The 57671-nt window shown below is 35.1% G+C and carries 56 protein-coding genes (2 of these 56 only partly in view); 29 read left to right on the forward strand and 27 right to left on the reverse strand.

Annotation, left to right across the window (positions count from 1 at the left end; translation table 11 throughout):
- The 3 genes from ACJJVT_RS17475 to ACJJVT_RS17485 all read right to left on the reverse strand — a co-directional run.
- Positions 1–983, reverse strand: partial view of a hypothetical protein gene (locus ACJJVT_RS17475; RefSeq protein WP_405400415.1) — the 5' portion only. The gene continues 679 nt to the left of window position 1, outside the view; only the first 983 of its 1662 coding nucleotides appear in the window; it begins with the start codon at positions 981–983; the stop codon falls past the left edge of the window.
- Between the two features lie 5 nt (positions 984–988).
- Positions 989–1855 carry a DUF58 domain-containing protein gene (locus ACJJVT_RS17480; RefSeq protein ID WP_324024942.1) on the reverse strand — a complete coding sequence of 289 codons (867 nt, stop codon included), beginning with the start codon at positions 1853–1855 and terminating at the stop codon, positions 989–991.
- An 86-nt stretch (positions 1856–1941) separates the two neighbouring features.
- Complete coding sequence (locus ACJJVT_RS17485) at positions 1942–2943, reverse strand: MoxR family ATPase (protein WP_303598798.1); 1002 nt, start codon at positions 2941–2943, stop codon at positions 1942–1944.
- Positions 2944–3114: 171 nt separating this feature from the next.
- Between ACJJVT_RS17485 and ACJJVT_RS17490 the strand changes: the two genes are divergently transcribed.
- The 3 genes from ACJJVT_RS17490 to ACJJVT_RS17500 are packed head-to-tail and all read left to right on the forward strand — an operon-like array spanning position 3115 to position 5938.
- The gene (locus tag ACJJVT_RS17490) at positions 3115–3978 is read left to right on the forward strand and encodes an aldo/keto reductase family oxidoreductase (RefSeq protein ID WP_405400416.1); all 864 of its coding nucleotides are present in this window, start codon (positions 3115–3117) and stop codon (positions 3976–3978) included.
- A 12-nt stretch (positions 3979–3990) separates the two neighbouring features.
- Positions 3991–4743 (forward strand): SDR family NAD(P)-dependent oxidoreductase, encoded by a 753-nt coding sequence (locus ACJJVT_RS17495; protein WP_405400418.1) that lies wholly within the window; start codon positions 3991–3993, stop codon positions 4741–4743.
- A gap of 58 nt (positions 4744–4801) precedes the next feature.
- Positions 4802–5938, forward strand: coding sequence for an ATP-binding protein (locus ACJJVT_RS17500; RefSeq protein ID WP_405400419.1), 1137 nt, complete (start codon positions 4802–4804; stop codon positions 5936–5938).
- Here the strand turns inward: ACJJVT_RS17500 and ACJJVT_RS17505 are convergent.
- Both ACJJVT_RS17505 and ACJJVT_RS17510 read right to left on the reverse strand, forming a co-directional pair.
- Positions 5925–7865 carry an amylosucrase gene (locus ACJJVT_RS17505; protein ID WP_405400421.1) on the reverse strand — a complete coding sequence of 647 codons (1941 nt, stop codon included), beginning with the start codon at positions 7863–7865 and terminating at the stop codon, positions 5925–5927. The two genes, ACJJVT_RS17500 and ACJJVT_RS17505, sit on opposite strands and share 14 nt — an antisense overlap.
- A 1-nt stretch (position 7866) precedes the next feature.
- Positions 7867–8811, reverse strand: a complete 945-nt coding sequence (locus ACJJVT_RS17510) for a carbohydrate kinase (protein WP_405400423.1) — start codon at positions 8809–8811, stop codon at positions 7867–7869.
- 185 nt (positions 8812–8996) lie between these two features.
- Here ACJJVT_RS17510 and ACJJVT_RS17515 point away from each other — a divergent pair, with 185 nt between their 5' ends.
- The 4 genes from ACJJVT_RS17515 to ACJJVT_RS17530 all read left to right on the forward strand — a co-directional run bounded on the left by ACJJVT_RS17515 (position 8997) and on the right by ACJJVT_RS17530 (position 13049).
- The gene (locus ACJJVT_RS17515; protein ID WP_396632980.1) at positions 8997–10133 is read left to right on the forward strand and encodes an SPFH domain-containing protein; all 1137 of its coding nucleotides are present in this window, start codon (positions 8997–8999) and stop codon (positions 10131–10133) included.
- 39 nt (positions 10134–10172) lie between these two features.
- Positions 10173–11255 (forward strand): DNA helicase PriA, encoded by a 1083-nt coding sequence (locus tag ACJJVT_RS17520; protein WP_405400425.1) that lies wholly within the window; start codon positions 10173–10175, stop codon positions 11253–11255.
- Complete coding sequence (locus tag ACJJVT_RS17525; RefSeq protein ID WP_405400426.1) at positions 11252–11986, forward strand: metallophosphoesterase family protein; 735 nt, start codon at positions 11252–11254, stop codon at positions 11984–11986. Before ACJJVT_RS17520 ends, ACJJVT_RS17525 begins: the two co-directional genes overlap by 4 nt.
- A 64-nt stretch (positions 11987–12050) precedes the next feature.
- Entirely contained in the window at positions 12051–13049 is a 999-nt protein-coding gene (locus ACJJVT_RS17530) for an acyl-ACP desaturase (protein ID WP_299321340.1), read from the forward strand.
- A 54-nt stretch (positions 13050–13103) separates the two neighbouring features.
- Here ACJJVT_RS17530 and ACJJVT_RS17535 read toward each other — a convergent pair whose 3' ends face one another.
- The 8 genes from ACJJVT_RS17535 to ACJJVT_RS17570 all read right to left on the reverse strand — a co-directional run bounded on the left by ACJJVT_RS17535 (position 13104) and on the right by ACJJVT_RS17570 (position 19903).
- Positions 13104–13757, reverse strand: coding sequence for a hypothetical protein (locus ACJJVT_RS17535; RefSeq protein WP_405400427.1), 654 nt, complete (start codon positions 13755–13757; stop codon positions 13104–13106).
- Positions 13758–13789: 32 nt separating this feature from the next.
- The gene (locus ACJJVT_RS17540) at positions 13790–14698 is read right to left on the reverse strand and encodes an OmpA family protein (RefSeq protein ID WP_405400428.1); all 909 of its coding nucleotides are present in this window, start codon (positions 14696–14698) and stop codon (positions 13790–13792) included.
- Between the two features lie 579 nt (positions 14699–15277).
- The gene (locus tag ACJJVT_RS17545) at positions 15278–16831 is read right to left on the reverse strand and encodes an aldehyde dehydrogenase family protein (RefSeq protein ID WP_405400430.1); all 1554 of its coding nucleotides are present in this window, start codon (positions 16829–16831) and stop codon (positions 15278–15280) included.
- Between the two features lie 80 nt (positions 16832–16911).
- A complete protein-coding gene (locus tag ACJJVT_RS17550) occupies positions 16912–17283 on the reverse strand; it encodes a DUF1304 domain-containing protein (protein WP_405400432.1) in 372 nt (123 codons plus the stop codon).
- A complete protein-coding gene (locus ACJJVT_RS17555; protein WP_405400433.1) occupies positions 17280–17822 on the reverse strand; it encodes a 3-hydroxyanthranilate 3,4-dioxygenase in 543 nt (180 codons plus the stop codon). The genes ACJJVT_RS17550 and ACJJVT_RS17555 overlap by 4 nt, the downstream gene beginning before the upstream one ends.
- Before the next feature lie 113 nt (positions 17823–17935).
- Positions 17936–18442, reverse strand: a complete 507-nt coding sequence (locus tag ACJJVT_RS17560; RefSeq protein WP_405400434.1) for a CAP domain-containing protein — start codon at positions 18440–18442, stop codon at positions 17936–17938.
- 268 nt (positions 18443–18710) lie between these two features.
- On the reverse strand, positions 18711–19190 hold the full coding sequence (locus ACJJVT_RS17565) for a CAP domain-containing protein (RefSeq protein ID WP_405400435.1): 480 nt from the start codon (positions 19188–19190) through the stop codon (positions 18711–18713).
- A 188-nt stretch (positions 19191–19378) separates the two neighbouring features.
- Positions 19379–19903, reverse strand: a complete 525-nt coding sequence (locus ACJJVT_RS17570; protein WP_324024960.1) for a CvpA family protein — start codon at positions 19901–19903, stop codon at positions 19379–19381.
- An 82-nt stretch (positions 19904–19985) separates the two neighbouring features.
- Here ACJJVT_RS17570 and ACJJVT_RS17575 point away from each other — a divergent pair, with 82 nt between their 5' ends.
- The 4 genes from ACJJVT_RS17575 (at position 19986) to ACJJVT_RS17590 (ending at position 24030) form a co-directional block, all read left to right on the forward strand.
- Complete coding sequence (locus tag ACJJVT_RS17575) at positions 19986–20342, forward strand: hypothetical protein (RefSeq protein ID WP_405400437.1); 357 nt, start codon at positions 19986–19988, stop codon at positions 20340–20342.
- A 3-nt stretch (positions 20343–20345) separates the two neighbouring features.
- The gene (locus tag ACJJVT_RS17580) at positions 20346–20654 is read left to right on the forward strand and encodes an antibiotic biosynthesis monooxygenase family protein (protein ID WP_405400439.1); all 309 of its coding nucleotides are present in this window, start codon (positions 20346–20348) and stop codon (positions 20652–20654) included.
- Positions 20655–20732: 78 nt separating this feature from the next.
- Positions 20733–22223 (forward strand): glycerol kinase GlpK, encoded by a 1491-nt coding sequence (gene glpK, locus ACJJVT_RS17585; protein ID WP_405400442.1) that lies wholly within the window; start codon positions 20733–20735, stop codon positions 22221–22223.
- Positions 22224–22362: 139 nt separating this feature from the next.
- Positions 22363–24030 (forward strand): glycerol-3-phosphate dehydrogenase/oxidase, encoded by a 1668-nt coding sequence (locus ACJJVT_RS17590; RefSeq protein ID WP_405400443.1) that lies wholly within the window; start codon positions 22363–22365, stop codon positions 24028–24030.
- Here the strand turns inward: ACJJVT_RS17590 and ACJJVT_RS17595 are convergent.
- Positions 24027–25028: an NAD(P)H-dependent glycerol-3-phosphate dehydrogenase gene (locus ACJJVT_RS17595; RefSeq protein WP_405400444.1), complete on the reverse strand. Its 1002-nt coding sequence runs from the start codon at positions 25026–25028 to the stop codon at positions 24027–24029. The genes ACJJVT_RS17590 and ACJJVT_RS17595 overlap by 4 nt on opposite strands.
- A 110-nt stretch (positions 25029–25138) precedes the next feature.
- Between ACJJVT_RS17595 and ACJJVT_RS17600 the strand changes: the two genes are divergently transcribed.
- Complete coding sequence (locus ACJJVT_RS17600; protein WP_405400446.1) at positions 25139–26053, forward strand: nicotinic acid mononucleotide adenyltransferase; 915 nt, start codon at positions 25139–25141, stop codon at positions 26051–26053.
- 53 nt (positions 26054–26106) lie between these two features.
- On the opposite strand, the gene ACJJVT_RS17605 is transcribed toward ACJJVT_RS17600, so the two are convergent.
- Together ACJJVT_RS17605 and ACJJVT_RS17610 are read right to left on the reverse strand one after the other, a co-directional pair.
- On the reverse strand, positions 26107–26634 hold the full coding sequence (locus tag ACJJVT_RS17605; protein ID WP_405400447.1) for a DUF421 domain-containing protein: 528 nt from the start codon (positions 26632–26634) through the stop codon (positions 26107–26109).
- 124 nt (positions 26635–26758) lie between these two features.
- Positions 26759–27607, reverse strand: coding sequence for a helix-turn-helix domain-containing protein (locus ACJJVT_RS17610; RefSeq protein WP_405400450.1), 849 nt, complete (start codon positions 27605–27607; stop codon positions 26759–26761).
- A gap of 146 nt (positions 27608–27753) precedes the next feature.
- Between ACJJVT_RS17610 and ACJJVT_RS17615 the strand changes: the two genes are divergently transcribed.
- Both ACJJVT_RS17615 and ACJJVT_RS17620 read left to right on the forward strand, forming a co-directional pair.
- Positions 27754–28728 (forward strand): phytanoyl-CoA dioxygenase family protein, encoded by a 975-nt coding sequence (locus ACJJVT_RS17615; protein WP_405400451.1) that lies wholly within the window; start codon positions 27754–27756, stop codon positions 28726–28728.
- 82 nt (positions 28729–28810) lie between these two features.
- Positions 28811–30442, forward strand: a complete 1632-nt coding sequence (locus ACJJVT_RS17620) for a SulP family inorganic anion transporter (RefSeq protein ID WP_405400452.1) — start codon at positions 28811–28813, stop codon at positions 30440–30442.
- An 18-nt stretch (positions 30443–30460) separates the two neighbouring features.
- Here ACJJVT_RS17620 and ACJJVT_RS17625 read toward each other — a convergent pair whose 3' ends face one another.
- Entirely contained in the window at positions 30461–30739 is a 279-nt protein-coding gene (locus ACJJVT_RS17625; protein ID WP_405400453.1) for a hypothetical protein, read from the reverse strand.
- Positions 30740–30963: 224 nt separating this feature from the next.
- Here ACJJVT_RS17625 and ACJJVT_RS17630 point away from each other — a divergent pair, with 224 nt between their 5' ends.
- On the forward strand, positions 30964–32004 hold the full coding sequence (locus ACJJVT_RS17630; protein WP_405400454.1) for a lactonase family protein: 1041 nt from the start codon (positions 30964–30966) through the stop codon (positions 32002–32004).
- Here ACJJVT_RS17630 and trxA read toward each other — a convergent pair.
- The 5 genes from trxA to ACJJVT_RS17655 form a co-directional block, all read right to left on the reverse strand.
- Positions 32001–32297: a thioredoxin gene (trxA, locus tag ACJJVT_RS17635; protein ID WP_276493382.1), complete on the reverse strand. Its 297-nt coding sequence runs from the start codon at positions 32295–32297 to the stop codon at positions 32001–32003. The genes ACJJVT_RS17630 and trxA overlap by 4 nt on opposite strands.
- A 45-nt stretch (positions 32298–32342) precedes the next feature.
- Entirely contained in the window at positions 32343–33032 is a 690-nt protein-coding gene (locus tag ACJJVT_RS17640; protein ID WP_405400455.1) for a DsbA family protein, read from the reverse strand.
- Positions 33033–33170: 138 nt separating this feature from the next.
- A complete protein-coding gene (locus tag ACJJVT_RS17645) occupies positions 33171–33650 on the reverse strand; it encodes a c-type cytochrome (protein ID WP_405400457.1) in 480 nt (159 codons plus the stop codon).
- A gap of 157 nt (positions 33651–33807) precedes the next feature.
- Entirely contained in the window at positions 33808–34770 is a 963-nt protein-coding gene (locus tag ACJJVT_RS17650; RefSeq protein WP_405400458.1) for a YheT family hydrolase, read from the reverse strand.
- A gap of 24 nt (positions 34771–34794) precedes the next feature.
- The gene (locus ACJJVT_RS17655) at positions 34795–35769 is read right to left on the reverse strand and encodes an NAD(P)H-dependent flavin oxidoreductase (protein ID WP_405400460.1); all 975 of its coding nucleotides are present in this window, start codon (positions 35767–35769) and stop codon (positions 34795–34797) included.
- A gap of 122 nt (positions 35770–35891) precedes the next feature.
- On the opposite strand from ACJJVT_RS17655, the gene ACJJVT_RS17660 reads away from it, so the two are divergent.
- Together ACJJVT_RS17660 and ACJJVT_RS17665 are read left to right on the forward strand one after the other, a co-directional pair.
- Positions 35892–36365, forward strand: coding sequence for an acyl-CoA thioesterase (locus ACJJVT_RS17660; RefSeq protein ID WP_405400461.1), 474 nt, complete (start codon positions 35892–35894; stop codon positions 36363–36365).
- A gap of 106 nt (positions 36366–36471) precedes the next feature.
- Positions 36472–37089, forward strand: coding sequence for a GntR family transcriptional regulator (locus ACJJVT_RS17665; protein WP_405400462.1), 618 nt, complete (start codon positions 36472–36474; stop codon positions 37087–37089).
- Here the strand turns inward: ACJJVT_RS17665 and ACJJVT_RS17670 are convergent.
- A complete protein-coding gene (locus tag ACJJVT_RS17670; protein WP_405400463.1) occupies positions 37086–37988 on the reverse strand; it encodes a DMT family transporter in 903 nt (300 codons plus the stop codon). The two genes, ACJJVT_RS17665 and ACJJVT_RS17670, sit on opposite strands and share 4 nt — an antisense overlap.
- Positions 37985–38338 (reverse strand): arsenate reductase family protein, encoded by a 354-nt coding sequence (locus ACJJVT_RS17675; protein WP_405400465.1) that lies wholly within the window; start codon positions 38336–38338, stop codon positions 37985–37987. Before ACJJVT_RS17675 ends, ACJJVT_RS17670 begins: the two co-directional genes overlap by 4 nt.
- A 134-nt stretch (positions 38339–38472) precedes the next feature.
- Here ACJJVT_RS17675 and ACJJVT_RS17680 point away from each other — a divergent pair, with 134 nt between their 5' ends.
- The gene (locus ACJJVT_RS17680) at positions 38473–38934 is read left to right on the forward strand and encodes a DinB family protein (RefSeq protein ID WP_405400467.1); all 462 of its coding nucleotides are present in this window, start codon (positions 38473–38475) and stop codon (positions 38932–38934) included.
- Here the strand turns inward: ACJJVT_RS17680 and ACJJVT_RS17685 are convergent.
- Positions 38931–39674, reverse strand: coding sequence for a DUF3298 and DUF4163 domain-containing protein (locus ACJJVT_RS17685; RefSeq protein WP_405400468.1), 744 nt, complete (start codon positions 39672–39674; stop codon positions 38931–38933). The genes ACJJVT_RS17680 and ACJJVT_RS17685 overlap by 4 nt on opposite strands.
- Before the next feature lie 84 nt (positions 39675–39758).
- Between ACJJVT_RS17685 and ACJJVT_RS17690 the strand changes: the two genes are divergently transcribed.
- The 4 genes from ACJJVT_RS17690 (at position 39759) to ACJJVT_RS17705 (ending at position 45670) form a co-directional block, all read left to right on the forward strand.
- The gene (locus ACJJVT_RS17690; RefSeq protein ID WP_405400469.1) at positions 39759–40913 is read left to right on the forward strand and encodes a cystathionine gamma-synthase; all 1155 of its coding nucleotides are present in this window, start codon (positions 39759–39761) and stop codon (positions 40911–40913) included.
- Between the two features lie 160 nt (positions 40914–41073).
- Entirely contained in the window at positions 41074–42417 is a 1344-nt protein-coding gene (gene gdhA / locus ACJJVT_RS17695) for an NADP-specific glutamate dehydrogenase (protein ID WP_405400470.1), read from the forward strand.
- 120 nt (positions 42418–42537) lie between these two features.
- A complete protein-coding gene (gene recO, locus ACJJVT_RS17700; protein ID WP_299321438.1) occupies positions 42538–43266 on the forward strand; it encodes a DNA repair protein RecO in 729 nt (242 codons plus the stop codon).
- Positions 43259–45670, forward strand: coding sequence for a TonB-dependent receptor plug domain-containing protein (locus tag ACJJVT_RS17705; RefSeq protein WP_405400471.1), 2412 nt, complete (start codon positions 43259–43261; stop codon positions 45668–45670). Before recO ends, ACJJVT_RS17705 begins: the two co-directional genes overlap by 8 nt.
- A gap of 57 nt (positions 45671–45727) precedes the next feature.
- On the opposite strand, the gene ACJJVT_RS17710 is transcribed toward ACJJVT_RS17705, so the two are convergent.
- Entirely contained in the window at positions 45728–46177 is a 450-nt protein-coding gene (locus tag ACJJVT_RS17710) for a hypothetical protein (protein WP_405400473.1), read from the reverse strand.
- A 187-nt stretch (positions 46178–46364) separates the two neighbouring features.
- On the opposite strand from ACJJVT_RS17710, the gene ileS reads away from it, so the two are divergent.
- From ileS to ACJJVT_RS17730, 4 genes are read left to right on the forward strand one after another with little or no spacing between them, the layout of a single operon-like run.
- Positions 46365–49763 (forward strand): isoleucine--tRNA ligase, encoded by a 3399-nt coding sequence (ileS, locus tag ACJJVT_RS17715; RefSeq protein WP_405400475.1) that lies wholly within the window; start codon positions 46365–46367, stop codon positions 49761–49763.
- Positions 49764–49766: 3 nt separating this feature from the next.
- On the forward strand, positions 49767–50150 hold the full coding sequence (locus ACJJVT_RS17720) for a TraR/DksA family transcriptional regulator (protein WP_405400476.1): 384 nt from the start codon (positions 49767–49769) through the stop codon (positions 50148–50150).
- A gap of 39 nt (positions 50151–50189) precedes the next feature.
- A complete protein-coding gene (locus tag ACJJVT_RS17725; RefSeq protein WP_405400478.1) occupies positions 50190–50810 on the forward strand; it encodes a hypothetical protein in 621 nt (206 codons plus the stop codon).
- Between the two features lie 33 nt (positions 50811–50843).
- Complete coding sequence (locus ACJJVT_RS17730) at positions 50844–51497, forward strand: lipoprotein signal peptidase (protein WP_405400480.1); 654 nt, start codon at positions 50844–50846, stop codon at positions 51495–51497.
- On the opposite strand, the gene ACJJVT_RS17735 is transcribed toward ACJJVT_RS17730, so the two are convergent.
- A complete protein-coding gene (locus ACJJVT_RS17735; protein WP_405400482.1) occupies positions 51494–52063 on the reverse strand; it encodes a 5-formyltetrahydrofolate cyclo-ligase in 570 nt (189 codons plus the stop codon). The genes ACJJVT_RS17730 and ACJJVT_RS17735 overlap by 4 nt on opposite strands.
- Before the next feature lie 489 nt (positions 52064–52552).
- Between ACJJVT_RS17735 and uvrC the strand changes: the two genes are divergently transcribed.
- The 3 genes from uvrC to ACJJVT_RS17750 form a co-directional block, all read left to right on the forward strand.
- The gene (gene uvrC / locus ACJJVT_RS17740) at positions 52553–54346 is read left to right on the forward strand and encodes an excinuclease ABC subunit UvrC (protein ID WP_405400484.1); all 1794 of its coding nucleotides are present in this window, start codon (positions 52553–52555) and stop codon (positions 54344–54346) included.
- On the forward strand, positions 54324–56615 hold the full coding sequence (locus ACJJVT_RS17745; RefSeq protein ID WP_405400485.1) for a patatin-like phospholipase family protein: 2292 nt from the start codon (positions 54324–54326) through the stop codon (positions 56613–56615). Before uvrC ends, ACJJVT_RS17745 begins: the two co-directional genes overlap by 23 nt.
- 357 nt (positions 56616–56972) lie before the next feature.
- A protein-coding gene (locus ACJJVT_RS17750) for a DUF3108 domain-containing protein (RefSeq protein WP_405400486.1) crosses the window boundary here: on the forward strand, positions 56973–57671 show its 5' portion. It continues 81 nt past the right edge of the window; the window shows 699 of its 780 coding nt (coding positions 1–699); it begins with the start codon at positions 56973–56975; its stop codon lies off the right edge, out of view.

The following is a 57671-nucleotide window of genomic DNA, read 5'->3' on the forward strand; positions in this document are numbered from 1 at the left end:
TCTAGCAACTCTTCTTCCGTTGGTTCTGGTAAAGCTTCGTGTGTTTTTTCTACAATCTGCTCAACTAGCTTTCTATCTTGTTCTGCAACCGATGTTGAAGGTTTGTTCTTGGCGAATTTCACTAAATCTGCCGTTTGTAATATCTGTGAAAATTGTTTGATGGTGTCATCATCTAACTGCAATTCTCCGGCATCTTTTAGAAGTTCTAATTTTTCAATTAGTTGTCCTGTTGTACTTTCCATGGCAGTTACATGGGCGTCTTCCTCTAAGTAAGAACGTACAATGGTGGTCAATTCAGAATAATACTCTTTGTACTCGTCTTGAATTAGATATTTAGAATTTTCTAAACGTTTAAGTTCTAATAAGGCTCTGTCATACGGTGGTAAAAGAGCTACTTTTTCTTCTTCGGTAAGTGGTTTTTTACGAAATACGAACCAATATAAGAGTCCACCAAAAATCAATAAAACCAGTAAACCTATGAGTAAGTATTTCCAAAAAGCTAGGTTGCTTTTTTCGACATTGATAAGTGGTTTAATGTCGTACATTTTCTGATTTAAGGTATCTACTGGTATGGTAGCTACATTGATCAGTGTAGAATCGGTCATATAGCCGGTTCCATTAATATCTATACGTTGCGATGGTAATTTGTACGCACCAGAATCGAATTGTGTAAGGGCGTATATTTTTTGAAGTGTAAGTCTGTCTTTTTCCCTTGTGGTATCTGTAGCGAATGCCTCTACGGTTTCTAATGGAGAAAATGTTTGTCCCTCCGGGAAAATAACAAAATCAGTAGAATCTATATCGACCGTAACCGTCCATTGAACCTGTTCGCCAATTTTAATAAAAGTGGTATCGACCTTTGTCGTAATATTTGGTCGTTCTTGAGCAGATAGTTCAACGAAGAACAGCAGAAATACCAATAAAGGTGAAATTCGTTTTATGAACGAAACACCGCTTTCAATTGTTCTATTAGTAGTCATCATTCGTATCAACCTCTTCGTTTAAAATAGCCCAATAATTTTTTCACATAACTCTCATCGACCCTGCAATCTAAAACTCCGCAACCAGCTTTGGTAAACGATTCTTTAAAATAAGCAACACGTTCTCTGTTATATGTAGCATAAGCGTTACGTACTTTTTTAGATTTGGTATTCACCAATTGTAGTTTACCGGTTTCGGCATCTTCAATTTGAACCATACCTATATTCGGGATGGTTTCTTCACGTTCATCGTAAATGCGAATACCTGTTACGTCGTGCTTGTTACCTGTAATCTTTAACGTCTTTTCATATCCTTCATCAATAAAATCAGAAAGAACAAAAACGATAGCTTTCTTTTTCATGATGCTGCTCAAGAATTTTAATGCCTGTGCAATATCTGTTTTGTTGCTTTTAGGCTTAAATTCTATCAACTCTCTAATAATGCGTAAAACGTGTGTTTTTCCTTTTTTAGGCGGAATAAAAAGTTCTATTTGATCAGAGAACAAGATGACACCGACCTTATCATTATTTTGTAGCGCACTAAAAGCTAACGTTGCAGATATTTCGGTAACGATTTCATTTTTAAATTGATTGGTAGTACCGAATAATTCAGATCCGCTAATATCTACCATCAACATCATGGTCAATTCTCTCTCCTCTTCAAAAACCTTTATGTAAGGTTCGTTATATCGGGCGGTAACGTTCCAATCAATATTTCTTACATCATCACCAAATTGATACTGTCGTACTTCACTAAAAGTCATACCACGACCTTTAAAGGTAGAGTGGTATTCCCCACCAAACATATGGTCAGAAAGACGTCTCGTCTTTATTTCAATTTTCCGTACTTTTTTGAGTAGCTCTTTGGTATCCATTTTTTTAGTAAACAGTTTACAGTCTCCGTTAGCAGTGTGTCATATTCGGTATCAAATAATTGTATTTACCGAATATCACAAGCAGATCAAGGTACTTCTATCTCGTTTACAATCTTGTTGATGATATCAACAGAGGTAATGTTTTCAGCTTCTGCCTCGTAAGTGATTCCTATTCTATGTCTTAAAACATCATGTACAATAGCTCGTACATCTTCAGGAACAACATAACCTCTTCTTTTAATGAAAGCATAACATTTAGCAGCGGTACCTAAGTTGATACTTCCCCTTGGTGATGCACCAAAACTGATTAAAGGTTTTAAGCTTTCTAAATTATATTTTTCAGGATATCTAGTAGCGAAAACAATATCAAGAATGTATTTCTCAATCTTTTCGTCCATATATACTTCACGTACTGCTTTCTGTGCACTAAGTATTTGTTCTATGGATACAACAGCGTTTACGGTCTCATAATTACCCAATAAATTCTGACGCATGATTAACTGCTCTTCATTAATTTTCGGATAATCAATAACGGTTTTCAACATAAAACGGTCAATTTGCGCTTCAGGTAACGGGTACGTACCTTCTTGCTCAACTGGGTTTTGGGTTGCCATTACTAAGAAAGGTTTATCAAGAATAAAAGTTTCGTCACCAATGGTCACTTGCTTCTCTTGCATAGCTTCCAATAAAGCAGATTGAACTTTAGCAGGTGCACGGTTAATCTCATCTGCAAGAACGAAATTTGCGAAAATCGGACCTTTCTTAATAGAAAAGTCGTTTAATTTCATATTGTAGATCATTGTACCAACAACATCTGCAGGCAGCAAATCTGGTGTAAACTGTATTCTACTAAAACTACCTTTAACAGCTTTTGAAAGTGTGTTGATCGCCAAGGTTTTTGCTAAACCGGGTACCCCTTCCAACAAAATATGACCTTGTCCTAAAAGTCCGATTAATAATCGCTCGACCATATATTTCTGGCCTACGATTACCTTATTCATTTCAAGCATCAGTAAATCGATAAAAGCGCTTTCTTTTGCTATTTTCTCATTAACAGCACTAATGTCAATTGAAGTATTTTCTTCCATTTAAAACTATATATTATTGATTGTTAAGGCTTCTAATTTTAACAGTTATGCAAATTGAAAATTTATTCACTCAGTCGCTGTTAATGATAGGTTAAAAAAATGGAAAACCCCATATTTTTATGAAGGTTTTAAGGGATTTCTTTTTAATTTCATTAATCAAATAACAATACATTGAAATATTCTAGAATAATTGCGGGTACAATGACTTGGGGTAAATGGGGTAAACAGCATTCTACCACCGAGATGATTTCACTAATGAATCATTGTTTAGAAAATAACATTACCACTTTTGATCATGCCGATATTTATGGTGATTATTCCAATGAAGAAGATTTCGGTAAAGCATATAAAAAAAGTGCCATCAAGAGAGAAGACATTCAATTGATCAGCAAATGTGGTATTCAATTCGATGTAAAGGAAAGAACCAATAGGATTAAGCACTACGATTATGATAAAGACTATGTTATATCATCGGTAGAGCGGTCTTTGAAAATGCTACAGACAGATCATTTAGATATGCTGTTATTGCATAGACCTAGTCCATTAATGAACCCTTCAGAGATTGCAGAAGCCATAGATAAATTAAAGAATGATGGAAAGATCAGGCAATTCGGAGTGTCGAATTTTACGCCGTCTCAAATTCAACTTATAGAAAAGGAAATTCAAGTTGAGGCGAATCAAGTAGAGTTTTCATTGTCATCTAACACAGTAATGAACGATGGTACTTTAGACGATTGTATCATTTTTGACCGATTAGCAATGAGCTGGAGTCCGCTTGGCAATTATTTTAGAGAAGAGTCAAAGGCAAATGCAAGAATTAAAAAAGTATTGGTTGATTTAAGTAAAAAATATGATGCAACAGAAGATCAACTTTTATTGGCTTGGATCTTAAAACACCCTTCTAATATTAACCCTGTGGTAGGCACGGCGACACCAAGGCGATTAAAAATGGCAATGGATGCGGTATCAATTGATATGGATGTTCAAGATTGGTTTATCTTGCTAGAAGCTAACGAAGGACATGAAGTTGCATAATCAAAAAATATAATGACGAAAACAGCATTTATTACAGGAGCTACCAGTGGTATAGGAAAATCAACAGCGATTCTTTTTGCCCTTAACGGAATTAATTTGGTGTTATGCGGTCGACGTCAAGATCGGCTAGATGCCCTTAAAGAAGAATTGGGTAAAGAAGTTCAGGTACACACTTTAAATTTTGATATCCGTAATAAAGCATCTGTTCAAGAAGCAGTTGATTCGCTACCAAAAGAATTTTCTCAAATAGATATTTTGATTAATAATGCAGGTAACGCCCATGGTATGGATACCATTCAAGATGGTAATGTAGATGATTGGGATGCTATGTTAGATATTAATGTGAAGGGACTTCTATATGTTTCAAAAGCGATAATCCCCCAAATGGTAGCTCGAAAATCTGGTCATATTATCAATATTGGTTCTACAGCAGGTAAAGAAGTATACCCAAAAGGTAATGTGTATTGCGCAAGCAAGCATGCTGTAGATGCTATAAACCAAGGAATGCGAATAGATCTAAACGGTACAGGTGTTCGTGTTGGCGCGGTAAACCCAGGGTTGGTAGAAACCGAGTTTAGTAATGTTCGTTTTAAGGGCGATGAAGATAGAGCTGAGAATGTATATAAAGGATTTCAACCTTTAAAACCGGAAGATATCGCAGATATCATTCATTTCGTAATTACTAGACCGTATCATGTAAATATTGCCGATTTAATAGTAATGCCAACAGCACAAGCTTCTTCAACAATTGTAGATAAAAATTGATGCTATGAAAAGATTTTAGAATAAGATCTTTAAGGCCAAAAGCCAAAAATTATAACTTATGATTAATAAACGCCTTTTGGTAAAAAACTTACTCGCTCATAACGACGAGAATAGTTTTTACGATAAAAAGCGATTTATTTCAATAGGAGAAAAAGAAGGTAAGGGTAAGTTTTTAAAACATGTTTGTGCATTGGCAAATAGCAATCCGGCAAATAATTCTTTTATAGTTGTTGGGGTTGAAGATGAGGATAATAAAATAGTAGGGGTAGATTTTTTTGATGACAGTAAGATTCAAAATTTGGTCAATGCCTATTTAGATAATCCCCCGTTGATATCTTACGAGAATATTCCATTTCCGCATTTGCCAGAAGGTAAAGTGGTGGGCTTGGTGACTATAAAATCTATTGGTGAAATTTGTTCACTCAGAAAAAACATCTGGAAATATTATGGAGGTTCTGTATTTTTTAGAGAGGGTAGTATAAGTCTACCAAAAGTTTTTGATATTGAATTAAAAGATAGCAACTCAGAAGCTGTCGCAACAATTGAGCAACATGCGAAAAACAATATAGAGCTTACTTTAGATGGTGTTATAGATTTTTTAAATCATCGACATAAAGATCTCGAAAGTGATTACAAGGTTTTTAAAGAACAATTTGTGGTGTGTTGGGCAGGCAATAAAAAAGTAGTCAATGGAGAAACATATTTCTATAGGGTCGACATTGAATTAATAAACGAGCAGGTAAAATTATTCTACTCTAATTTAGATGAGGTTACCATTACGTATAACAATGATTCATTTACTACCATTGAGTATGTACAGCTTGGGTTAGCAGCTAAGCAAAAGTATTACCCTTTAGAAAAGGTGGTCATAAATTTCAGTGAAAACGGCACCTATCAAATTACGAGCGATTTACTTTTTGATCCCCCAATACATGATAATGAGGAACTAGAAAGAATTTATAAGAGTAATAATGCTTTGGTGGCAAAGGCAAAAAAGAATACCGAATTGAGTATTGCCGAAGTGAAGCAATTGAAATATTTAGCAGATTCTTACTTGATATGTTTTCTTAACGGATTCGAAGAAGCTAAAGAGCGAATGGAAAAAGCGAGGCAAGTTTTAAAGCCCAAATATCCTGGAATAAATGCTTCACTCAAAGAAGCGCTTCGTGTAATTAGAAAAGTTAAATATTCTTAATCCAAAGTTGCTGGTAAGGTTTTAGTGGTAACTCGTTATGAATAAGTTCAAAAGTCTTGTCTGTAAGTAGATCAATAGAATTTTTACCCGTATGAATTCCGATCGAAAGTAACCAAGCTACATTTAAGGTTTCGGTAATTTCATTAAAGTTCGATAGTACCCAAACGCTATTACCTTCATGAGACCGCTCATAAACGAATACATGTTCGTTAGGGCAGCTGTGAATTTTTAAATCGTTAGCATCTGCAAATACGGTATGTTCTTTACGTAAACGAATCATGTTTTTTAATCCGTTGAAAATGATAGTTGCAGGACTATCTTTTTCTGTTTTCAATTTAGCAACAACCTCCCAATTTTGCATAGGTCTATTTACCCATCTATTGTCATTTACATGGTCTTCATTTTGCTCGTATGAATAGTCGTTTAATGTACCAATTTCATCACCGGCATAAATCATAGGTATACCGCCAAAGGTCAAAATAATACCATGCATCATTAAGATTTTAGAGATAGCATAGTCGATAATATTTTTGTTGTTCTGCGCTAAGGCAGTTTCTAGACCTAGTAATGATGCGGCGCTTCCGGTAATTCTACCATCACCATTTTTAGGGTTGTACATGAACATTAGCCCTTTTGCTGGTGACCATTCTAATTTACCACAGTAATAATTTAATATAAACTGTTTATGAGCCGTTGGGTCAAAGCCCATGGCGCGAACAAAATCATCGTCATAACCAAGTCCGATATCATCGTGGCATCGAATGTAATTGATCCAAGTAGCGTCATTGGGTTTATTCGGAATTTCGGTAACACTCTTGACCATTAAATTGGCTTTTTTAGTGGCAATCGAATTCCATAATAAAGCCATTAAAGAGGCATTATATGCCACTTCGCACTCGTTACCTTCAGTAGTGTCTTCGCCAAAATATTTTATAATATTTCTAGGAGCCACAATAGCTTCTGCCAACAGAATAACACCTGGTGCAATTACCTGTAGGCACATTCTAAATAGTGAAATTAAAGTATGTGCTTCTGGTAAGTTTTGTGATGATGTCCCTAATTTTTTCCAGAGAAAAGCAAGCGCATCAAAACGGATAACATCTACCCCCAAATTGGCAAGAGACATTAGGTTGCCAAGCATTTCTATAAATACCTCCGGATTCCTATAATTTAAATCCCATTGATAATTATTAAAACAGGTCATAACCCATTTTTCCATTTCTGGATTGTAGGTAAAATTGCCCGGTGCCGATTGTGGAAATATTTCAGGTAAGGACTTTTCAAACTCGTCAGGGATATGGCGGTCAGAATAAGTGTAATAGTAATTTTGATAGTGTTGGTTACCCACTTTGGCTTTATTTGCCCATACAAACTCATCTGAGGTATGGTTGACAACAAAATCAAGCATTAAAAACATATTATTGTCACGTGCCTTTTTGCTGAAAGCTAAAAAGTCTTTTTTTGTACCGTATTTAGGGTCAATTTCATGGTAGCTGTTCACTGCATAACCACCATCATTTTCGCCAGCAGGTCTTGTGGTTATAGGCATTAAGTGAAGAAAATTAATACCTAAATCTTCAAAGTAAGGAATCTTTTCTTCGAGTCCGTTAATGTCATTGTTGAACCGGTCAACATACAATTGCATACCAACCATTTGCTCGCTTTGGTACCAATTTCCAGAATTTAAACGTGCAATATCTTGTTTTTGTAGTTCTGTAGGTCGGTCTTTAAAAAGCGTTTCTAATTTATCTAAAAGGGTGTAGAAAAATGCTTTATGCTCTTTCTCTTTATATAATGAAAAAAACTGCGTCTTAATAAGGGAAAGATTAGTAGCTAATCTTTGTTCATATAAAGACGTTAAGGGTATTCCACCTTTTTTCTTTTGACTTTTTAAGGCCAACAACCGGTGTAATTCAGCTTGGTTCATTTTAAGAGTCTAATTGTTGTAATGTAGGTAGCGATTGTATAGCTCCAAAATTTTCCGTCGTAATGGCCCCGGCTTTATTTGCTCTTGAAACCATGTTAGAAAGTAAATATTCGTTTAACAAAACATCTTCTATTTTAGAGTGTTCCGTAAGTTGTTGTAAAAGGCAACCAATAAAAGCATCGCCGGCACCGGTAGTGTCTTTTGGTGTTACTTTTATGCTTGGTATGGTTTTATAGAAATCTTTTGTACTAAGTAAAGTTCCTTCGCTACCTAAGGTTACAACTATTACTTGGGTGCCCATTTCATGAAAAAACTGGCAAGCATCTTCAAGCTTGTCTTTTCCTGAAAGTAGTTGTGCTTCCTCTAGGCTAAATTTACATAAATGGGATTTCTCTATAAAAGCATGGCACTTACGTATAAAAACATCCTCTTTGTTTTTCCAAAGATCTACTCTGTAGTTAGGGTCAAAACTAATGAACGCATTTTTGGTTAGTCCGTCAAATAGATATCTGTTATAGGTCTCTTCAAGAGCACCGCCCAAAAGAGCGGTAGCTGCGCCAAAGTGAATAATATTATTTTCAAAATTAGATTTTAAGGAAGAGTCGTAAGTAAGCTCTTTGTCTGCACCACGGCTAAAAACGAAATCGCGTTCACCATCGGTATCAATTGAAACAAAGGCTAAAGTGGTAAACGTATCGCATCTTTGGGCAAAGGAAATATCAACTTTTTCATCTTCAAGAATACGTAGTAAAAAAGTACCAAATGGGTCATCGCCAACAGCACCAATAAAAAAGCTATCGCCGCCAAGCTTGCTAATTGCACAGGCTACATTGGCTGGTGCACCACCTGCTTTTTTAGAAAATTCTTTTGCTTTCGATAAATCTTTGCCTTGGTTTTCGGCAACAAAATCAATGAGTAATTCTCCAATACAGAATACCTTTTTCATACGTTTAAAAAGAAAATTAGGAAGTCTAAGTTAATTAGAAATAACACCTATTTCCTAAAAATTATGAAGTAAATATTAAATTACGGTGGTTTACAGATTATTTTATGAATTTAATTCCTTTCGTATTTTGGGTCTGTTGCTGAATTGCATATATTGAATTACACATTTTAAAACACATACTGACCATGAGCATATTTGATGAAATTAAGAAAAAACTGAGCCACGAGTTTATTGATATTGTAGAATGGCTAGATAATACTGATGACACTATAGTTTATCGTTTTGAACGTTACCAAAATGAAATTAAGAACAATGCACAATTAATCGTCAGGGAAGGGCAGACCGCAGTTTTTATTAACGAAGGTCAATTGGCAGATGTTTTTAAACCGGGCACATATACTTTAAATACGCAGAACCTACCTATTTTAACGACTTTAAAAGGTTGGAAGTATGGATTTGATAGTCCGTTCAAAGCTGAGGTGTATTTTGTAAATACGCGTTTGTTTACAGATGAAAAATGGGGTACTAAAAATCCGTTCATGTTAAGTGATGATAGATTTGGTTTGGTAGAAATACGTGCTTTTGGTACCTATAGTTTTAGAGTTAATGATCCAGGAAAGTTTGTTGTAGATGTAGTGGGTACCGATGGTAATTTTACAAGCTATGAGGTAAATGAACATTTAAAAAGTTTAATAGTAACCCGTTTTACAGATACGGTAGGTGAAGCTAATTTACCAATTGAGTTGTATGCGGCGAACACAAGCGAACTATCTGAAACTTGCCAAGAAGTAATGCAGCCAGAATTTAATAGGGTAGGTATAGAGCTAGAGAAATTCTACATCGAAAATGTATCGATGCCTGAAGAACTTAAAAAGGAAATATTTGAATACAGCCGATTGGATAAATTGGACATGGGCAAGTTGGCGCAGTTCAAAGCGGCCAAGGCAATGGAGTTAGCGGCCAAAAATGAAGGCGGAACAGCTGGTGCCGGTATGGGCATGGGTATGGGTTTTGTATTGGCTCAACAAATGGGAGGCTTAATGGGGCAACCTGCAGCGCAACCACTAGGTGGGCAAACAGCACAACAGCCACAAGCTCCGCCACCAATGCCGGCACAAGTAACCTATTTCTATGCGGTAAGCGGTCAGCAATTAGGTCCTGTTGGTTTTGATAAGCTCAAAGAATTATTTGCAAGTAGAACAATTAATAGAGATTCGTTGATCTGGAAACAAGGTATGCCCAATTGGACTGCATTAAAAGAGGTAGAGGAATTAAAATCTTTCTTGGGTGGTAATACACCGCCACCATTACCAACAGCATAATTTTAAGCAATACCTTTTTTAAGATAAGGAATACTTTCTATGGATGATATTCAACAATCGGAATATAAAAAAGCATGTGCCAATTGTGGTGCCGAGTTAAAGTTTAAGCCAGGCTCGCATCAATTGACGTGTGAGTACTGTGGGTATGAAGAATTTATTGAGGCATCTAAAACTAGTTTTGAAGAATTAGAGCTGGAACACTACTTAAAAATCGTAGGGGAAAATGCCTATACCGAAACTATAGAGCTGTTGCATTGTAAAAATTGCGGTGCCAACCAGCATGTAGAAGAAAACTATAAATCGCTCAACTGTGTGTATTGTAGTGAACCTTTAATACGTGAAGATGTTGAGAAAGAAGGTTGGATATTACCTGGCGCTCTAGTTCCATTTCAATTAGATGCCAATAAAGCACAGGCAATATTTAAAGCTTGGGTAGATAAAATTTGGTTTGCACCGGATAATCTTAAAAAAGCAGCGCTTGATCCAGAAGGGTTACATGGATTATATGTTCCGTATTGGACGTTTGATGCCAATCTCTTTGCATCATACCAAGGGCAACGAGGAGATTATTATTACGAAACACAGACTTATAATAGTAATAAGGCAAGAAGAACAAGACGTGTTAGAAAAACCAAGTGGACGTATGCATCCGGCAGAGTAGATGGTTTTGTAGATGATATTTTAATAAGCGCATCAGAAAAGAAACGAAAAGAGATTCCGGCGAAAGTCGCCTTTTGGAATTTGAAAGATTTAGTGGCTTTTAATTCAAAATATCTATCTGGTTTTGTTACGGAAAAATATACGGTTTCATTAAAAGAAGGGCATCACAAATCGTTTCAAGAAGCCAAGAATATTGCTTATAATTGGATCAGGCGTGATATTGGTGGTGATACCCAAAGGGTAGCAAACGCCGATATAAAACTTTCAGATGAAAAGTTTAAACATATCTTACTTCCCATTTATCTAAGTTCATATAGATATGATGGTAAAGAGTTTAATTTTTATATAAATGGGCAAACAGGGGTGCTAAGTGGAAATAGACCATATTCATTTTGGAAAATTTTCTTTTTAGTGATTTTTATCCTTGTCATAATAGCCATAATTGCGATTTTTGCTAAATGAGTACAAAAAGAACACTGGTTGTAGGTGACATTCATTCAGGATTACAAGCTTTAAAGCAAGTACTTGAAAAAGCAGCTATAACTGAAGATGATACTATAATTTTCTTAGGAGATTATATTGACGGATGGAGCGAGGCTGTTGAAACCATAAACTATCTTTTAGAATTAAAAGAAACCTATAATTGTATATACCTACGTGGTAATCATGATGAGCTTTGTTATGATTGGCTAACCGGTAAGGCTGACAACCCAACATGGTTTTTACATGGTGGTGAAGCAACATCAATTTCGTACGGTAAAGCTTCTGAAGAAACGAAAGATAGGCACATCAAGTTTTATGAAAGCTTAGAGAACTATTATCTAGATTCAGAAAACAGATTGTTTTTACATGCGGGTTTTACGAACCTAAAAGGTATAGAGCATGAATATTTTAAAAAAACGTTCTATTGGGATCGCACCCTTTGGGAATTGGCTCTTTCTTTAAATACAGATTTAGATAAAGATCATATTCATTATCCGAAGCGATTAAAAAACTATGCTGAAATTTATATAGGGCATACACCCGTTACTCGTATTGGTAAAACTACGCCACAGAAAGCAGCTAATGTTTGGAATATTGATACAGGTGCAGCCTTTAAAGGACCATTAACTGTATTTAATGTAGATACAAAAGAATATTGGCAAAGTGATCCTGTGTACACCTTTTATCCCAATGAAACGGGCAGAAACTAAGAAAACCGTTAACTTTACTAAAAAATAGATTGTTTTATTAACGATCTTTGAAAAAAAATATACTATGTCTACTAAAAATATAAGATTAGAAGTGATGCAGGCTTTAGAGCCTAAGGTAGAAAGTTTCATGGATTCTTTCCTTATAAAACCAGAGGATATATGGCAGCCGACTGATTTTTTACCAGATTCTCAAAAAGATACATTCTTGCAAGAGGTAAAAGAAATTCGTGAAGAGTCTAAAGATTTAGGATATGATTTTTGGGTAACCATGGTAGCAGATACCATTACCGAAGAGGCATTGCCAACTTATGAATCGTGGTTAATGGATGTTGTTGGTGTTGATCAGCACGGTGACCATAAAACGAACGGTTGGGCAAAATGGGTTCGCGCTTGGACGGCTGAAGAAAATAGACATGGCGATGTGTTGAATAAATATCTTTATTTATCTGGAAGGGTAAATATGAAAGAAATCGAAATCACTACCCAACATTTAATTTCAGATGGTTTTGATATCGGTACAGATCGTGATCCATATAAAAACTTTGTATATACTTCTTTTCAAGAATTAGCTACCAACATTTCGCATAAGCGAGTTGGGCAAATGGCGAAGAAAAAAGGAAATGCCTTATTAGGTAAAATGTGTACTATTATTGCTGGTGATGAAATGAGACACCATTTAGCATATAGAGAATTTGTTAAGACTATTATGGGCGAAGACCCATCGGGTATGATGATTGCCTTTGCAGATATGATGAAGAAGAAAATTGTAATGCCAGCACACTTTTTACGTGAGTCTGGTGGAACAATTGGTTCGGCATTTGAGAATTTCTCTAACTGTGCGCAACGCTTAGGTGTGTATACTGCACAAGATTATGTAGACATTCTAAGTAAGCTTAATGCGTATTGGGAACTAGAAACTGTTCGTTCTTTGAATGAGGAAGCTGAAAAGGCACGTGACTATTTAATTAAGTTACCTTCAAGGTTAGAAAGAATTGCAGAGCGTATGAAATTTCCACAAGATCAATATCACTTTAAGTGGGTCGAAGCGAACGGAGCATTATAAAATAAAAAATCCCGATCATAACTGATCGGGATTTTTTTTGCTTTGAACGGTAGATTATAGTTTACCGTGTTTGTGTTCATCTTGCCACTTTACAAGTTCTGCCCACTTACCTTCGTAACACATTTTAGCTTGTAACGGCCAAGAAGCTGGATCGTGAATCTTATATCTTGTTCCACCAGTATCCAATATTTTTTGACATGCTTCTAAACTAGCCTCAGAAAGTTCTTTCCAAGTTTTAATGCCATGGTCTTTAAACATTCCTTCAATTTTTGGACCAATACCTTCAACAAGTTTTAAGTCATCTTGCTTTATGGTTTTTCCAAAAGCAGCTTTTGCAGCAGAGCCATCAAAAGCTAAAGCGCTACTTGTAGCGGCACCGGCAGCAAAAGAGGCAGCAGATGCACCTAAATTAGTGCTTGGTGCTTTAGGGGCAACCGGAGCAGGCGTTACTACTTTGCTTGCAGCAATTACTCTTTGGTTACACGCATCTAAATCAGCTTTTAATTTGCTGTTACTTGCTTTTAGATTGTTTAAATCTGATAATTCGCCTTTAAGCTTTGTATTACTAGCGGTAAGACTATTGATTTCAGCAGAGTTGTCAATTACCTTGGCAGAGCGGCTACCTAGTAGATAACCTAAAATACCGCAGATAAGACCTACTAATATTGGAATTATCCAGCACCAAATGTTCATATTTTCAAAATTCATGATTTTACTTATTTATAGGATTAGTGTATGTTTTATTTTAATGTAATAACTGTTCGTCTATTTTTTACTCTGCCTTCTTCAGTGGCATTAGTAGCAATTGGTTGCGTTTGTCCTTTAGACGTAGCAATTATTTTATCTGCAGCTATTCCGTTTTGCATTAAGTAATTTTTTGCGAATTCTGCTCTGTCTTGACCTAGTCTCATATTTGTACTTGCTTGCCCAGTGGCATCTGTATGACCAACAACGCTTGCGGTAGCATCAGAAACTTTATCTAAGTATCTAGAAATATCGGCAACTTTTTGTCGTTGCGCGGCATCTAAGTGAATTGATGCTTCTGCAGTATTGAAATAAAGAATTAGCGGATCAGCATTTATTTTTTCATATAAAGCCTTTAAGTCATCATCTGCGGTAGCAGATTTTTCTTCAAGACCAAATGAAGCAGCTCCCCAATAGGTGCCATCCTTAGGGATCATTTCATCCATAAGTTTACCTTGGGTATTAATTTGAGCAGTAGAAAATCCTTTAGAAGCTAAATCATTTTTAATTGAGTTTGCTCTTGCAAGTCCTAAATTTGGGAACGCAGTATTGTTCTCTTCTTCGCTTGTGTAATATCCTGTTACGTTTATAACATTACTTCCATTGGACTCTAAATGGCTTTGTAGACCAGAAACTCCTTGGGTCAATTCAGCACTTAAAGGCATTAAAATGTCGTGAGACGAAATGTTAAAGTTATAATTGTCATTGGTGTTGTAGGCAAATCCGTTTCCATCAATTGCGAAGGGATACGATGTTGCCGAGGGCTCTTTTACGATTACCTTTTCTGCAGCGGGCTCCGTTGTTGTAACTGCTGCACCGCATTCGCTGCAACAAGTTATAAAGAAGTAAGTACCGACTACAATGGTAATCAACATCAATAATAAATACTTGATTGTTCTTGTCATTGTACGTAATGTTTAGTGTTTAGCGCACAATTTATTAAAAAAATCTTAAAAATGTTAAAAGATTCGCACCTAATTACCTTACAATCAACATAATCTTAATATTAGATATGTTAAAATACATACCAACTACACAATAAACGGGTGAATCGATAAAAAAACTGTATGGTGCAACAACTATTATGTGCATTTTTACGTAAGTATTGAAACGGTATATATCTCCCCACAAAGTTTGGGCATTGCATATATAATTTCAAGTTTTGAGTTAGTTGGTTAAAAAATCCTGTCCTCTTGTAGTCGATAGGATTTTTTTATGTCTAAAATTGATGGTATTAATAACCCAACTATACAATATTTGTGTAAAGCTGTACAGAATTAGTTGAAACGAGTAAAACAATTTACTAGTTTAATACAGAGGTATTTACACTATAAAATGAAGAAAAAAATAAAAGGTATTATAAATTTCCTTTGCATGTTTATTGTTCTAGGGTTGCAAACTTTGCTTCATGGTAGTTGGTCAAATGAACCAACCAATTGAAAAGCAGCCTAGTTATTAAACATACAAAGGAATTTATGTTTTGGTTATAGATCAAACTTTATGCCCTGTGCTAACGGAAGCTCAGTAGTATAATTAATAGTATTGGTTTGTCTTCTCATGTACACTTTCCAAGCATCAGAACCACTTTCGCGACCACCGCCAGTTTCTTTTTCGCCACCAAAAGCACCACCAATTTCAGCACCAGAAGTACCGATGTTTACATTAGCAATACCACAATCACTACCCCAAGCTGAAAGAAAACGTTCAGCCTCACGAAGATTGTTTGTCATAATAGCAGATGAGAGTCCCTGTACCACACCATTTTGAATAGCAATGGCATTTTCAACATCACCGGAATATTTTAATAAGTAAAGAACAGGTGCAAATGTTTCATGTTGAACAATTTCGAAATCGTTTTTAGCCTCTGCGATTGCAGGCTTAACGTAGCAACCACTTTCGTAACCTTCACCTTCTAACACGCCTCCTTCAACAATTAGTTTACCACCTTCTTTAACCACTTTTTCAAGAGCCATTTTATATTGGGCAACCGCATCAGTATCAATTAATGGACCTACGTGATTATTTTCATCTAAAGGGTTACCAATTCTTAATTGTTGATATGCAGCTACAACAGCTTCTTTTACTTTATCATACATAGATTCGTGTATGATCAATCTTCTAGTAGAAGTACAACGTTGACCGGCAGTACCAACAGCACCGAATACGGCACCGATTACCGTCATTTTTAAGTCAGCATCTGGTGTCACTATAATCGCATTGTTACCACCAAGTTCAAGTAAAGATTTACCAAGTCTGGCAGCAACCGCTTGAGCAACTATTTTTCCCATTCTAATAGATCCCGTAGCAGATACTAACGGTACTCTATTATCTTGTGTCATTAATTCGCCAATCTTATAATCGCCGTTAATTAAACAAGAAATACCTTCAGGTAGGTTGTTCGCTTTTAATACTGCAGCAGCTATATTTTGACAAGCTATACCACATAGCGGAGTTTTTTCTGATGGTTTCCAAACACAAACATCACCACAGATCCAGGCAAGAGCCGTATTCCAAGCCCAAACGGCTACAGGAAAGTTAAAGGCAGATATGATACCGACCACACCTAATGAATGATATTGCTCGTACATTCTATGCCCAGGTCTTTCTGAGTGCATAGTTAAACCGTGTAATTGACGAGAAAGACCAACTGCGAAATCGCAGATATCTATCATTTCTTGTACCTCGCCTAAACCTTCTTGGTAGCTTTTTCCCATTTCATAAGAAACAAGTTTACCCAACGGTTCTTTAAGCTCTCTTAATTTGTCGCCGAATTGTCTAACGATTTCACCACGTAGCGGTGCAGGTTTTGTTCTCCACTCTTTAAAAGTTGTCGTAGCAGTAGACATTACTTTTTCGTAATCTGCTTTTGTCGTTGTTTTGACTTTTGCAATTAATGAACCATCTACTGGTGAGTAAGATGAAATAATATCGCCTGATGAAAAATTGTTAGATCCAGTTGAAGTACCCTCGTTAACATCTTTAATTCCTAATGCTTTTAGAGCATCGTTTATTCCGAAGTCTGCTGCTATTTTTGACATTTTATAACTTTTTGCGTGATTAATGTTAGATATATTACAAAAATACAAAGAATTTTATCCAATAAGACATCTAATTTATACTAAGAAAATTTAACGATACACCAAAAGATAATACCCAGTAAAGCTGGTATACTTTGAACAATAAATATTCTTTTACTTACTGATAGGGCACCATAAATACCGGCAATAGCTACGCAGCCTAAAAAGAAGAGGGCGACGTTTGCCGACCATACAGTATCATCTATAAAAAACGACCAGAGTAAGCCTGCTGCCAAAAAGCCATTATATAGACCTTGGTTTGCCGCCATAGATTTGGTGGGTTCAAATAAATCTTTAGGAAAGTTTTTAAATACTTTTCTTCCTGCCGTTGTCCAGGCAAACATTTCGAACCAAAGAATGTATATATGAATGACTGCTACCAATGCGGTAATAATTTTTGCTACTATAATCATGATTCTTTAGCTATAAAACGTTCATCAACCGGCATTACAGTTCCGCAATTATCACAAGTTCTTAATTCTTTTGAGCTATAAAAATGCTTAAAGTGAGATAAGAAATCTTTTTCTATATCATGCAGGGTGAAATAGGCTTCATATAACTTGTAATTACAATTATCGCAGAACCATAAGAGACCATCGTCCACATTCATATGGTCACGTTTACGTTCTATAACCAGGCCAATAGATCCTTCTTTACGAACTGGGGAGTGTGGTACTTTAGCAGGGTGCAAATACATATCTCCAGGCCCCAATTGCATGGTGCGTTTTTTACCATCTTCTTGAATATGAACTTCTATATGACCTTCAAGCTGATAAAACAACTCTTCGGTTTCGTTGTAGTGGTAGTCTTTTCTGGCATTTGGTCCGGCAACGATCATAACGATGTAATCGCCTGCATCTTTGTATAAATTTTTATTTCCAACAGGTGGCTTTAGAGAAGCTCTGTTTTCTTCTATCCATTTGTTAAGATTAAATGGTGCTTGTATACTCATTTCTGTGATTTTTAGTGAAAGTTAAAGAAACGATCATTTCTCACCTAAAAGGTAAGCATAAAAAAAGCCTTTGGGTTACAAAGGCTTTTATAAAATATAAGTTATCTCTTTAGTTACTTCACAAATATTTGAGTATAATAATAATCTCCATTACTGCTTTGAATAATGCTAATTGCCGAGTAATTGTATTCGCCTTCTATATTTTTTTTATGCCCTGGGTTTTTCAACCAGGCAGCAAAAGCATCTTCTATAGTTTCATAGTTACGGGCCACATTTTCAGAAACAAAATCAGCATCTAATCGTTCAGAAATATATTCTGCTCGTTTACTAAAATTATCGTGACTTGTACTTTTTTTTGAAATCATATAATTGGTATGAAGGCTCGCATAGTAATAGGTAGCGTTTTCAAATTCCAATTCATTTAAACCTAAATCTGTTCTATAGTTATTTATTAGTTCAAAAAGTTCAGCTTCAATTGTGGTGTGGTTCTCAGATGAGGCTAAGGTGTATTTTGATAGTGTATATTCAGAATTCTCTTCGTAATCTGTAGAATTTTGGGTTTTGGAGCAAGAGGATAAAAGGACTAAAATTAAAGCGGAAAAGATGAAGGTGGATTTCATATGGGGAAACTATTTTTTTAGTGAGTGCCAAAAATAGTCTCGTTGATGACCGCTAGAAGTAAAACATCTATAGAGGGGATAAAATATTCGTTAAGTGACGAATAATTAACATATTAAGTATCATAACGAAAAAGCGCAATAAATTTCATCGTGATAAAGTGCTCTTTATATGATTTTTCTCACTTTATCTAACAAGGTAATATGGCAAACGGATAGTTGCTAAGCTAAACTAGAGAGCTTTTTCTTTTACCTTATAATATGTTATTGCTTATTGCTTATAAAAAAGTTGGGTAAAGTAATAGTTGCCTAAGTCATCTTTCTTTACACTTATACCTGTATGTGTAAAATCGCCTTCCATCGTTTTTTTATGGCTGCTGCTAATGTACCAACCTTCAAAAGCCTCTAAAGCAGTTTGGTAGTCTTTGGCAACATTTTCTGCAACCATTTCAACGCTTATTTCAGAATCGATATTAGATGCTCTCGAGCTAAAATTATCGTGGCTAATGCTACCTTTAGATATCATGTAGTCGGTATGAAGGTTAGCATATTTATATGCAACATCACTAAAAGCTAATGTATTGGTTTTTAGACTTAACCTGTGCGCATTAACAATATCTAGTAGGTCCTGCTCTATAGTTAAAACATTTTCAGCTTCAAGTACCGGCGTATCATCTATAGAGTCGCTAGTGCAAGAACCAAGAAAAAGTAATAAAAAGACAGGGACCGCGTAAAGCAATCTCATTTTCATATAAGTGTCTTTAAATTGTGTAGCCTTTCGGCGTAGCGCAGTAGGTAATAAAGTTAAGAGTGTTCTAAGCTCTCGTAATCGATTTGGGTTATCGATGTAGTAATATTATTGAAAAATTAAACGCAGGGCAGTAACAAAAATGCATATTCGATAAAGTGTATAAAAAGATAGATTAGCGGACCAACTGATTATATAATAATAGGTTCATCAGAAGACTCTTTTTGAAGCGCTTCATTTTGTAAGACCGTATCAAAAATTAATGCTCCGATATCTTTAATAGGTTGATAAAGAATTGATTCTTGCTTAGTCTCCTCATCTAGTAAATTAAATGTGCTGTCCATTCTATCAAAAAATATAAAAGCAGCACCAAGCAAAATAGCAACTTTTAAAGCACCGAAAATTCCCCCAGCAATTTTGTTTAATGCACCTAGCATTGCGAAGTTGGCAACTTTAGTCAGTAGTTTTCCGATTAAATTTACAATGATGATGATAAGTATCAATGTAATTATAAAGGCAATGATACTCATGTTGCGTTCATCCCAGTTTAAATGCTCAGATAAATAGTTGCCCGTTATGTATGAAAAATGGATTGCTCCGAAAATACCTGCGACAAGTGCGACAATAGATGCTATTTCCATGAATAGTCCGTTTTTATATCCCTTCCATAGACCCCATATTAAGGGTAATCCAAGTAAAATATCTAAAAGTCCCATTCGTAAAGTGTTTTAACAAATATAGAACTTTGATTTGTACCTTTGCAAGGTCTATATCATAGATGAGGCTGAAGGAAATTATATGGCTAGGGATACACAATTAAAAGAACGATGGGATTATTTGGTAGAAAAGCTTTCTGGAAAGTTTTCTGACGGTGATCCATTAGAGTTAGATGCTATTATTTATTTGGTAGGAGTTCAAGAATTAGGACAGTACCACAGAAAATATAAGAAAGACGATAAGTTGGATTTAATGCATATTGCTATCTGTCGTCTATTAGAACCTTACGGATTTTATGAGTTTAGTTTTTTCGATGAAGACGGTTGGCCGCATTATAATGTAATAGAAGAATTACCTTCTTTGAAAGCCGGAGAGCAAACGGTGCTTATGAAAGAAGCAATAGTTAGCTATTTTGTAGAAAAAGAGTTTATTCAATAAACTATGAAAGAGCCTTACTACGCTGTTATTTTTACTTCTACTAGAACAGCAGGCGATAATGGTTATGGCGAAATGGCAGATTTCATGGAGCAGTTGGCAAAAAAACAATCTGGCTATATTGGTATTGAAAGTGCCAAACAGGAAATAGGAATTACTGTAAGTTACTGGGAGAGCCTAAATGCAATTCATAATTGGAAACAGCAGGCAGACCATTTGCTAGCTCAAAAAAAAGGTATAGCAGATTGGTATGATTCTTATACGGTTCGCATTTGTTTAGTAGAACGAGAATATAGTTTTAACCGAAGCACATAATTCTTTACATCGCTTCGAAATTCGCTGCTTTGCATTAATTTTTATTTCCGCTATATTTAGAGAAATAACTTAAAGCACATGTCAAGGCAATTTATAATATCATTAGATCAGGGTACAACGAGCTCTAGGGCTTTATTAGTAGACCATGATGGTACCATTCAAGGAATGGTTCAAAAAGAATTCAAACAGATTTTTCCTAAATCAGGTTGGGTAGAACATGACCCTAAAGAAATTTTATCCTCACAGATGGCTGTTTTGAAAGAGCTTCTTGAAAAGGAAAAAGTAAAACCAAATGAGATAGTTGGGATAGGAATCACTAACCAACGGGAAACAACGGTAGTTTGGGATAAAAATACGGGAGAGCCTGTTTATAATGCCATTGTGTGGCAAGACAAACGTACGGCAGATATTTGTGAGCATTTGAAAAAAATCGGACTCACAGAGCATGTAAAGACAACTACAGGCTTGGTCATTGATTCTTATTTTTCGGGTACTAAAGTAAAGTGGATTCTCGATAATGTTGAAGGGGCAAAGAAGAAAGCTCAGGCAGGCGATTTATTGATGGGTACCATCGATACTTGGTTGGTTTGGAACATGACAAAAGACCATAACCACGTAACTGATTATACCAATGCTTCACGAACCATGATTTATGATATCGTAAATCTAAAATGGGACGATAAAATGTTGAAGGCATTAGATATACCTAAAACCATGCTGCCAGAAGTAAAACCATCTGCAGCGAATTTTGGAGATTATGAAATTGACGGAGTAAAAATTCCAATTGCAGGTATTGCGGGTGATCAACAAGCGGCATTATTTGGGCAAGCTTGTTTTAAGAAAGGATCTGCAAAAAACACCTACGGTACTGGTTGCTTTATGTTGATGAATACTGGTGAGAAACCACAATTTTCTAAAAACGGACTATTAACCACTATAGCTTACGGTATAGATGGTAAAGTTAATTATGCCTTAGAAGGTAGTATTTTTATTGCTGGTGCGGCAATACAGTGGTTGCGAGATGGTTTAGAACTTATTAAAGATGCTAAAGAAACAGAAGACTTGGCAAATTCAATAGAAGGTGAGAATCCTGTTTATGTAGTGCCGGCTTTTGCAGGTCTAGGTGCACCGTATTGGGATATGTATGCAAGAGGAGCCGTTTTCGGTTTAACTAGAGATACAGGCAAAGCCCATTTGGCAAAGGCAACATTAGAAGCACTGGCATATCAGACCAAAGATATTTTAAAGGCTATGGAAGATGATTCTGGTATTCAGCTAAAGAATTTACGGGTTGATGGTGGTGCGTGTGCAAACAATCATTTAATGCAATTTCAAGCAGATATTTTAGATTCTGAAGTACACCGACCAGAAATTATAGAATCTACTGCTATGGGTGCTGCTTTCTTAGCAGGTATTCAAGTAGGTTTTTGGCAGCAATCTGATATTGATCAAAGCCGACCAATAGACCGAATTTTTAAACCAACTTTTGACCGCGTAAAAAGAAAACGTCTGTACAAAAAATGGCAAAAAGCAGTTGAAAGATCTAAAGGTTGGGAAGAAGAGAAATAGCCTAGTAATCAATTTTACAATTTATTAATTTTATAGAGCATAGAATAGCATATAACTAACTATATCTTTGTTTACGGATGTTAGGTTTTACTTAAGTTACGACCAAGATATCCGCTTAAAAATTAAAATACATCTACTGATGAAAAATATAAAATTTACCAATTTAGAACGCCAAAAAACGATAGATAGCTTAGAATCTGAAGATTTTGATTTAGTGGTAATCGGTGGCGGAATTACCGGTGGTGGTATCGCATTAGATGCTGCATCACGTGGGTTAAAAGTAGCCTTGTTAGAAAAAGGAGATTTTGCTTCTGGTACGAGTAGTAAATCTACCAAATTGATACATGGCGGACTCCGATATTTAAAGCAATTCGATTTTTGGTTGGTGAAAGAAGTAGGGTCCGAGCGTGCAATTGTACATAAATTGGCTCCGCATTTAGTATTGCCAGAAAAGATGTTATTACCGTTAATAGAAAATGGATCTTACGGTAAATGGCTAGCATCTATTGGGCTTAAAGTATATGATATTCTAGCTCAGGTTACAGGAGATGATAAGCGAAAAATGCTAGAAAAAAAGGAAGCCTTGAAATTGGAGCCTTTATTGCCGAAAAAGATTTTGAACGGTGCCGGTTATTATGCTGAATATAGAACAGATGATGCCCGTTTAACCATTGAAAATATAAAAAGTAGTCTTTTATTTGGTGCACAGGCATTGAATTATGCTAAGGTAAATGAGTTTGTTTACTACGACGAGAAAATTGCAGGTGTTAAGGCGATAGATACGGTTACAGGAAAAGAATTCACAATCAAATCTAAATATGTAATTAGCGCCGCTGGTCCGTGGGTAGATGAATTGCGAAGCCTGAACAATTCTAAAAAAGGAAAGCAACTTCATTTAACAAAAGGGGTGCATTTAGTTTTTCCGTATGAAAAGCTGCCAGTGAAACAATCGTGTTATTTTGATATACCCGATGGCAGAATGATGTTTGCTATACCGAGAGGTAAAATAACCTATGTAGGTACAACAGATACCAACTTTAATGATAATAAAGACAATGTAAGAACAGATCTTGCAGATGCCATTTATTTGATTTCTGCGGTGAATAATATGTTTCCTGATATAAATCTAGAGTTAGAAGATATTGTTTCTTCATGGGCAGGTTTAAGACCGTTAATACATGAAGAAGGTAAGTCTGCCTCAGAATTATCAAGAAAAGATGAGATTTTTGTGTCAGATACCGGCTTAATAAGTATTGCAGGTGGTAAGCTAACAGGTTACCGTAAAATGGCAGAAAGAGTAGTGGATCGTATCGCCAAGAAAATGGAGGAGGAATATGATACCGAACTTAAAGAATGTTATACAGAGAAAATATTTCTGTGCGGTAATGTAGATTTCAAGAAGTTTAAACATGTAAAAAAATATATTGATGAGGTATATGACCAAATCAAAGAAGAAGGTTTTACAAAACACGATGCTTGGTTTTTAGTAACTAACTATGGTAAACAGACAGAGACTATTCTTGAAAATTATAAAGGTATTGTAGAAGGTGATAAATACGTACGTTTAGCTAAAGCAGAATTGGCATTCGGTATCGATTATGAAATGGTGCAAACCCCTATGGATTTCTTCATTCGAAGAACTGGTAGGTTATATTTCGATATAGAAAGTATTAGAACCTTAATGGAGCCGCTAATGACGGAGTTTCAAAGTAAGTTTAAGGTGGATGATGCTAAAATTGAAGAATGGAGAACAACCTTGAACGCAGAATTAAAAGAGCACTCAGATTTTTCATTAGAGAGACGTTAATCTAACTGATCAGTCAAATCAAGAAACACCTTTTTAGGATTTTTAATCTCATAGAGAACTTTATAAACAGCGTCAATAATTGGAGTTTTGACCTTTTTTGTAAAGTTCTCTTTGATGTTATAAGCACTTTTGGCAGCATAATATCCTTCGGCAATCATGCTCATTTCCATTTGTGCACTTTTAACGGTGTATCCTTTTCCAATCATATTACCAAACATTCTATTACGACTAAATACAGAGTATCCAGTAACCAATAAATCACCCAAATAAGCAGACTTGTTAATGTTACGGTCTATTTTGTGAATACGCTTGGTATAACGCTTCATCTCACGAATGGCATTACTCATTAATACACTCTGAAAATTATCACCATAACCCAATCCGTGGGCAATACCTGCGGCTATCGCATATATATTTTTTAGCATAGCGGCATATTCAGTGCCAATAATATCTTTACTTATGCTAGTTTTAATGTAATTACTAGATAGGTTGTTAGCTATCAATTCTGCCTTTTCAGTATCTGCGCAGGCAATAGTTAAATATGAAAGGCGCTCCATCGCTACTTCTTCCGCATGGCAAGGTCCCGTAATAACACCAATATTTTCAAAAGGTATTTCATACGTATTATGAAAATGCTCGCCAACTATCAATCCTGATTCTGGTACAATACCTTTTATGGCTGAAAAAATAATTTTATCCTTCAACGAAACCGTTAGTTTTTCCAACTCTCCCACTAAAAAAGCAGAAGGAATCGCAAAAATTAAAACATCGGCATAATTAACAGCCTCGTTAATGTCATTGGTCAAGAATAATTGCTCAGGTTTAAACTCTACCGAAGTAAGGTAATTTGGGTTATGCTTTTGAGTTTTAATATGCTCAATAGCATCGGTATTACGCATATACCAACCAATTTCTTCTTGGTTATTGGTCAACATTTTAACAATAGCCGTAGCCCAACTTCCACCACCTAAAACCGCAAATTTCGCATCATTGTTCATAGGGCAAATTTACCAATAATTTATATGCTCATAATATGATTAGTATCAGTCTTGTGTAAATTTTGGCATAAAGATTGTTTTATAGTCAACAACCTATTAAATGAAATCATATGAAAACTATAAAACTACTTACAGGGTATTTCCTTTTAGCCACATTGATGGTTTCTTGTTATACAGAAGTAATTATTGAAGATGATTTTATAGAAGAGTCCGCTTTCAATACCGATCAAGTTTTACAAAGCTATGATTTATGGTATGTAGATGTTAATGCGACCCGTGGTAATGGTGAAGTGCCTTTTTTACAAAGAGCGTTTACGGTGTCTTTTGATCGCGGAGTATTATACGCAAATAATAACATCGTTGGTATCGGTAAAACCGGTGGTGGCTATGGTATTGATGTAGGTACTTATGGTACGCTTAGAGGTACAGTAGATATTGCTCACGATATCGACGGATCTTGGTTTTTAGAAGTTTTTGCAGTAAACAATAATACAATAGAGTTGTATGATGCAAATTCAGATACCTCGTATTATTTGAAAGGATATCAGATTAATAATTTTGATTACGACACAGTATTTTATGACAACATCAATTATTTCATACAAGAATATGATGCTTGGGAGAAAATCTATACCAGTGAAGCCGGAGCGTTGAATGACTTTGATAATGAGAATTACGTACAGTTTTTACCAAGATATTTTAGGTCTTCTTTAAATGCGCCTAACTCTAGTATTTCAAATTTACGATGGGATTTTGAAGGTGATTACCAGGTGTATGATGTACAAGGTGATAATTCGTTAAAAACACTGACGTTAGACTATGACTTTATGGGCGATGATTACTTTGAGTTATATGTAATTAATGATAGTACTATAGAATTATACCACCCAGATAGCGGTACAACATATGAATTTAGAGGCAGAGGATACCAAGAGTATTTGAAGTCTAGTAAAGGTACAGAAAGTAAGAAAAGAGTTAAATCTTCTAACCCTACTATGAAAGTAGAGCGAAAGAAGGCAAAATAGTTTTTAAGTTGATTGTCTCAAGAATGCCTTATTCGATAAGATTAGGGCATTTTTTATGCTTCAGATTTTACGTCTTCCATAATAACAGCATCAATCTCAATTTGCTTATTTGTATGAAGAACCGATATATCGCCTGTAGTTTCAAAAATGACAGCTTTCACTTGCGACAGTTGTAAAACATTTGCTTCACGAAGTTTTCCCATTAAATCTGCCTGACTTACCAATGCTTTGTTTAAGTTCTCTTTCAAGATTATACCGTTTTTCATTAGAAGAATAGGCGTATTGGTTATTATTTTTTGTGCGGCATCAGATGATGATAACAATTTGGCGAATAAAGCTTGTAGACCAGCAAGTAATGCTATAGAAACCATTGCGGGCATTAAACTTGATTCAGGTGTGTTTACGGCATCGGCTAGAATAGAACCCATAGCAATGGTAACTGCAAAATCAAAACTTGTCATTTTAGCGAATGTTCTTTTGCCTGTTACACGTGTAATGAACATCATGTATAAATAGATAAAAACCGCAGCTACACATATTTGCAAAACGGTTTTTAGTGAAAGCGGGTCAAAAATTTCCATAGTTAAGTTTTAGAAGTTATACCTGGTCCTTTTGAAGGGTGAATTCAGGTTAAAAATATACTCCTCTAAAAATAACAGTATCTCGTTTTAAATGTTTCCTCTATTACTTAGAGTTCTAGTTCATTTAATCACGCTGCAATCTCTTTTTAAATGCTGATGGATTTTCTCCCGTAACTTTCTTAAAGGTCCTGTTGAAGTAAGAGAGGCTTTCAAATCCGCATTCAAAACATGTTTCGCTTACATTCTTGCCAGTAAGCAATAAACGTTTAGATTGACTAATGCGATATTGATTTAAAAACTCTATAAAAGTACTACCCGTAGCTTTTTTAAAATAGCGACAAAAAGCAGGCTTGGTTAAATTACAGAATTTAGCGACCTCATCAACCGATATTTTACCTTGGTAGCGTTCATCGATCAAGGCATAAATATCACGAATTCTACTTTGCTCCTTTTTACTGTATTTATTCTTATAAGGTTTCTTGTGTAGCAATTCAAACTCATTACTTTGAGATAGCCTTTTAAGAATATTCATGATTGTCATAAAATATTCAAAAGGTTTTAGGGTGTGAAGTTCCTTTAACAATTCACCTACCACTTTTTTAGTTTCCCCGTGAAAAGCGATTCCGTATCTCGATAGATCCAATAATCTATTTAAGTTTTTCAATTCTGGAATAGGGTCTACAAATTCACTCTTGAAAGAAGGTTTAATGTGTAAGACTTCTTCACGGTACGTTGTTTTTACACCGTAGTCAAAATTTAGGTGTGGTATGTTAGAACCTATAAGAACCAAATCGGTTTCTTGGTATTCAGAAATATGATCACCAACATGTCTTGTTCCGTTAGCACCTTCAATATAAACGATTTCATATTCGGGGTGAAAATGCCAATAAAAGAGATGGCTCAGCTTTGGGTCGTGCAGTAAACGAAACGGACTATTAGTTGCCGGTTCAATAGTTTCTAACTCAATTTTCATAAGCTAAATGTAACAAAATTGCGCATAATTTTGGTCCGTTGGTGTTTTTTAATCAATATAGTTCAAATTGTGGTTAATATTACGGTAGTTCAAGTTGCTAACGCTCAGTAGTTTTATAAAACATTTCAACCTTAAATTTTTATACGATGCAACAGACAAACAACAAAGTTGAGCAAGGTAATAAAGCGCATAAAGATATGCCAGGTAACCCGTCAACGGCAACAAGCAGTAAACAAAAATTAAACGATCGATCCAATGGTAAATCACTTCGTGTTCTCAGCGAAGAAGATTGGGAATTCTGGACAGAAAACGGGTATATCGTAATAAAGAATGCTGTATCTCTAGAGCAAGCAAAAACAACAGCAGATTTTCTATGGGAGTTTGATGAAAAGAGTCCCACAGATTCTTCAACATGGTATGCACCACCAAGAGCAGAAATGCAAATGAAAGAATTGACAGGAACAGGCATGGTTGAAGTGTACAACAACCAACATTTATGGAACAATAGACAAACGCAAAGAGTATATGATGCCTTTGTAGATGTGTGGGGAACAGAAAAACTATGGGTAACTATTGATCGTGCAAATTTAAATTTTCCATTGCCTGCTGGAGTAGATAAAAAAGGATTTATACATTGGGATTATGATCCGGAAACAAAACCCCAAAACGTTCAAGGAGTATTGGCATTGGCTGATCAAGATGATGAGAATATGGGAGGCTTTCAATGTATACCATGGTTGTACCGTAATTACGATTTTTGGAAATTGACACAGCCAGAAGACAGAGACCATTTTCAACCTTCATTAGATGGTTTAGAAGATAAAATTGTAAAAGTGAAAATGAAGGCTGGCGATTTATTAATTTTTAATAGTACAGAGCCACACGGTATTCGACCAAATAAATCAAAAGATAAAGTTCGAATAGCGCAGTATATTTCAATGATGCCTGCTGAGCCTGAAAATGAAGAAATGCGTAATTGGAGAGTTAATTCTTGGAAGAACAAAATCGCGCCAGACGGATATGCATTTCCGGGGGATCCGCGTAAATGGGAACAAACCAAATATGATACTGCTAAATTATCACCGTTAGGAGAGAAATTATTGGGATTAAAAGCCTGGTAAACAGATAATTTGGTATTATTCTGTTCGTTAGTGGCGAGGCCGGTAAATAAGACTTATTTTTGCGCCCTTAAAATCATCGAGCATGCAGAAGTACCTCAATATATTCGATTTCAATCAGAAAGTAGATTATAAAAATGAAATTTTAGCGGGATTAACGGTTGCAATGACAATGATTCCAGAATCATTGATGTTTGCTATTCTTGCAGGATTTTCACCATTAGTAGGTCTGTACGGTGCCTTTATCATGGGGTTGGTTACAGCAATTTTCGGGGGAAGACCTGGGTTGATTTCTGGTGGAGCAGGAGCGACCGTAGTTGTATTAATGGCGTTAATGAACTCTCACGGTTTAGAATATGTTTTTGCAGCAGTGGCTTTAGCAGGTGTTTTTCAATTGATTGTAGGTTTTTTAAAGCTTGGTAAATTTATTCGCTTAGTGCCTCAGCCAGTAATGTTTGGGTTTGTAAACGGTTTGGCTATAATTATTTTTATGGCACAAATGGATCAGTTTAAAATAGGTGTAGGTGATGCTGCAGTTTGGTTAACAGGTTCTACATTATATACAATGGTAGGATTGGTACTGTTCACCATTGCAATAATTGTTTTTGTTCCCAAACTTACGAAAGCAGTTCCGGCTTCATTAATAGGAATCATTGTAGTATTTCTAGTAGTATATTTTCTAAAAATAGAAACGAAACAAGTAGTAGATATCATTAATCAAGATACGTTGCCAGGTGAAGCGTTGAAGTCGCTTAGTGGGTCGTTACCTTCTTTTCATATACCAACTATTCCCTTTACGTTAGAAGCCTTTAAAATTATTTTGCCTTACGGTTTAATAATGGCAGCTGTCGGACTTACAGAAGGCTTACTTACCTTGAATTTGGTAGATGAGATTACCAATACAAAAGGTAATAGTAACAGAGAATGTTTGGCACAAGGTGGCGCAAACATATTAAACGGTTTCTTTGGTGGTATGGGTGGTTGTCCAATGATTGCACAAACCTTAGTTAACCTATCGGCTGGTTCGAGAGCTCGACTATCGGGTATAATTGCAGCCTTAACCATTTTGTTAATTATATTGTTTGGAGCACCGGTAATAGAATTGGTGCCTATAGCTGCCTTGGTGGGTGTTATGGTCATGGTTGCCGTTGGTACGTTTGAGTGGGCAAGCTTTAAGGCTTTAAGAAGAATGCCAAGATCAGATATTTTTGTGATGATATTGGTTACTTTGATCACAGTAGTTTTACACAATTTAGCATTGGCGGTATTGATTGGTGTAATAATTTCAGCCTTGGTTTTTGCTTGGGAAAGTGCCAAGAGAATTAGAGCTAGAAAGTATGTGGATGATTACGGAGTAAAGCACTATGAAATCTACGGACCATTATTCTTTGGTTCTACAACGCTTTTCAATGAAAAATTTGATGTGCAAGGTGATCCAAGCGAAGTTATTATCGACTTCAAAGAAAGTCGTGTTTCTGATATGAGTGGTATAGAAGCTTTGAACAAGATTACGGAACGCTACGCCCAGGTTGGTAAAAAGGTTCATTTACGTCATTTAAGTAACGACTGTATACGCTTATTGGCAGCTGCAGATGACATTATAGATGTCAATGTTATGGAAGATCCTACTTATAAGGTCATGGTAGACAAGCCTCTTTCTAAGTCAAAAGATGATGATCCAGAAACTAAGAATCCTTTTAAGTTGTGGGGTTTATAACAGCTTTTATTTTAGGCGTTATAATGATGCAAAAGTGTATATAGCATAGAAGATTCCTAAGACTATAGCTATAGAAATAATATAGATTCCTATTTCTTGTAGGCTGTCTTTTTTAGCTTGTGCTTTAATTTTATCGCGTATAATTTTATACTCAACATCGGTGAGTTCTTTAAAGTGTAATTTGGTTTCTTGAGAGTAGTCTAAATAATCTTTACGCAAATCTCTAAAGCTTCTACTTTTTTTAAGTAGCGCTCTATTTGCCTTTATTACTTTCATTGGTTGTCCGCCGTATCCCATCGTCATTTCTTTCTTATATGTAGTAAAAATGACCGTTTTGTTACATGAAATTTAATTATTCTTAGTTTTTGAGCAATTCTTTTATACATTTAGTGATTTTAATACAAGTTTTATTTTTCTCTTTTTAGAAGAGATTTTTTTTAGATTAGAGCATTATAAATATGAAGAATAAGGTCAGTTTGCTTATCGCAATTTTTGGAATAGTTTTTATAAATAATTGTAAGGTGGAAGAGTCAAAAAATGAAGAGGTGTTGTTTGTAGGAACGTATACCGATAATGGTAGCGAGGGTATATATAGATTCAATTTAAACTTTGACACTGGCGAATTAACAAACAAGAAATTAGCTGCGACAATTAAGAATCCCTCTTATATAGCTTTCTCCCCAGATAAGAATTCATTGTATGCCGTAAACGAGATAGATGATTATAAAAAGGAAGATGGTTCAATAACTACATTTAGAATAAAAGATACCACACTTGTCGAGATAGATGTAAAATCTACTTATGGTGCCAACCCATGTTTTGTAGGTGTTAGTGATGATGGTAAATTAGTTGCAGTAGCAAATTATACGGGAGGTAATGTAGCGGTTTTTAATGCTTTGGAAAATGGAAATCTTAAGCCATCTCCACAAGTTATTGATCATAAGGTTTTAGACACTACGAGAAAAGCCCATGCGCATATGTCTTCTTTCTTAAATGGAGAATTAATTGTGTCTGATTTAGGTTTAGACCGAATTAAAAAATATACACCGTCTGATGGCAATTTTATTACAAGCAAACAAAAAGAATTGGTAGTTGCCGAGGGTGCTGGTCCTAGACATTTTGTAACATCAGAGAATGAAGAATTTCTTTACGTAATCAATGAATTAAACTCTACTATAACCATGTTTCAAAAAGAAGATGGTAAGTATTATGGTAAGAAAACCTATGATACAGTAGCATCAGATTTTGAAGGAGAAAGCTATTGTGCAGATCTTCACTTATCACCAGATGGTAAATTTCTTTATGGTACAAATAGAGGGGAGAATACTGTAGTGATATTTAAAGTAGACCAAACTACGGGAAAATTAGAATTGGTAGGTAGATCGTCTGTAAAGGGCGATTGGCCAAGAAACTTCACTATAGACCCTACAGGTAAATATATACTGGTAGCAAATCAACGCAGCAACAATATTGTTGTTTTTAATAGAGATGCAGAAAATGGCACTCTAAGTTTTGTAAGCCAGGTTGATTTGCCTAGTCCAGTATGTTTAAAATTCTATTAATTTGATTTGATAATCTGTAATAGATCATTTTTAGGTACTACACCAGATTGTCTCCACACCTGCTTTCCGTCTTTAAAAAGAATCATAGTAGGTACACCTCTAACTTGGTATTGAGATGCTAATGTTTGATTTTTATCTACGTCTATTTTTACGACTTTAATAGCGTCGCCTAAATCTCCTTTTACATCTTTTAAAATAGGAGCTAGCGTTTTACATGGTCCACACCAGTCAGCAAAAAAGTCTACTAAAACCGGAGTGTCCCCTTTTATGATATCAGAAAATGATGATTTCATATCTCTTGTTTTATAAATTAATACTAATTTTTAGCTAATGTTAAGTTAGCAAATTCCTGTTGATGGATCACAACTATCGCCTGTAGCAATTATTTTTAGAGGAGCTACTTGTTGAAAAGCCTCTAAAAATGCAGCAGGTGGTTGGGCACCGCTAATTCCGAATTTATCATTGATGATAAAGAAAGGTACACTGTTAATACCGCGTTGCTGATAATGTGCAATTTCTTGTTTTACAGCATATGCTATAGCATCGTCATTTAAAATGTTTTCTGTTTTTTCTGCCGACCAGTCATATTCAGCCATAATAGCACTCAAAACATCAACCTCGTTCAAATGTAGATTCTCATCAAAATACGCTTTCATTAAGCGTTCTTTAAGAGCATCTTTAAATCCTTCTTCACCAGCAACGTGTAACAGTTGGTGTAATGGTAGCGTATTTACTGCTAACCATTCGTTACCGAAGTTGAAGTTAATGCCCTCTTCTTTTCCGCTCTCTTCTAAACGTTTGGTCATTTCTAGAGGTCCGTCAACACTACCGAATTTATTGGTTAGATAAGTATCTCTATCCAAACCCTCCTTTGGTATGTTCGGGTCTAATTGAAATGGGTGCCATTCAATTTCTATTTCAGCGCCATCCCATTCTTTTATCGCTTTTTCTAATCTTTTCTTCCCAACATAACACCATGGGCAAGCAACATCAGAAACTATATCTATTTTTATTTTATCGTTTTGCATATATCAATTATTTAATATGTATTTGGTCGTAAAAAGTAGTGAAAACATACTTTTAAAAGCGACCATCAAAAATGAACTAAAAAAGAAAACCCTTTCATGAACATGAAAGGGTTTTCGGTATTAGGTTGGCGTTTAACTTTATAGCGTACGTAAGTATTCTGCTAAGTTACGAGCATCCTCTTCGTTTAAATTCTGATTAAGCATAATTGCATTGTTGTATTCTTTCAATAATGCTTTTGCAATAGGATCTTCTTTCAACATTTTATCAGGATTGATAATCATGTTCATTACCCATTCTGGGCTTCTACGTTCGTAAACACCTTTTAATGCAGGGCCGATCATACGTTGCTCTGCCATATGGCAAGCAGTACAAATTGCCTGAAATTTTTCTTTACCTGCAGCAGCCATTTCTTCATTTACTGCTTCATCAAAAGTAACGCTGGTTATAGGACCAACACCTTTGTTGTCTAAATCAACTGGCACGCCTTCACTTGCCGTTTCTTTTTTAACTTCTTTTTTGGTTCTGTTCATTTCAAAACCTTCCTTTTTCTCTTCCTTCTTTTCCCCACAACTAATAATCATGGTGCTAAGAGCTAATAAAGTGAATAATTTGCGCATACGTTACTATCTTTTAAGTGTTGTCTGTAAATTGAGCGACTAATATATGAATTTTTGCGGGTCGAAGTATGTTTTAATACGTATCGAGTTAAGTTTTTAACTAATAACTTTAAGTAAATAACAATTTATACAACCGATTTTGTATTTGTTCAAAACCCTAGGTAATATTTTCTAAAAACTCTAATGTACGCCTTTCGGTATAGGTGAAGTTGTCGCTACCGTAGAAGCCGACATGACCACCATATTTAGGCATTTCTAGAAAAAGGTTGCTGTGATGTTTCGCAATTTCTATAGGGTAGCATTCAGATCCTAAAAAAGAATCGTTCAGTGCGTTTATTATTAACGTGGGTACTTTGATATGGTCTAAGAATTGAAGACTGCTGCTTTTTGCGTAATAGTCCATCGCATCTTTAAAACCGTGCGCTCTACTGGTATACAGGTCATCAAAATCTTTAAGAGTTTTGATGTTTTCTATTTCGTTATCTGAAATCAAATCAGGAAACAATTGTTGTTTCTGTTTTAATTTTTCAATGAGGTTACCTTTAAATCTCTTGGCATATAGTGCGTTTTTAAACTGAAGTAGTTGGTGTAGTGAATCTGCTAATTGGCAAGGCACCGAAATAGCAACTGCTCCTTTAATTTCATTAGCTCTCTCTCGTTTTTCACCTAAGTATTTAAGAAGCAGATTTCCGCCAAGACTAAAGCCGTGTAGGTAAATATTTTGGTATTTATCTAATTGTAAAACATGTTCAATAACAGCATGTAAATCTTCGGTTGCTCCAGAATGGTAAGAGCGAAACAATTTGTTGGCAGTACCACTGCATCCCCTAAGGTTTATGGCGCAAATATCATATCCAGATTGTGTTAAAGCTTTAGCGCTACCTTGAATGTATGCACGTTTTGAACTTCCTTCGAGACCATGTATTATAATGACCAATTTTTTGGATGTAGATGAAGCGTAGCTCCAGTCCGTATCTAAAAAATCAGAATCAGGTAAAGTAATACGAACTCGTATTTGATCTAAGTCTTCTACTTTTCTAACTAATCCAGAATATATGGTAGATAGGTGTCCGCTCTTAAAAAATAGAGGCGGATTATATGTAGAGTTAACTAAAGGCATTTGTTTGAAAGGTAAAATTTTTATTTACTTCGGATATGTTTCTAGAACTTTAATCTGTTCTTCGATAGCATCTTTAAATTCCGTTTTTAAATGAGATACCAATTCGGCAACGGGTATAGAATCGTCAATTAGGGCAGAACCTTGGCCTGCAGACCAGATTGTTTTCCAAGCTTTGGCTTCAGTATTCATTTCTTTGCCAAAATCTATCTTGACATCTTTCTTAAGGTCTTCTTCGGTAATACCTGCCGCTTTTAAACTAGCGCCAAGAAAGTTGGCATGCACACCAGAAATTGAAGCAGTATAAACAACATCACTAGCTCCTGCGTCAATAATCATTTGTCGGTATTCAGGTGTAGCTTTACTTTCGTTGGTATTAATGAAACGCGTACCCATATACGCCAGATCTGCACCCATTTGAAGGGCAGAAGCTATGTCTCTACCAGTACTAATACATCCGGAGAGAAGAATAGTTTTATGGTAGAATTTCTTTATTTCAGCAACTAAAGGCATTGGGTTAATAGTACCGGCATGACCACCTGCACCGGCAGCAACAAGAATCAATCCGTCTACACCAGCTTCAGCAGCTTTCTCGGCATGACGTTTTTTTATGATATCGTGAAAAACCAATCCGCCATAACTATGAATCGCATCGACTACTTGAGAAACAGCACCTAAAGAAGTGATGATTAAGGGTACTTTGTGCTTCACACATAATTTCACATCTGCTTCTAGTCTTGGGTTTGTAGCGTGTACAATTAAATTTACGCCAAACGGAGCAGCTTTTTTACCCGTCTCCTCTTCAAAGGTCTTTAAAGCAGATTTTATTTCAATTAACCATTCTTCAAAACCTTCACTAGTGCGTTGGTTCAATGCAGGGAAAGTACCAACAATGCCATTTTTACAACATTCAATAACCAATTGTGGTCCAGAAATTAAGAACATTGGGGCTGCAACTGCAGGCAATGATAACTCTTTAATGAAAGCGGGTTTTTTTGACATAGTGATTTGAATTTTGAACGTGATTTAAAAATAACTATAAAAAACGATGTTTTTTAGTTCTTACATTTCAAAACTATGCTATTTTTATAAGGTATTATGCATGCATAGTAAAAATTATAAAAATGTATACAAAAGATTTTGAAGTACGATGGAGTGATATAGATGCGAATCGTCATTTAGCAAATTCGGCATATGTTAATCTTATGAGCCACACACGAATGGCTTTTTTAATGGAGCAGGGTTTTGATCAAAAGACCATGGTTACTTATAAAATAGGACCTGTAGCATTTTATGAGCATATGTATTATTTCAAAGAAGCCTTTCTTGGTAATCAAGTTAAAGTTTCTCTAAAGATTATGGGACTAAGTGAAGATGGTAAATTTTTTGAGTTCCACCATAATTTTTATAATGGCAAAGGAGAAAATATAGCGCGATGTGAAATGATGGGATCATGGATCAGTTTAGAGACTAGAAAGCTAACAGCATTGGCAGAAGAATTGATGAGCAAATTCAGTGATTTCGAAAAAGGAGAAGGCTTTAGAGTGCTCACAAAAGAACATACAAGAAAATTTTTGAAAATTCCTAAAAATTTATAGGAATTGTAGTGTTAAAAACTTTATTTTTAAATGATTCAATAAATTACAGTCGTACTCCCCCTTTGACTGTTGAGTGATCAATAACCGATAATAACATATTTACTTAATGGTTAGTCTACCAGAAGAAATATTTCAAGACACATATAGTAAAGTAAAAAAGTTGATAGTAACCAAAAAATTGGTGCCGGGGCAACTTATTACTGAGCATAGGCTATCACACACTTTAAGTATTAAAGACAATACTGTGCCAGTGGTGTTGTTACAATTAAAACAAGAGAGCCTTCTAGTAGGTAGTTTAGATAATGGTCTTTCTGTTAGAGAATTGTGTGAGCAAGAAATCGCAGAAATGTTCGATTGCAGAATAGCATTAGAAACTATGGCGGTTAAACTTTTTACGCGCAATGCACCACAATCTAAAATTGACGATTTAAGAAATTTGCTAGTACCATTTGAAAATGGACCTAAAAACGGGTATGTATTCTATAAAATCGATCGATACTTTCACGAATATATTGTAAAGAATTGCGGTAATAGAACATTATATCAAATGTATAAGTCAGCCAAAATACTGCCTTTTATGGATCTTGTAGGGTTGAACAGATCTTTGAGTGTAATCTTACAGGAACATCTTGATTTAGTGTCTGCTATGCATCACCGCGATGAAATTAAGGCTTTTGAAGTATTATCGAACAATTTAGAAAACGCAAAACAATCACATATTTAATTCTCTTGTAGTTGTCTTTTTGGTCTTTTGCTAGAAAGATATACACCGACTAATACAAAACAAGCTGCAATAATTTTCACTGTAGTAATAGTGTCCTGTCCAGTAAGAACGGCATAAGCGATACCTAGTAATGGTTGAACGTAAACAAAAGCACTTAGTGTAGAAGCTTTCAATTGTGTTAGCGCAAAAATATTGAATAGGTAGGTGCAAAAGGTAGTTCCGATAATTACAAATCCAATTCCGAAATAAGCTTCAAAAGGTAAAGTACTCCACGAAACCTCCATGAATTCTTGATATCCAAAAGGAAGGCATATAAGCACACCTAAAGAGAATAGCCATTTCATAAATGTAAATGGATGATATTTACTGATCAACACTTTAACAAGTACTAAGTATGATCCGTAAAACATAGAATTCAAAAAAATCAAGAAATTACCCAGCGGAATATTAGGAGCATCTTGTCTAACTTCTGCGCTAAATAATATTAAACCGAGTGCGCCTAGTAGTCCGATGCCAATACCGAATATTTTTCTCCCAGAAATTTTTTCCTTTAACATTACAGCAGAAAGTATAAGTACAATAATAGGTGATGTTGTTATCAATACCGCACTATTAATAGGGGTAGAAAGTGATAAGCCTTTAAAAAACACCAACATATTAAAAGCCATGCCTAGCAAAGCACAAACCAACATTCGAAGATAATCTTTAGGGTCAATACGTTCTTTTGGTCCTAAAGGTGAAATGAGCCAAAACAGTATTGCAGCACCTAGAACTCTAAGAATAATGAATCCGAAAGGTTGCACGTAATGTGGCATAATACCTTTTGCAATAGTATGGTTTAAAGCATATATCGTGGTAGCTCCAATTGCGGCAAGTATGGCTAATAGTCTTTTGCTCACGAGTGAATTGCCGTTTTAGCGGCTTCTACCACTTTCTTACTATTCCCAATAAAAATTTGGTCATCAACAATAATTACAGGTCGTTTTAAAAAGGTGTATTGTTCTAATATCAACGCCTTAATATCTTCTTCAGAAAGGTTTTGTTCTTTAAGATTTCGCTCTCGGTACAAAACAGCTCTTTTACTGAATAAATCTTCGTAGCTGTGAGAAAGACTATGCATTTGTTCTAACTGAGAAGGCGTTATAGGTTCTGTTTTTATATCCTGAAGTTCAAAATCTGTAAGTGGTTGTAGTTCCTTTATAATACGTTGGCAAGTAGAACACGTGCTTAAATGATATATTTTTTTCATGATGTTGAATGTAAGGATGATGCTTTTTAATCTTCCGAAAGAAAAAACTCTGTTATTGATGTAGGCTTTAGAAATACAAAGAAACCTAAATATCATTAATTGTGCTATTTTTACAAAGCATAAAATGTGAAATGATGACTGAGAATATATTTGAGATTATGTTGCAAAATCGTAGAAATCTGCATGCGATATTAACAAAGACACCTAAAGAAAAGCTACTTAAGATACCAGCAGGTTTCAATAATAATGTGTATTGGAATATAGCACATACAATAGCGACACAACAAGTTCTTATTTATAAGTTCAGCGGATTGCAAATGCGTATACCTAATGATTTGGTTGCCAAATTCAGTAAAGGTACCGTGCCAGATGGTACAGCTACCGAAGAAGAGATGATGATGGTGGCAGATTTTTTAATATCTACCGCAGAATGGCTAATAGAAGACTACAATACGGCACTTTTTCAAAATTACAACGAGTATACAACGAGTGCGCGTGTAACACTTAAAAATGTTGATGATGCGATAGCCTTCAATTTGTTTCATGAAGGGCTTCACATTGGGCAAATTACGCTATTGTTAAAGCAATTAGCTTAAGGCTTTTTCGGGTGCTTTAAAAATTTATTTGCTTCTGCGTAAGGTATGGTTAGGGTAATTGGACCATCTGCAAAAGAAGCTATTTCGTAAGGCTCGTAAAAAAGTAGGAGTCCGTCTTCGGTATACCCTAAATTGTCGGGCAAATAGAAATTCTCAGTTTCGAACATAAAACCGGTATTGTTTATAGAACCTTCTGCAGGTATGTTTTCTTGCTTTCTAAAAAGCGTCTCGGCATATGTTTTAAATTCGTCTAAGTTGTTGAATAAATCTTCTTGGTATAACTCTTTGCTAATAATTTTATCAAAATTTAAAAACCGGTTGGTGCCATAACCATGTGCTCCACCGGTATAGATGTAAGATTCTAATTTGATTGTAATAATACTTTCGTTTTCAAAAGTAATGTTACCTTCAATAGTTGCTTCCCAAGGCATAGCTTCTTCAGGGAATTTTCCGTTGAGCTCTTCATAATCATATAGAAAAGCTTCTTTGGCTTCTTCAAGATTTTGTGCATTGCTTTCCTCATCAAAATTTAGCAAAGCAATAATCTCACCTTCTAAGGCAGCATTGATAGTCTTGCTTAATTTTGTTTTGCCAGTTGCCTCTGGTATTTCGATACGAACAGAGGTACAATTATCGCAAGAATCGGTTGCGATGGTCAACGGTTCAAAAGAAAGGGTATCCTTATTATTACACCCAATAAGTATAACACAAATAAGTAGGTAGGTAAGCTTAGATTTCATGGAGAGATTAGATTTAATGTAAAAATACAGCTTCATTGTATTCCCCGAAAGATAACAATACATTTGTGTTATAAATTCTTGAATATGGCTCCTGAAAATTTAAAGTTTAATACGAAAACCATACATGGTGGTCAACAACCAGATGAAGCGTATGGTGCAGTTATGCCACCTATATATCAAACATCAACATATGCCCAAACTACGCCAGGTGGTCATAAGGGATATCAATATTCTAGAAGTGCCAATCCTACACGAACTGCCTTAGAAAATTCATTGGCAAGTATAGAGGGTGGTGAATTTGGTTTAGCCTTTGGTAGTGGTATTGCAGCGATTGATGCGGTCATTAAATTGTTAGCCCCAGGCGATGAAGTAATTTCAACAGATGACCTTTATGGAGGGACATATAGAATATTCAAAAAGATATTTGAAAAGTTTGGTATCGTTTTTCATTTTGTAGGGATGCAAGGTGTAGATACTGTACGTGATAAAATAAATACGAAAACAAAGTTGATTTGGGTAGAAACGCCTACCAACCCAATGATGAACATTATAGATATAAAAGCAGTAGCAGCCTTAACTAAAGGTACAGATATTTTGCTAGCGGTAGATAATACCTTTGCAACCCCTTATTTGCAATTGCCGTTAGAACTGGGTGCAGATATAGTAATGCATTCAGCTACCAAATATCTTGGTGGTCATAGCGATACGGTTGTTGGGGCATTAGTGGTCAAAGACAAAGAATTAGCCGATAAACTTTATTTTATACAAAATGCAAGTGGTGCGGTTTGTGGACCTATGGATAGTTTTTTGGTCTTAAGAGGAATAAAAACATTGCACGTACGCATGCAACGCCATTGTGAAAATGGTAGGGCGATTGCCGAATACCTTAAAAGTAATCCTAAAATTGAAAAGGTGTACTGGCCTGGTTTTGAAGACCACCCTAATCACCGTATCGCAAAAGAACAGATGAAAGATTTTGGTGGTATGATTTCTTTTGTACCTAAAGGTGGTAGTTATGACGATGCCATAAAAATTGTAGAAAAGCTAAAGGTATTTACATTGGCAGAGTCTTTAGGTGGTGTAGAAAGTTTAGCAGGTCACCCTGCAAGTATGACGCATGCAAGTATTCCGATAGAAGAACGACTTAGAAGCGGAGTGGTTGATTCGTTGATTAGATTAAGTGTTGGTATTGAAGATGTTGATGATTTAATAGCAGATTTAGAACAAGCGATAGAATAATTGACCAATTGTTAAATTAAATGTAGTAAGAACAGGTAGTTTGTTGTCAAAACAACAATTTTTATCGATTTTTAAAAAAATAAGCTATCGAATTACACAAATAGCATAATTTTGACGTTATATTTTGAAATCAATAATTTAAATAAGTTTAAATAGCTTTATGGAGAATAAAATAAAAGCATTTATGGACGAGGTTATCGCCAGAAATGGTCACGAACCAGAATTCATTCAAGCGGTGCAAGAAGTTGCAGAAACTGTTATACCATATATTGCAAATCAGGACATATATAATGGTAAAAACATTCTTTTAAGAATGGTTGAGCCAGAGCGTTTAATTTCTTTTAGAGTGGCATGGGTTGATGATGATGGTGAAATTCATGTAAACCGTGGGTATAGAATACAAATGAACTCGGCAATAGGTCCTTATAAAGGTGGTTTGCGTTTTCACCCAACTGTAAATGCGAGTATCTTAAAATTCTTGGCTTTTGAGCAAGTATTCAAGAACAGTCTTACAACATTGCCAATGGGTGGTGGTAAAGGTGGTTCTGATTTTGATCCAAAAGGAAAATCTGATGATGAGGTAATGCGCTTTTGCCATGCCTTTATGTTAGAATTGAATAGACATATTGGTCCTAATACAGATGTACCTGCTGGTGATATTGGCGTTGGTGCTCGTGAAATAGGTTTCCTTTTTGGTATGTACAAAAAGATACGTAACGAGTTTACCGGTGTATTAACAGGTAAAGGTCTTTCTTGGGGTGGTTCTAAAATTAGACCAGAAGCTACAGGTTACGGTACTGTGTATTTTGCACAAAGTATGTTGAAGACAAAAAACGAAACTTTTGAAGGCAAAACAGTAGTAATTTCTGGATCAGGAAATGTTGCTCAGTATGCAGCTGAAAAAGCAATTTTATTAGGAGCTAAAGTGGTAACACTTTCAGATTCTAGCGGATATATTTATGACAAAGACGGCATCAATGATGAGAAGCTTGCTTTTGTAATGGATCTTAAGAATAATAGAAGAGGTCGTATTTCTGAGTATGCAGATAAATATGCTTCTGCTGAATTTCATAAAGGAAAAACACCTTGGGAAGTAAAATGTGATATTGCATTACCATGTGCTACCCAAAATGAGCTAGATCAACAAGATGCTAAAAATCTATTGAAAAATGGATGTATGTGTGTTGCAGAAGGTGCTAACATGCCTTGTGATACAGATGCTGTTCATGAATTCAATAACGCAAAAATATTGTTTGCACCAGGTAAAGCTTCAAATGCAGGTGGTGTTGCAACGTCAGGTCTAGAAATGTCTCAGAATTCATTAAGAATTAGCTGGACACGTGAAGAGGTTGATGAGCGTTTAAAAGATATTATGGAAGACATTCACGATTCTTGTATCGAATATGGTAAAGATGAGAGTGGTTTCTGTAACTATGTAAAAGGAGCCAACATTGCTGGTTTCGTTAAGGTAGCCGATGCTATGTTAGCACAGGGTGTTATCTAGAACTTAAGTTTACCAAAATAAACATATAATGCGAGACTCTATTTTAGGGTCTCGCATTTTTTTATGTAAGGTTGTCACCAAGCTTCAATCAACTATCTTTGTTGAAATAGATGTTCAAATATGCAGGTGACCACAAAGGCTATAATATTTTCTGCACTTAAATATGGCGATACAAGTCTTATTGTCAAAGCCTTTACAGCATCAGACGGAATTAAGTCATATTTATTGCGAGGGGTGCTATCTTCAAAGAAAGGAAAATTAAAAACCGCTTATTTTCAGCCTTTAACACAATTAGAAATTGTTGCAAACCACAAGAACAAAGGCACATTAGAGACCCTCAAAGAAGCGAAGGTTTTTTATCACTATCAAACTTTATATGCAGACATGGCTAAAAATGCCATGACCTTGTTTTTAGCAGAGTTATTGGGCAATAGCATACGAGAAGAAGAGAAAAATGAAGATTTGTTCCAGTTTTTAGAAGCATCGTTACAATGGTTGGATATGCATAAAGATGTGGCTAATTTTCATCTCTATTTTATGTTGTCATTGACACGATTTTTAGGCTTTTATCCAGATGTATATCAGATAGATAAGCCCTATTTCGATTTGTTAGAAGGGGAGTTTGCTGCCGTTGAATCATTGAATCCAATGTTAAGAGGAGAGAATATTTATTATTTCAAGACCTTATTGGGCACAAATTTTGATGCAATGCATACCGTGAAGATGAAGAAAAATAATCGCCAAGAATTACTGAAATCTTTAATCCTTTATTTTGAATTGCATTTACAAGGATTTAGAAAACCAAAGTCGCTTGCCGTTTTAAATGATGTTTTTAATACATATGTATAAGTACCTATTTATAGCACTTTTTTTATGTTGTTGTTTTGGTAATGCTCAAGAAATTATCGTGCTAGATGCCGATAGTGGTGAAGAGATTTCCAATGTGGCCGTATACAATAAAGATAAATCTAAGATTGCGCTATCGAACTTCGATGGGGTTTTTGATGCTTCTGTATTTACAAGTAAAGAACGCATCACACTAAAGCATATTGGTTATCAAGAATTTAAAACCACGAAGCTGCAATTGCAAAGACAAGGTAATAGTGCTTATTTGATTATGAAGGCTCAGCAATTAGATGAAGTGGTAATGTCCGTTTCTAAATGGGAGCAGCAAAAAAGAGACATACCCAATAGAATAATTTCTTTAGATGCAAGGTCGATTGCGTTTACTGCGCCGCAAACAGCTGCCGATTTACTCCAAAATAGTGGTCAGGTATTCGTCCAAAAAAGCCAAATGGGTGGTGGTAGCCCTATGATCCGTGGGTTTGCCACAAATAGATTGCTACTATCTGTTGATGGCGTTAGAATGAACAACGCAATATTTAGAGGTGGTAATGTGCAAAATGTAATATCTGTTGATCCCTTCACTATCAAGAATACAGAGGTTATTTTCGGTCCGGGTTCGGTTATATATGGTAGCGATGCAATCGGCGGGGTAATGAATTTTTACACTAAAAAACCAATATTATCTGAGAACGATAGTCTTTTGGTGCACGGTAATGCCAATTATAGATTTGCATCGGCGAATATGGAGAACACCGTACATGCAGATATTAACCTAGGTAAAAAAACATGGTCTTCACTTACAAGTATAACGTATAATAATTTTCAAGATTTAAGAATGGGTTCTCACGGTCCAGATTCTTATTTAAGAAATACATACGTAAAAACTGTAAATGGTATTGATGAATTGGTAGAAAATGATTCGCCAAAAAAACAAGTACCAACAGGATATGATCAAATAAATTTCATGCAAAAATTTCTGTTTAAACCTAATACTAAATGGGATTTAAACTTAGGAGCCTATTATACCGAAACATCTAATTATTCTAGATATGACCGTTTAATTAGACCCGCAAGTGATGGTTTAGGCTTGCGTTCAGCAGAATGGTATTACGGTCCGCAGAAGTGGTTTATGGGAAATGCTCAAGTTCAGAAAAAAGGAAATGGTAAAGTATATGATGGTTTAAAATTAGGTTTGGCATATCAGCATTTTGAGGAAAGTAGAATTAATAGAGATTTTCAAGATGCGATAAGAAATACAACCAAAGAAAAAGTGGATGCGGTAAACTTTAATATTGACCTTGAGAATAAGAAGATTGGCGATTTTAGGTTGTATTATGGTACCGAGTATATCTATAATAAGGTGAGGTCAAACGGTTTTGATTTAAATATTAATACTGACGAAAAAACCGATGCTGCATCGCGCTACCCAGATGCTTCTACTTGGCAAAGTTTGGCTGGGTATGTAAATGGAGAATACAAAGCCAAACCTAATTTCACGATTATGTCTGGTTTACGATATAGTCATGTATGGGTAGATGCTGTATTTGATGATACTTTTTATGATTTTCCGTTTGAGACAGCAGATTTAAGTACAGGAGCATTAACGGGTAGTATAGGTTTTAGTTGGTTCCCCAGAGCGAATCTACAGGTTACATTGAATGGATCTACAGGTTTTAGAGCTCCGAATATAGATGATGTTGGTAAAATATTTGATTCTGAACCAGGATCGGTGGTCGTGCCAAATCCTGATTTAGAGCCTGAGTATGCGTATAATGCTGAAATAGGTATTCAGCGAAATATAAATGATAAAATCATATTAAAGGGTGCAGCATATTACACCTATTTAGTAGACGCTTTGGTTCGAAGAGATTTTAGTTACAATGGCGTTTCTGAAATTGAATATGGTGGGGAATTAAGTAATGTGCAGGCAATTCAAAATGCAGCAAAAGCCTATGTTTATGGCTTTGAATTTGGGTTAGAAGCCTATTTGACCGAGCAATGGTCGTTATCATCTAACTTGACATTTACAGAAGGTGTAGAAGAGGAAGACGATGGTTCTGAAACTCCCGCACGTCATGCAGCACCTACTTTTGGTGACTTTCACGTTGTATGGAAAAATCAAAGACTACGAACAGATTTGTTCTTGAATTATAATGGAGAGATAGCGAACGAAGACTTAGCGGTATCGGAAAAGGCTAAGGAATATATTTATGCAGTAGATGAAAACGGTAATCCGTTTTCTCCATCTTGGTATACCTTAAACTTTCGTTCACAATATGATGTTACCAATAATTTTAAGATGACCGCTAGTTTAGAGAATTTAACGGATCAGCGGTATAGAACATATTCTTCAGGTATAGTTGCACCAGGTATAAATGTAATTCTTGGTGTAGGCTATCATTTTTAAATAAAAAAAAGACCCGGTATTAGCGGGTCTTTTTAACTTATAAAAAAAAGGATATTGTTAGTGTTTAACCGCCTTTTTTACATCTTCAGCTTTTTGAGCTGCTTTGTCAGCCGCACTATTAGCAGCATCTTTTACGTCATTACCTGCTTCTTTAGCAGCATCTATACCATCTTGACCAGCTTTCTTAGCAGCATCCATAGTATCTTCACCAGCTTTTTTAGCAGCGTCGATACCTTCTTGACCAGCTTCTTTTACTGAGTCAGCAGCATCACCAGCAGCATCCATTGCGCCTTCGCCAGCTTCTTTAGCAGCGTCCATACCTTCTTGACCTGCTTCTTTGGCAGCATCCATTGCACCTTCGCCAGCTTCTTTTAAATCGTCACCAGCATTTTCTAATGCAGCACCTGCTTCATCTGTTGCTGCTTTAGCTTTATCAGCTGCATCTCTACAAGAAACAGATAAACTAAGTGCTAAAATTGCTAATGATCCTAAAATTACTTTTTTCATTTGTGTAAACTTAAATGGTTAATTGTTCGTGGTAATATACGTAGAAATTTAACTTTTGGATGTTTTAGACCCAAATAAATCCATTAATACATGGTTTATAGGTATTTCAGTACACTCAATACACTCCTTTTTGATCAAAATTTTATAATTTTGCAGCCTTTTAAACCCAGTACTATAAGCATTTTGTATGAAGTTCACAGAATATCAAGGATTGAATTTACCAAAGGTCGCAGAAGAAATACTTGACTACTGGTCAAAGAATGCCATTTTTGAAAAAAGTATATCTACTCGCGAGGGTAAAGATAGTTATGTATTCTATGAAGGTCCGCCATCAGCAAACGGTATGCCGGGTATTCATCATGTAATGGCTAGAACCATTAAAGATATCTTCCCAAGGTATAAAACCATGAAAGGTTTTCAAGTAAAGCGTAAAGCTGGCTGGGACACTCATGGTCTTCCTATTGAATTAGGTGTTGAGAAAGAACTGGGTATTACGAAAGAAGATATCGGAGTTAAAATTTCTGTAGAAGAGTATAATGCTGCTTGTAAAAAAGCGGTAATGAGATATACCGATGTTTGGAATTCAATGACCAAGCAAGTTGGGTATTGGGTAGATATGGAAGATCCGTACATCACATACAAATCCAAATACATGGAGACGGTATGGTGGTTGTTAAAACAGATATACTCAAAAGATTTAATATATAAGGGGTATACAATACAGCCGTATTCACCTAAGGCAGGAACAGGATTGAGCTCTCATGAGCTAAATCAACCAGGTACCTACCAAGATGTGACTGATACTACGGTAACCGCTCAGTTTAAAGCTGTCGAAGAAACATTGCCAGATTTCTTACAGAATGAAGGCACAGTTTACTTTTTAGCTTGGACGACCACCCCTTGGACATTGCCTTCGAATACGGCATTGACTGTAGGTTCTAAAATTGATTACGTATTAGTTGAATCTTACAATCAATACACTTTTGAGCCAATGAACGTGGTTCTTGCCAAAAATTTGGTAGGGAAACAATTCTCGCGGAAGTTCAAAGAAGTATCAGAGAAATCAGAACTTTTAGAGTATAAATCTGGTGATAAGAAAATTCCTTTTTACGTAGTAAAAGAGTTTAAAGGTAAAGATTTACTAGGTGTTCGTTATGAACAGTTAATGGATTATGTGTTGCCATATGAAAATGCAGAAAATGCGTTTAGAATAATTGCTGGTGATTTTGTAACTACTGAAGATGGTACTGGTATCGTACATACAGCACCTACTTTTGGTGCAGATGATGCCCTTGTAGCAAAGCAGGCAGTACCCGAAATACCACCAATGTTAGTGTTAGATGAAAATGCAAACTTGGTTCCTTTAGTTGACTTGCAAGGTAGGTTTAGACCAGAGTTAAAAGAGTTGGGTGGTAAGTATGTTAAGAACGAATATTATGAAGATGGTGAAGCGCCAGAACGTTCTATAGATGTTGAAATTGCCATTAAATTAAAAGAAGAAAATAAAGCCTTTAAGGTAGAAAAGTATGTGCACAGTTACCCAAACTGCTGGCGTACCGATAAGCCTATATTATATTACCCGTTAGATTCTTGGTTCATTAAAGTAACCGATGTAAAAGAAAGAATGTTTGAGTTGAACCAAACCATAAACTGGAAACCAAAAGCAACAGGCGAAGGTAGATTTGGTAATTGGTTGGCAAATGCAAATGATTGGAATCTTTCTAGATCTCGTTATTGGGGTATTCCATTACCTATCTGGAGAACAGAAGATGGTAAAGAAGAAATTATCATTGGTTCTGTAGCTGAGCTAAAGTCAGAAATGACCAAAGCAGTTGAAGCGGGAGTATTAGAAAAAGATATCTATGCAGACTTCGTTGTTAATGATATGTCTGACGCGAACTACGATAAAATAGATTTACATAAGAACATAGTTGATCAAATTACATTGGTATCTGCATCAGGTAAACCAATGAAGCGTGAGAGTGATCTAATCGATGTTTGGTTCGATAGTGGTTCAATGCCTTATGCACAGTGGCATTACCCATTCGAGAATAAAGAATTGATAGATGAAGGGAAAACATTTCCTGCAGATTTTATAGCAGAAGGTGTGGATCAAACTAGAGGTTGGTTCTATACCTTGCATGCAATTGCAACGATGGTATTCGATTCAGTTGCGTATAAAAATGTGGTTTCTAACGGACTCGTTTTAGATAAAGAAGGTAAGAAAATGTCTAAGCGATTAGGCAATGCCGTTGATCCTTTTGAGACTATGAACGAGCATGGCGCAGATGCTACAAGATGGTATATGATCAGTAATGCCAACCCTTGGGATAACCTGAAGTTCGATACAGAAGGCATCGCTGAGGTAAAACGTAAGTTCTTTGGCACTATATATAATACCTATTCCTTTTTTAGCTTGTATGCTAATTTAGATAAGTTCACTTATGCAGAAGCAGATGTACCTATGGTAGAACGTACAGAGATAGATCGTTGGATTTTGTCAGAATTAAATTCATTGATTAAAACTGTAGATACGGCATACGATGAGTATGAACCAACACGTGCAGCAAGAGCTATATCAGATTTTGTTCAAGAGAACCTGAGTAACTGGTATGTGCGTTTGTGTAGAAGACGTTTCTGGAAAGGAGAATATGCAACAGATAAAATCGCGGCATACCAAACTTTATATACATGTTTAGATATTGTTGCAAAATTATCAGCACCAATTGCACCATTTTTTATGGATCAATTGTATTTAGATTTAAATAAGGCTACGGTAAAAGATGGTTTTGAAAGTGTGCATTTGGCAGATTTCCCAATTGCAGATGAGTCACTTATTGATAAAAGCTTAGAAGTTAAAATGCAGAAAGCGCAAATAATTTCTTCTTTAGTATTATCAATCCGCCAGAAAGAGAAAATAAAAGTGCGTCAGCCATTGCAAAAAATAATGATTCCTGTACTTGATAATAAGGATAGGGAAGAAATTGAAGCAGTGTCAGAATTAATAAAATCTGAAGTTAACGTTAAGGAAATTCAACTGTTAGATGATGCATCTGGAATATTGGTAAAACGTATCAAGCCTAATTTCAAGACTTTAGGTCCAAAATTCGGTAAAGAGATGAAGCAAATTGCTCAAGTTGTCAACGGTTTTGATCAGAATGATATCCAAAAAATTGAGCAGGATGGCGAATTAACAATCCAATTAGAAAATAAAAGTATTACTTTACAGTTACAAGATGTAGAAATCTCTTCTCAAGATATTGAAGGTTGGATGGTAGCGACCTCTGGTAAATTAACTGTTGCCTTAGATGTGACAATTAATGAAGAGTTGAGAAATGAAGGAATTGCAAGAGAGTTGGTCAACAGAATTCAGAATATTAGAAAAGATTCTGGTTATGAGGTTACAGATAAAATTGCAATCGAAGTATTAAAAGACGGTTTTGTAGAAGTTGCTGTAAAAGATAATGTAGAGTATATTAAAACAGAGACTTTAACGGCCGAATTAAATTTTGTAGAAAAATTGGACAAAGGCGTAGAAATTGCTTTTGACGAGGTGAACACTAAATTGTTTATTGAAAAACATTAAAAGATGGCAGAAGATTTAAAAGTAAGGTATTCTGACAAAGATTTGGCAGAATTCAAAGTATTGATAGAAGAGAAGATAGAAAAGGCAAAAAGCCATTTAGATCTCTTGAAAAGTGCTTACATGAACGATGGTAATAATGGTACCGATGATACGTCGCCTACCTTTAAAGCTTTTGAAGAAGGTTCAGAAACGATGAGCAAAGAAGCGAATACGCAATTGGCTATTCGACAAGAAAAGTTTATTCGAGACCTTAAGAATGCGATGTTACGTATAGAGAACAAGACTTTTGGTATATGTCGTGTAACAGGTAAATTAATCAATAAAGAGCGGTTAAAACTTGTGCCACATGCTACATTAAGTATTGAAGCTAAAAATATGCAATCATAATTAAAACGCCTTTAGGGGCGTTTTTTAATAGCTATTATTTTGAAAGTTTCCCTCTTGTATTTCATGCTTTTGTTTTCTATTGGGCTTAGTGCCCAAAAGAAAATGTATGAAAATGTTTTAGCAGATGATATTAGTTTAATTCAAGTTGATGCTACGAACTGCTTTATTGTAGAAGTGCAAACAGGTAAGAGCAATGAAATTAGTATTGTAGCAGAAATGGAGGGTGAATATAGTCAAGACCTAGATTTAGAAGTCTCAACTAATGGCGCTACTCTTTTTGTTGAAACAGGCTTTACTCCGAATTTCGAAAATCCTAATGATAAACTAAGTGCTCATAAAGTAGTTTCAATTTCATTGAAATTAAAAATTCCTTCTTATAAAAATCTAGAAATCTATGGTACCAATACTCGGGTAGAATTGGAAGGGGATTATGATAAATTGCATGTTTCATTATCAGACGGTATATGCGTGTTGAATAATATAGAGGCAGAAGCTGAAATAAAATCTCAAAGTGGTAATATTAAGGTCTTTTCTGCAGCGGCTGCGATAAGCGCTACAAGTAAGTATGGAGGGGTTTCTACGAATCTCATTCCAAAAGGAAATTCTACTTTTACATTAGAAACTGTTACGGGAAATATAGATCTCACTAAAACCGAATAATATTTATATTTTTGCGCTCATTGATGAAAGCCCATGAACATTAAAAAATCTGTACTGTTTATTCTATTGATATTAATTATTGATCAATGGAGTAAGATTTATATAAAGACCCATTTTGTTTTGGGTGAGTCTGTTGAGGTATTTACTTGGTTTAAAATACTATTTATAGAAAATGAAGGAGCTGCTTGGGGTGCAAAATTAAGCGACGTATTACCTATTTCAGATAATATCGGAAAATTAGTTTTAACGGTATTTCGACTATTTGCCATCTTCGGTATTGGATATTGGCTTTTTGATGTCATTAAGAAAAAAGCGTCGAACACTTTAATTTGGGCAGTTTCATTAATTTTTGCTGGGGCACTAGGCAATATTTTAGACTCCGTTTTTTATGGGGCTATTTTTAATGAAAGTTATAATGAAGTAGCAACCTTGTTTTCTGATGAACCCTATGGTAAGTTATTTTATGGTAAGGTAGTAGATATGTTATACTTTCCAATGGTAGATTCTACTTGGCCAACGTGGATGCCAATGGTAGGCGGACAAAATTTTAGATTCTTTGAACCAGTTTTTAATATAGCTGATACTGCAATAAGTACTGGTGTGGGTATATTACTGGTATTTAATAAAAGGGCTTTTAATAAAGAAGAAGAGACGCCGGTACAAGAAGTAGAAAACCTACAAGATTAAGACGTTTTAAAAGAATAGGTTTTATTAGGCGTTACGCAATAGTCTAGAGGTATATCAGTAATGTCAACATCATCTATTGAGTTTTCTGCCTCAAAAAATGATAATCCAATTTTAATAACATCTTCTTTACAATCACTTAGAAAACGGTCATAATATCCTTTTCCATATCCTATTCTATTTCCTGTCTTATCAAAAGCTAAGAGGGGAATAAAAACAACATCTATTTTTTTGGGTTCAATAGTAATACTGTCTACTGGTTCAGGTATATTTAGGTTATTGGTAGTAAATTTTGTGTTGTCGGTAAGTAGAAAATGTTCTAATTCGGTAGAAGATTTAATTTTCGGAACAATGATATTTTTATCCAAACCTAGAAGTATTGAGATAATACCTTCTGTATTTATCTCAGCTTTTTGTTCTATCGGTAAAAAAATGTGAAAATATGAATTACTCCATATTGGCAATTGCAAAACTGAATTCGCAATCGCTATACTTTGAAAAGATAATTGAGAGGGTGTTAGGGAACTACGTAATCTTGAATATTTTATGCGTAAATCTTTCTTCAGCATTGTGAAGTGATTTTAACATATTGATATTTAAATTTATTCTTTACCTGCAACAGCAAAAAATACCTTGAAAAATAACATTAAAATAAGGTAAGTTCCTAAAGTGATGATATAACTATCCATAATATTTGTATTGTAAATGAACCAATAATTGTTGTTGTTGTGTTAAAAATAGGTAAAATAATTAATACAAGCTCTTTAAACGGCACTTTTTTATCGTTGAAATGCACTTTTTTATAAAAAAATTAACAGTTTCATTCATATAACGTTACATGGAAACAATTAATTGTCTGAAAATCAAAGATTTAAATATATGTATATTTTTTCAAATTATTAATACGATAATATGAGTAATGTAATATTATTGAGATGAAAAAATATAGGTCTATTAAATATCATATTCATAATCACTTAAAAAGATTTGTAATTAGAATTTACTCAGATGGTGTAATACGAAATCAGTTTTATAGACTAAATTAGTGGTATCAAATTATGACAGAAATTCCCATAAACATACAGCTAAGTGCGTTACCTACCGGTCCGGGAGTATATCAGTTTTACGATAGTAATGACAGTATATTATATGTAGGTAAGGCAAAGAATTTAAAGAAACGAGTTTCATCTTACTTCAATAAGAATCATGAATATGGTAAAACCCGAGTTTTAGTCAAAAAGATTCGGTCTATTAAACATATTGTAGTGCCGACAGAGTCAGATGCGCTTTTGCTAGAGAATAATTTAATTAAAGAATTAAGACCTCGGTATAATGTTTTATTAAAAGATGATAAGTCGTACCCTTGGCTTTGTCTAAAGAATGAACGATTTCCAAGATTTTTTCCGACCAGAAGAGTGATAAAAGATGGCTCGGAATATTTTGGTCCGTATACCAGTATGAAAACGGTGCGGGTGCTTTTAGATTTGATTAAAAGTGTTTATCCGTTAAGAACCTGTAATTACGATTTGTCAGCAGAGAAAATTAATGCCGGCAAATATAAAGTGTGTTTAGAATATCATTTAGGCAATTGTAAAGGCCCGTGTGAAGGGTATCAATCTATAACAGAGTATGATCGCCAAATAGATGATATACGCGAAATTGTAAAAGGTAATTTTAAATCATCGATCACTTATTTTAAAAGTCAGATGAAAGCCCTGGCAGAAGAAATGAAGTTTGAAGAAGCACAAGAGATAAAAGATAAGATAGATGTTTTAGAGAATTATCAGGTAAAAACGACAATTGTAAACCCTAAAATCAGTAATGTAGATGTATTCAGTATAATTTCAGACAATGCTTTCGCTTATGTAAATTTTCTACAATTGGCGCATGGGTCAATAATAAGGTCTCATACGATGGAGATCAAGAAGAAGCTTGAAGAGAAAGATGAAGATTTGCTAGAATTGGCTATAGTTGAAATTAGAGATCGATTTAAATCTGATTCAAAAGAACTTTACGTACCTTTTGATATAGCGGTATCGCCGGGGATAAAAGTGACAGTTCCGAAATTGGGCGATAAAAAGCGAATTCTAGATTTGTCTGAGCGTAATGCCAAATTCTTTAGACAAGAACGCTTTAATCAAATTAAGATCATTGATCCTGATCGCCATACCAATAGAATTATGGCGCAGATGAAAAAAGATATAAGATTATCTGCAGAGCCAAGGCATATAGAGTGTTTTGATAATAGTAATATACAAGGTAGTAATCCTGTAGCGGCATGTGTTGTGTTTAGAGACGGAAAGCCATCAAAAAAAGAATACAGACATTATAATATAAAGACAGTAACTGGTCCTGATGATTTTGCTTCTATGGAAGAAGTAGTGTACCGTAGGTATAAAAGATTGCAAGAAGAAATGCAGCCATTACCTCAGTTAATTGTCATTGATGGAGGTAAGGGTCAATTATCATCTGCATTAAAAAGTTTAGATATTTTAGGGTTGCGTGGTAAAATTGCTATTATTGGTATTGCAAAACGTTTAGAGGAGATTTACTTTCCTGAAGACCCCATACCTTTGTATTTAGATAAGAAATCTGAAAGTCTTAAAATCATTCAATATTTACGAAATGAAGCCCATAGATTTGGTATTACATTTCATAGAAATAAAAGAAGTAAAGGAGCTATAAATTCTGAATTGGAAGGTATAGATGGTGTTGGTGAAAAAACGGCACAACAATTATTGAAGAAATTTAAATCGGTAAAACGCATTAAAGAAGCCTCTGTAGAAATTCTAACAGAAGAAGTAGGGGCTTCAAAAGCAAAAAAGATATATGAATCTTTTCGTAAAGAATAGTTTAGGTAGAATACCAATGGTGTTGTCGGTACTTTTATTGAGTATCGGTTCTTTGGTTGCTCAAAATATAGAGGAAAAGAAAAAACCTAAAATAGGTTTAGTGCTAAGTGGTGGTGGTGCAAAAGGCATGGCGCATATAGGTGCTTTAAAAATTATTGAAGAAGCAGGTGTTGAAATCGATTACATTGGTGGTTCGAGTATGGGTGCCATTGTTGGGGCTATGTATGCAGCGGGTTATACTGCAAACGAATTAGATTCTATTTTTAAAGCAACCAACATTGGGTCGCTAATTCAAGATAATTTACCTAGAAGTGCTAAAACTTTCTATGAAAAAGACGATTCAGAACGTTATGCGTTAACATTACCGTTTAAGAATTTTAAAGTTACCGTGCCTCCGGCAATTTCTGGAGGTCAGAATATTTATAATGAATTTGTTAGGCTTCTGTATCATGTAAAAGATATTGATGATTTTAATAAGTTGCCTACGCCTTTTGTGTGTATTGCGACCGATATTGAAACAGGTAAACAGGTAATTTTAAATTCAGGCTACTTGCCAGAGGCTATTTTAGCTAGTGGAACCTTGCCATCTCTTTTTGAACCAACTGTTATTAATGACAAAGTATTAATAGATGGTGGTGTGGTTAATAATTATCCAATAGATGAAGTTCGAGCAATGGGCGCTGATATTATTATCGGTGTAGATGTTCAACACGATTTGTCTGATAGGGAAGCCTTGTTGTCTGCAACTGAAATTCTATTGCAAATAAACAATTACCGTACTGTGGCAGATATGAAAATCAAGTCTAAAAAGACTGATATTTATATAAAACCAAATATAGAACAGTACTCTGTAATAGATTTTAATAGATTAGGTGAAATAGTTAAAACCGGTGAAGATGCGGCAAATTTAAAAATAGAAGAACTTCAAGAACTGGCGACAGGGTATAAAAAAACTAAAAATTCAATTTCTGTAATAGAGGCAGATGAACAATTAACTATTAATAGGTTATTAATAGATGGTGATACCGATCATACTAGAGGTTATGTAAAAGGTAAGTTGAGATTTAATCTTGACGAGCCTACTAATTTTAAAAAGTTGCAGCAGGGTATAAGTAATTTGTCTGCTACTGGCAATTTTAGAACTATTAAGTATAAGTTATTGGATAATATGAACGGTGGAGAAGACTTAATACTGCCGTTAGATGAAACTAAAAACACCTCTTTTTTGCGGTTAGGTGCGCATTTCGATGATTTATATAAAAGTGCGGCACTTATAAATATTACCAAAAAAAGAATATTGTCAAAAGACGATGTAGCTTCTTTTGATTTTATACTAGGTGATAATATTAGGTATAATTTTGAGTATTATGTAGATAAAGGTACCTATTGGAGTTTTGGAATCAACTCTAGATTCAATGATTTTGAGCAAGAAATTAATTTCGATTTAATAGAGGATAATTTTGAAGTAGGTACAGGTACAACACTTAATAGAATTAATTTAAATGTTTCTGACTTTACAAACCAGGTGTATATACAAACGGTAGTTAAAGAAGAGTTTGCGTTTACTATCGGTGGTGAGTATAAGCATCTGCAGTACAGTACTAGAACATTTGGTGATACTCCCGGTATTACAACGCCGGGTACTACATCTAGTAATGGTAGAACATATTTTGAGAGAAGTAATTATATAAGTGCTTTTGGGACATTGAAATTAGACACGTACGACGATAAATATTTTCCGTCTAGAGGGTTGTATTTTAATGGTGATATGCATTATTATGTGTTGTCGTCAGATTTCAATGATAATTTTAAAGATTTTTCTATTTCGAAAGCGCGCTTGGGTATGGCAATGCCTTTAGTAAATAGGCTATCTATTAATGTAGAAACAGAAGGCGGATTTAAACTGGGAACTTCTGGGGTAACCACTTTTGATTTTCTTCTTGGTGGTTATGGTACAGATTTTATAAATAATTTTGTGCCGTTCGTTGGGTATGACTTTATTAGTTTGCCAGGTAACAGTTTTGTAAAAGCGTATGCTAGGTTAGATTATGAGTTTGCCCAAAAGAACCATCTATTGTTCAGTGCAAATTTTGCTAACGTAGACGATGATCTTTTTAGAACAGGAGATTGGTTTAAGGCGCCAACATATTCGGGTTATGGAGTAGGGTATGGTCTAGAGTCATTTCTGGGTCCGGTGAACCTAATGTACTCGTGGACACCAGAAATAGATAAGTCTCAATTTTTTGTAAGTATAGGCTACTGGTTCTAAAGATTATTAGCTTTAGAATTAGCTTGTAAAAGCTCAAAATCGTCTTTAGGTTCTTAATAGTTTCCCAATTATTAATTAGAAGTGTGAATAATTGTTAAGGTTATCATTAAAGTAAGTTAAACCGTACTGTGGGTAGAATAATGTGCCTTAAATTTACATCAGCTAAGGGGTGGTTCCCTTACAACTTTAAGTAGTGGTTTTTCATAATTTAAAGTTTGGTTGGTTATTTAGGAAAAGCCCAGTTTTTAAGCTGGGCTTTTTTTATACAACAATACTTTGGAATAAATTTTGTTTAAGATATTGTAATGAAAGTGATAGAGAATTATCTATGACTATTTTTACATTAAAATACGGACTATGAAAAAACTATTTTTATTCGCCCTTATCTTAACATATTTTGGTGTCCAAGGTCAAAGTTCTCAGTCGGCCTTTAAGACAGGCGAGTGGTTGAAGTTTAGAATGCATTATGGTTTTTTAAACGCAAGTTATGCGACGCTGCAGGTAAATTCAGCGACTATAGAAGATAAATCTGTTTATCATGTAGTTGGGCATGGAGAAACAACGGGTGTTGCAAGTTGGTTTTTTAAGGTAGACGATACTTATGAAAGCTATTTTGATAAACAAGATGGCAAACCATATAGGTTCGTTCGTAAAATTAATGAAGGTGGTTATAAGAAAGATGTAGAGATAAACTTTGATCATAATACATCTAAAGCAGAACTTAATGATAAGAAAAACAAGAAAAAGCTTAATTTTACATTAGAGAACAATATACAGGATTTAATATCCGCTTTTTATTTTTTAAGGAACAACTATAAAACAGAAGACCTTGAAGTAGGAAAAGCGATTACCCTGAAAATGCTTTATGACGATGACGGTATTTTCGACTTTAAACTTAAATATTTAGGTGTTGAAGTTGTAAATACAAAATATGGTAAAGTCGAATGCTTAAAATTTAGACCCTTGGTACAATCGGGGCGTGTATTTAAAGAGCAAGAAAGTTTATCATTATGGGTCTCGAACGATGACAATCGAATTCCTATAAGAATTAAAGCA

Origin of the sequence: Maribacter sp. Asnod2-G09 (assembly GCF_045063795.1) — a bacterium.
Lineage (GTDB): Bacteria > Bacteroidota > Bacteroidia > Flavobacteriales > Flavobacteriaceae > Maribacter.

Bases quoted from the DNA above. Each gene is read 5' to 3' on its own strand.
- ACJJVT_RS17480 (WP_324024942.1), bottom strand. From the start codon at position 1,855: ATGGATACCAAAGAGCTACTCAAAAAAGTACGGAAAATTGAAATAAAG.
- ACJJVT_RS17485 (WP_303598798.1), bottom strand. From the start codon at position 2,943: ATGGAAGAAAATACTTCAATTGACATTAGTGCTGTTAATGAGAAAATA.
- ACJJVT_RS17495 (WP_405400418.1), top strand. From the start codon at position 3,991: ATGACGAAAACAGCATTTATTACAGGAGCTACCAGTGGTATAGGAAAA.
- ACJJVT_RS17500 (WP_405400419.1), top strand. From the start codon at position 4,802: ATGATTAATAAACGCCTTTTGGTAAAAAACTTACTCGCTCATAACGAC.
- ACJJVT_RS17505 (WP_405400421.1), bottom strand. From the start codon at position 7,865: ATGAACCAAGCTGAATTACACCGGTTGTTGGCCTTAAAAAGTCAAAAG.
- ACJJVT_RS17510 (WP_405400423.1), bottom strand. From the start codon at position 8,811: ATGAAAAAGGTATTCTGTATTGGAGAATTACTCATTGATTTTGTTGCC.
- ACJJVT_RS17515 (WP_396632980.1), top strand. From the start codon at position 8,997: ATGAGCATATTTGATGAAATTAAGAAAAAACTGAGCCACGAGTTTATT.
- ACJJVT_RS17520 (WP_405400425.1), top strand. From the start codon at position 10,173: ATGGATGATATTCAACAATCGGAATATAAAAAAGCATGTGCCAATTGT.
- ACJJVT_RS17525 (WP_405400426.1), top strand. From the start codon at position 11,252: ATGAGTACAAAAAGAACACTGGTTGTAGGTGACATTCATTCAGGATTA.
- ACJJVT_RS17530 (WP_299321340.1), top strand. From the start codon at position 12,051: ATGTCTACTAAAAATATAAGATTAGAAGTGATGCAGGCTTTAGAGCCT.
- ACJJVT_RS17535 (WP_405400427.1), bottom strand. From the start codon at position 13,757: ATGAATTTTGAAAATATGAACATTTGGTGCTGGATAATTCCAATATTA.
- ACJJVT_RS17540 (WP_405400428.1), bottom strand. From the start codon at position 14,698: ATGACAAGAACAATCAAGTATTTATTATTGATGTTGATTACCATTGTA.
- ACJJVT_RS17545 (WP_405400430.1), bottom strand. From the start codon at position 16,831: ATGTCAAAAATAGCAGCAGACTTCGGAATAAACGATGCTCTAAAAGCA.
- ACJJVT_RS17550 (WP_405400432.1), bottom strand. From the start codon at position 17,283: ATGATTATAGTAGCAAAAATTATTACCGCATTGGTAGCAGTCATTCAT.
- ACJJVT_RS17555 (WP_405400433.1), bottom strand. From the start codon at position 17,822: ATGAGTATACAAGCACCATTTAATCTTAACAAATGGATAGAAGAAAAC.
- ACJJVT_RS17560 (WP_405400434.1), bottom strand. From the start codon at position 18,442: ATGAAATCCACCTTCATCTTTTCCGCTTTAATTTTAGTCCTTTTATCC.
- ACJJVT_RS17565 (WP_405400435.1), bottom strand. From the start codon at position 19,190: ATGAAAATGAGATTGCTTTACGCGGTCCCTGTCTTTTTATTACTTTTT.
- ACJJVT_RS17570 (WP_324024960.1), bottom strand. From the start codon at position 19,903: ATGGGACTTTTAGATATTTTACTTGGATTACCCTTAATATGGGGTCTA.
- ACJJVT_RS17575 (WP_405400437.1), top strand. From the start codon at position 19,986: ATGGCTAGGGATACACAATTAAAAGAACGATGGGATTATTTGGTAGAA.
- ACJJVT_RS17580 (WP_405400439.1), top strand. From the start codon at position 20,346: ATGAAAGAGCCTTACTACGCTGTTATTTTTACTTCTACTAGAACAGCA.
- glpK (WP_405400442.1), top strand. From the start codon at position 20,733: ATGTCAAGGCAATTTATAATATCATTAGATCAGGGTACAACGAGCTCT.
- ACJJVT_RS17590 (WP_405400443.1), top strand. From the start codon at position 22,363: ATGAAAAATATAAAATTTACCAATTTAGAACGCCAAAAAACGATAGAT.
- ACJJVT_RS17595 (WP_405400444.1), bottom strand. From the start codon at position 25,028: ATGAACAATGATGCGAAATTTGCGGTTTTAGGTGGTGGAAGTTGGGCT.
- ACJJVT_RS17600 (WP_405400446.1), top strand. From the start codon at position 25,139: ATGAAAACTATAAAACTACTTACAGGGTATTTCCTTTTAGCCACATTG.
- ACJJVT_RS17605 (WP_405400447.1), bottom strand. From the start codon at position 26,634: ATGGAAATTTTTGACCCGCTTTCACTAAAAACCGTTTTGCAAATATGT.
- ACJJVT_RS17610 (WP_405400450.1), bottom strand. From the start codon at position 27,607: ATGAAAATTGAGTTAGAAACTATTGAACCGGCAACTAATAGTCCGTTT.
- ACJJVT_RS17615 (WP_405400451.1), top strand. From the start codon at position 27,754: ATGCAACAGACAAACAACAAAGTTGAGCAAGGTAATAAAGCGCATAAA.
- ACJJVT_RS17620 (WP_405400452.1), top strand. From the start codon at position 28,811: ATGCAGAAGTACCTCAATATATTCGATTTCAATCAGAAAGTAGATTAT.
- ACJJVT_RS17625 (WP_405400453.1), bottom strand. From the start codon at position 30,739: ATGGGATACGGCGGACAACCAATGAAAGTAATAAAGGCAAATAGAGCG.
- trxA (WP_276493382.1), bottom strand. From the start codon at position 32,297: ATGAAATCATCATTTTCTGATATCATAAAAGGGGACACTCCGGTTTTA.
- ACJJVT_RS17640 (WP_405400455.1), bottom strand. From the start codon at position 33,032: ATGCAAAACGATAAAATAAAAATAGATATAGTTTCTGATGTTGCTTGC.
- ACJJVT_RS17645 (WP_405400457.1), bottom strand. From the start codon at position 33,650: ATGCGCAAATTATTCACTTTATTAGCTCTTAGCACCATGATTATTAGT.
- ACJJVT_RS17650 (WP_405400458.1), bottom strand. From the start codon at position 34,770: ATGCCTTTAGTTAACTCTACATATAATCCGCCTCTATTTTTTAAGAGC.
- ACJJVT_RS17655 (WP_405400460.1), bottom strand. From the start codon at position 35,769: ATGTCAAAAAAACCCGCTTTCATTAAAGAGTTATCATTGCCTGCAGTT.
- ACJJVT_RS17660 (WP_405400461.1), top strand. From the start codon at position 35,892: ATGTATACAAAAGATTTTGAAGTACGATGGAGTGATATAGATGCGAAT.
- ACJJVT_RS17665 (WP_405400462.1), top strand. From the start codon at position 36,472: ATGGTTAGTCTACCAGAAGAAATATTTCAAGACACATATAGTAAAGTA.
- ACJJVT_RS17675 (WP_405400465.1), bottom strand. From the start codon at position 38,338: ATGAAAAAAATATATCATTTAAGCACGTGTTCTACTTGCCAACGTATT.
- ACJJVT_RS17680 (WP_405400467.1), top strand. From the start codon at position 38,473: ATGACTGAGAATATATTTGAGATTATGTTGCAAAATCGTAGAAATCTG.
- ACJJVT_RS17685 (WP_405400468.1), bottom strand. From the start codon at position 39,674: ATGAAATCTAAGCTTACCTACCTACTTATTTGTGTTATACTTATTGGG.
- ACJJVT_RS17690 (WP_405400469.1), top strand. From the start codon at position 39,759: ATGGCTCCTGAAAATTTAAAGTTTAATACGAAAACCATACATGGTGGT.
- gdhA (WP_405400470.1), top strand. From the start codon at position 41,074: ATGGAGAATAAAATAAAAGCATTTATGGACGAGGTTATCGCCAGAAAT.
- recO (WP_299321438.1), top strand. From the start codon at position 42,538: ATGCAGGTGACCACAAAGGCTATAATATTTTCTGCACTTAAATATGGC.
- ACJJVT_RS17705 (WP_405400471.1), top strand. From the start codon at position 43,259: ATGTATAAGTACCTATTTATAGCACTTTTTTTATGTTGTTGTTTTGGT.
- ACJJVT_RS17710 (WP_405400473.1), bottom strand. From the start codon at position 46,177: ATGAAAAAAGTAATTTTAGGATCATTAGCAATTTTAGCACTTAGTTTA.
- ileS (WP_405400475.1), top strand. From the start codon at position 46,365: ATGAAGTTCACAGAATATCAAGGATTGAATTTACCAAAGGTCGCAGAA.
- ACJJVT_RS17720 (WP_405400476.1), top strand. From the start codon at position 49,767: ATGGCAGAAGATTTAAAAGTAAGGTATTCTGACAAAGATTTGGCAGAA.
- ACJJVT_RS17730 (WP_405400480.1), top strand. From the start codon at position 50,844: ATGAACATTAAAAAATCTGTACTGTTTATTCTATTGATATTAATTATT.
- ACJJVT_RS17735 (WP_405400482.1), bottom strand. From the start codon at position 52,063: ATGCTGAAGAAAGATTTACGCATAAAATATTCAAGATTACGTAGTTCC.
- uvrC (WP_405400484.1), top strand. From the start codon at position 52,553: ATGACAGAAATTCCCATAAACATACAGCTAAGTGCGTTACCTACCGGT.
- ACJJVT_RS17745 (WP_405400485.1), top strand. From the start codon at position 54,324: ATGAATCTTTTCGTAAAGAATAGTTTAGGTAGAATACCAATGGTGTTG.